Origin of the sequence: Pseudomonas sp. A-R-19 (assembly GCF_019956575.1) — a bacterium.
Lineage (GTDB): Bacteria > Pseudomonadota > Gammaproteobacteria > Pseudomonadales > Pseudomonadaceae > Aquipseudomonas.
Genome location: NZ_JAHBDR010000045.1, coordinates 1 through 57,671, shown reverse-complemented (window position 1 = coordinate 57,671; position 57,671 = coordinate 1). Strand labels below are relative to the sequence as shown.

The window sequence follows — 57,671 nt, the reverse complement described above, 5'->3', positions numbered from 1 at the left end:
GCTCGACGATGTCCAGGGCCAGGAGGGCACGCTCCGGCTCTTGCCTGGCCAGGCAGATGCGCGCGCGCGAAAGGGCCGCGAGGGCACTGATTTCCTGAGCAAGCGGCGTGTCGTCCGAGTGGCGATGGGTCAGCGCGTCGAGGCCGGCTCTCTGACTTTCGCACTGTCGCCAATCGCCGTTGCCAAGCAGGAAGCGTATTTGCTCGGTCAGGTTATGGGCCAGCGCGCGATCGAATCCTCGAGCACGAAACTCCATCGCCATCTTGGCCAGGTAAGTCAGCGCACTGGCCGTGGACTCCTGCAAGTAGTTCATGCGAGCGACACTGATCATCGCGGAGATGGTCACCGATGGCGGAGCGAATCGCAAAAGATCAAGACGATTGCTCAAGGCTTCGCGTACATCGTCAATGCGATCCATCTCGTAGTGCGCTTCGGCGACCGCCACCGCACAGGTGCATGCGCTGACTGAACGACGACCGTGATTGCGCTCGGCCAGGAGTAGAACATCAATGAGATGCCGTGAAGCCTCTATGACGTTTCCATTGAGTAATACCCCATGGGCAATGGTGGCGACGATCATCAGCGCCAACTCATCATGGCTGGTGCGCAGCGTTTCGCATTCGGGGCTATTGAGGTACTCCCAGGCTTGTTGCTGATGGCCGAGGTAGACCAGGCAGTTGATGTACAGACAGACACGCATCCGCTCATTGAACGGATGTGTGAAGCTGCGCTCCGGTAAGCCCTCAACGAGCTGGCTGCAACGTGCCAGGTCATCATGTTGCAAAGCGACCGCTGCTTTGGCCAGATCGATTTGTGGCTTCCACTTTGTCTTGGTCGCCGGGCTCTTTTCGAGCACGTCGATCCACGTTTCCGCTTTGCTGGTCAGCATCGTCAACAAGCAGCCCCAGGCACCTTGAAGCAGTACCTTGGGGTGCTGTGTCAATTGTTCCAGAGGCACACAATCGAGCCAGCGCATGAATTGACCCAGATGACTCAGGCTGTGGTAGGTCGGCTGCTTTCGCTCCAGCAGCCAGACCAGCTCCTCAAGGTCTTCGCTGAGTACTGCATGACGAGTCGCTTCGCTCACCATTCCGGCGTGTTCGAACCAATGCGCGGCACGCAGGTGCAATCGGGGCAGGTCGGCATCCGACGCGGTCAAGCGTTGTTGCAGGTATTCGGCGAATAGCGGATGCAACCGGTACCACTGCTGCTGGCTCTCCATGTCGACAGGCAGGATGAACAGGTTGCGGGTCTCGATACTGGCAATCAGTTCGGCGGCTTGCGATGCCTGGCTGACATGCTCGGCTACCTGCGCATTGAAGCGGCGCAGAATCGAGATTTTCTCGAGAAATCCGATGATCTCCGTGGGTAACCCGTTCACCACGTCTTCGGCCAGGTAGTCCCGCAAATCGCTGTTGCCGGGAAGCAGTCGATGGATCTTCGCTTCCTTGCGCGGGTTGGCCTTGAGCGAGATGGACATCAATTGCAGGCCAATGGGCCAGCCATCCGTGTTGTCGTGAATGGAGTGCGCTAGTTCCATATCGATGCCTTCGTCCAGATAGGCCTTGAGGAAGGCCAGGGACTCGTTGAAATCAAAACCAAGCTCGGTGGCGTTGATCTCACAGAGCTCGGCCATCGCTCGTAGTCGGCCGAGCTTCAGATTGGGATTCATCCGTGAGGCCAGGACAATGTGAAGCTGCGCCGGAGCACCATCCACTATCAGTTGAATCAGGCGGGAAATGCGTGGATCGGTGGCGAAATGGAAATCATCGATCATCAAGTACAGCGCACTGCTGACCCGCGCCAAGGTGTTGATCATCACCGACGCCAGCGCGAGCAAGCCGTCCAGTGACTCGCGCTCGATCAACAGCAAGAGATCGTCCTCCAGGGGGACACCGGCATTCTGGAGGGTGCAGATGAGGTTGGCGCAGAACGACTCAAGGACGCCATCCTCCTGGGCGAGTGACAGCCATACGACAATGCTGCCGTCTTTGATCAGGCCTTGTCGCCACTGCGCCATCAGTGTGGTCTTCCCGAACCCCGCGCTGCCATTGATCAGGGTCAGGCGGCAATCCCGAGCCGCTTGCAGGCGGGCCAGCAGCGTCTCCCGCAGCACGGCGTGACTGCTGATGCGTGGCGGCGAGAAGCGGGTGGTAATGGGCGGGGAACTCGGAAGCATGGCTAATCCAGTCTGCTGCGGGTTTCAAAGGCTTTTGAAAGATTTTAGGCCGATTACAGCACGTTTATGCAATGACTAAATTACTCGCCGGGGCAAGCGCAATCGGGCGAAGACAGGGGGGGCCACCCCAATCCCCCCCGCAGGACGCGGGTACAGCCTGCAGATGATTTCGTAACGATGCAGCCTGGATTGCTCGGGATATCGAGCAAAGCGAGAAGCCGCAGTGGGCTGAATTTTTTATGGAGAATGTGATGTCGCACAAACCGTACGTTGCCGGGGTTGGTATGATCCCGTTCCTGAAGCCTGGGGCCAGTGGGTCGTATATCGAAATGGGCGCTGAAGCCACTCGCCAGGCATTGAAAGACGCAGGACTGCACTATCACCTGGTTCAACAGGCTTATGTCGGATATGTCTATGGCGATTCCACCTGCGGCCAATCGGCACTCTACGAAGTGGGCATGAGCGGCGTACCGGTAGTGAACGTCAACAACAACTGCTCCACGGGTTCCACTGCCCTGTACCTGGCTCGCCAGGCCGTGGAAAGCGGGGCGGTGGAGTGCGCCTTGGCCCTGGGCTTCGAGCAAATGCAACCCGGCGCCCTGGGGGCGGTGTTTACCGATCGTCCGGCCTGCATGGGCAAGCACCTGGAGGTCTCGGACGAACTGACCGCTGACGCCGGCGCGATCGGCGTTCCGATGACGCTGCGACAGTTTGGTGGTGCGGGGCGTGAACACATGCAGCATTATGGCACCGAGATGAGCACCTTTGCCGCGATTCGCGCCAAGGCCAGCCGTCATGCCGCCAACAACCCGCTCGCGCTGTTCCGTAAAATCGTCACCACCGAAGATGTGATGAACGATCAAGTGCTCTGGCCGGGTGTGATGACGCGCCTGATGGCTTGCCCGCCTACCTGTGGCGCAGCCGCGGCGATCATCTGTAGCGAAGCGTTCGCCAAAAAACATGGTCTGCGCACTGACGTGATGATCATGGCGCAATCGATGACCACTGATCGTGGGGTTTCCTTCGAACCGGCATCGATGATCCAGACGGTCGGTTTCGACATGACCCAGCGTGCCGCTCACGAGGTGTACGAGAAGGCGGGTGTCGGGCCGCGGGATATCCTGGTGGCCGAAATGCATGACTGCTTTGCCCAGAATGAGCTGCTGACCTACGAAGCCTTGGGGCTGTGCCCGGTGGGCGGCGCCGAAAAATTCGTGCTCGATGGCGATAACACCTACGGCGGGCGTGTGGTGACCAACCCATCCGGTGGGCTGCTCTCCAAGGGCCACCCGCTGGGGGCCACAGGTCTGGCTCAATGCTATGAACTGACGCACCAGCTGCGCGGAACCGCTGACAAGCGCCAGGTCGAAGGCGTGAATCTCGCTCTGCAACACAACCTCGGCCTGGGCGGTGCCTGCGTCGTCACGCTCTACGGCCGCGCTTGATGTCGTTCGCGTGCGCACGTAAGGCGCACGCGTTTTTTGCACCGAACGCAGTGAATCAGCATGGCGTACTTCCTGTATTAAACTGTCGGTCTGCACTTGAAGAAGATCGTCTCCGGAATTCAGTCGATGGCTATGCCACCCCAAGATCCCAAGCGCCACCTGTCAGTCGATCGAGTGCCTCAACTCATCCCTGACACCAAGGTCATTCCACCTCGCGGTGCACGCCAGCTCATGCCCCGAGCGACACTGATGAGCCGCCTGATGGAGGCGCGCCGGCAGCGTTGTATCGCTATCCAGGGGCCTGCCGGAAGCGGCAAGACCAGCACTTTGCTGGCCTGGCGCCGGCAATTGATAGCGATAGATTTCGACGTCGCCTGGCTGTCACTGACTGGCGAGGATAATGAGCCGGCGCGACTGGCTAACTGCTTGTTGGCCAGCGTTGCCGAGGTCGACGGCGCGCTTGCACGAGAAGCTGCTTTGTTGCTCGGGGAAGGTGGTGGCGAGTTGGCGCTCGAACACTGGGTCATCGTCCTGCTTCAGTCTGTGGCTCGACACGGCTCTGAGCTGGTGGTGATGATCGATGATGTGCATCACCTCAATGATACAGATAACTTCAAGGTGCTGGGTTGGCTGCTTGACTATGCACCGCCGAACCTTCACCTGGTGCTAGGCACGCGCAGCGCGTTACCTGCAACGCTTCCGCTTGCGCGTCTGCGCACCCAGGGGCAGCTGAGCGAGTATGACTTGCGTGACTTGCGTTTCAGTGTCGAAGAGTCAGAACGATACTTGCGACAATTTGGCGAGATCAGCACTCACGATGCCGAGGCCTTGCATGACTTGACCGACGGTTGGGTGGCTGGCCTGCAATTGTTCGCTATCGACTTGAAATCCAGGCACGGCAGCAGCGTCAATCGTATGCAGGTGCGAGGCGCCGGGGCCTTTGCGCAGTACTTCGAGCAGGAGGTGTTGATCCACTTGCCACTCGAAGACCGGCAGTTGCTGACGCGTTCTTCGATCTGCAATCGCTTCACCGCCCCCTTGTGCGCCAGGCTTGTTGGCAAGCCGCACGCGATTGCCGGGATGATGAGCCAATTGACCCGCCTCGACAGCGATAACCTGTTCATCACCCAGATCAAGAGCCACGACAGGGAAACCTGGTACCGCCTCCACCCGTTGTTGCGCGAGGTATTGCGCGAGCATCTGAGCCGTCAGCCCGAGGAGGAACAAAAAAAACTCCATGCAGTGGCGCGCGACTGGCTGCTCGAACAGGGGCATATCGACGAGGCGGTGCGCCACGCCGTACTGGCCGGCGATTTTCAGATTGCGGCCGAGATTGTCGAAGCCTGTGCGCACGAATTGATGGCGCGTGGTTCCCTCAGTCAATTGCCCAACCTGCTGCGCAGGCTGCCCATGGAACAGATGCGCGAGCGCTATAGCCTGCAATTGGTGATGGCGCAGTTACAGCTGCATGCGCATAACTTCGCAGAAGGGCAAGAGATACTTGACCAGCTGGAGGCGCAACAGCACCGACTGAATGTTCAACAGCGTCAAGGCCTGCTGGTAACGCGTGGCACGCTGGCCATGCAGCGTGACCTGACCGAGGCCGCATGGTGCTTCGCTCCGGAACTGGAAGCGATACCTGACGATGCCGACGATCTGATATTGACCGGTCGCGCCTCCATTCTTGCCTGGTTGTATTTGTTCAGCGGTGATCACGAGCGAGTGCATGCAATCATCCAGCACAGCGATCGCCCGAATACCTCGCCGCGCCGGACCCTCGTTGGTCGATGCATCTACGGCATGAGCCTGGTGCATGAGGGGCGCATCAGTGAAGCGGAGAATATCTTTCGCAACACCCTGGAAGCCGCAAAATCGCACGGCAGCAGTGCCGCGGTCGCTGGCCATGCGGCTGCCGCTTTTCTCGCCAGCCTGTTGTACGAACAACACAATCTGGCCGATGTCTGCCATTTGCTTGAGCCTCGCCTCGACATCCTTGAGCGGATTTCCATGCCCAACATCGTCTTGCACAGTCTTCTGTCGCTGAGCCGCGCTTGTTGGCTCAAGGGCGAGCAAACCCAGGCGGTGCTCTATCTGGATCGCTTGAAAGACTACGCACAGCGCTATGACCTGGGCCGTCTGCTCGCCTGGACACTGTACGTGCGTATGCGTTGGTGTCTCGAAAAACTCCATACTTCGCAGGCCGAAGCCCTTTTGAGCGAGCTGCAGGAACTTGCCGACAAGCAGGCCGGCATCCATCGCGGTACGCCATTGATCATCCGGCTTTTGGCCCTGCGGGCGGCGATCGAATTGAGTTTGTATCAGCGCGAATTCAGTGTGGCGATCGAGCAAATCGCATTGCTGATCAATGAGTGTGAAACGGCCACGCATTGGCAGTGGGTGGCCATCGCGCGGCTTCAACTGTCCATCGCTGAAAAGGGGCGAGGATGTGACGAGCAAGCGCTCGAACAATTGATTGAAGTCTTGCGTCTGGGACATCGCCTGGGCCTGGTACGCAGTCTGCTCGATGTTGCGCCACAACTGCCTCGAATGCTGAACGATTTACTGCAAGCCAATGCGCTTGATCCGGTGCTTGCGTTTTATGCCCAGCGCCTGATCGCAGCGGGCAGGCCGGCAGAAAAAACCGGGCGCACAGTGAATTCATCGGTTGCGAACTTGAGTGAGCGGGAGACCGAGGTCGTGCAGTTGATGGCACAAGCCATGACTAACAAGAAAATTGCCCGCACCCTTGGTGTGTCACCTGAAACGGTTAAATGGCACATCAAGAATCTGTTCGCCAAGCTCGACGCCACAGGCAGGGAAGAAGCGATTGCCAAATGGCGCGACCTGAATACCTTGTAGGAGCAGCCGTTCGACGCTCCTACAGGCATCGAACGTCAGTTTACGTTGCTCAGACGGTTTTCCCAGAACGGTTTGCGCAGTTCGTTTTTCAGTACCTTGCCGACGCTGGACATCGGCAATGAAGTGCGAAACTCGATACTGCGGGGCACTTTGTAGCCGGCAATCAATTCCCGACAATGGGCGACCATTTCGTCTTCAGTAACGCTGGCACCAGGTTTGAGGATGATCACGGCATGCACTGTTTCCCCCCATTTGTTGCAGGGAATACCAATCACAGCAGCTTGGGCAACGGCCGGATGGCGGACAAGGGCGTTCTCGACTTCGGCAGTGAAGATGTTCTCGCCACCGCTGACGATCATGTCCTTGAGACGATCGCAGATGTAGATGAAGCCATCGTCGTCCATGTAGCCGCCGTCACCGGTATGCATCCAGCCGCCGCGAAGCGCCTCGGCGGTGGCCTCCGGTTTGTTCCAGTAACCGAGCATGACGTTGGGGCCACGCACCAGGATTTCGCCGACTGTGCCACGGGGCACTTCGCGATCCTCGGCATCGGCAATGCGGATTTCCACGCAGCTGATGGGCAGCCCGGCTGAGTACATCTTGCCGCTGCGCTGATGTTTCTCGCAATGGTACTCGGCCCCCAGCATGGTGATGCCGGGGGCCATTTCAGTCATGCCATAGCCTTGCGCGAATTGGGCTGCAGGGAAGGTCTGACGGGCACGCGCGAGCAGGACAGGAGTAATCGGCGAGGCGCCGTAGGTGATTTCCCGAAGCGAGCTCAGGTCCAGTGCCGCATGGGTTGGGTTTGCCTGGTGCCAGTCGAGGATCATCTGCAGCATGGTGGGCGCTAGAAAGGTGTCGGTGGCTTGCTCCCGGCTGATCTGTTCGATGACCTCTTGCGCTTTGAAGGCGGGCAGCACGATATGCATGCCACCGCTGAGGAACAGCACGACCATCGCAGCCAGGTCGGCCAGATGGAACATTGGCATGGCATGCAGGTAGCGCGTCTGTGCGCCATAGCCCACGCGATCCTGGTTGGCGAGGGCGGAGATGCCGATGTTGTTATGGCTAAGCATCACGCCCTTGGGGAAACCGGTGGTGCCGCCGGTGTAGAAGATTCCGAGAAGGGAATCGCCACAACGGTGCGCGTCTTCAACCGGTTCGCTCTCGGCGATCAGGGTTTCGTAATTGAGCATGCCCTCGGGCGTTTCGCCGTCACCGGCATAAATCACCAAGCGGATGCTCTTGGCCTCGACAGCCACCTGGGTCCCCAGTTTCTGGAAGGCGTCATCGACGATCAGCACGCAGGTCTGCGAGTCATCCAGGGAGTAGACGATCTCGGCCGCGCTCCAGCGGATGTTGACCGGATTGAGCACGGCATCGGCCCACGGTACTGCCTGGTAGTACTCGATGTAGCGCTGGGAGTTGAGCGAGAGCATCGCTACACGCTCGCCACTGGCCACGCCCAGGCGCTTGAGCGCGCCAGCCAGCCGGGCAACGCGATCGCCCAACTGGGCGAAAGTCACACTGCGGCCCTGATAACGAATTGCCGTGGCATTGGGGCGCTGCTGCCGATGGCGCTGCAGCCCTTGGGTCATGTACATCAAAACCTCCAATATTGTTTTTGTAGGGAGTCCACTTGCGAAGTGCCAGGCCGTGATCTCATTGTCCGGGCATTCTTCCCGCTATGGGAGGGAAGAGTGCCCCCAGAGACGAACGGCGGCTTACAGGGTGCCGTAGCCGCCGCCGCAGACCAGAGCCTGACCGGTAACGTAGTTGGCTTCCGGCAGGCACAGCATCACCACCGAACCGGCGGCTTCTTCGGCCGTGCCAGGGCGACCAAGGGGAATCGCAGAGCTGGCGGTATCGATACGTTCCTGTTGAACGCCGACCTTGATTTCACGACCTTCAATGTTGATGGTCTTGCTCTCGTCGCCAGCCAGCGCCTGGGTCAGTCGGGTATCGATGAAACCGAAGGCCACGGCGTTGACATTGACCTTCAGGCGGCCCCACTCCTTGGCCAGGGTCTTGGTCATGCCGATGATGCCGGCCTTGGCGGCGGAGTAGTTGGATTGACCGGCGTTACCGCCAGCGGCCACGGAGGAAATGTTGACGATCTTGCGCAACACTTCGCGGCCTTCCGCGGCGTCTTTCTTAGCCTGGGCGCTGATGATCGGCTGGGCTGCACGCAGAATGCGGAACGGTGCGGTCAGGTGGCAGTCGATGATCGCGTACCACTGTTCGTCGGTCATTTTCTGAATGACGTTGTCCCAGGTGTACCCGGCGTTGTTGATGATGATGTCGATGCCACCGTAGCTCTGCACGGCAGTCTGTACGAAGCGCTCGGCGAAATCGGCGGCGGTCACGCTGCCGACGCAGGCAACGGCTTCACCACCGGCCTGGCGAATTTCAGCCACGACTTCTTCGGCCGGTGCCGAGTCCAGATCGTTGACCACGACTTTGGCGCCATAGGCCGCTAGTTGCAGAGCAACGCTACGACCGATACCACGACCGGAGCCGGTGACCAGGGCGACTTTGCCTTCAAGCTTTTTCATTGGATTGTTCCTTGGGCTGTGTGGGTGAAACATCAGGCGAGGGCGACAACGGCTTCGCCGGCCAGCTTCTCTTCGCCGTACTGATTGGCGCAGCGAAGCGCCAGGCGCACGCGCTGTTCGCCGGCATCGATGAACTTCTCGACGACCTTGCCGGTACAGTTCGGTATGTGGCCGATCTGAGTGATGCCAGTGAAACGAACCGACAGGCTGCGCACCTGGCTTTGCGGCACCCAGGTGGTCAGCAGGCGACCGAAGTACGCCGCGGACAACATGCCGTGGGCGAACACATCGTCCATCCCCGACTTGCGGGCGAAGTCGAGGTCGACGTGGATCGGGTTGTGATCACCCGAAGCGCCGCAGTACAAGGCGAGAGTGGTGCGGTTGACCGGCTGCAGCTTGAGCAGCGGGATCTCGTCACCGACCTGGATATCGGAAAATCGAACGCTCATGACGACTCCTTAGCGCTGCACAAGAGAGGAGCGGATATCGGCGATGTGCTCGCCATCCTGATTGGTCACGCGTGCCTCCATGACCACGAATTGCAGGGCGCCACCTTTCTTTTCGTAGAGGTCGGAGATGAAGCCGTGGAACGTCAGCACGTCTCCCGCGTAGGCCATCGAGTGATAGACGAAGGACTGCTCAGCGTGAAGAACCCGACCAAGATCGAAGCCGACCAGTTTGAGCAGCTCCACCACATCGCGGCCTTCGCTTTCCAGGCACTTGAGGAAAGTGGGCGGGACCGGCAAGGATTTATGCCCGGCGGCCTTCGCGGCGGCTTCGTCGGTATAGACCGGATCGGTTTCGCCGATGGCCTTGGCGAAGAAGCGCAGGCGACCCTTTTCAACGTCGACGCTGTACGCGCCAATTTTGTGCCCGATCAGATTTTTGTCTGCCATGTTCACTTGGCTCCTATGTGAAAACGCGCCTGAACAGGGCGATCAGTTTTTACCAAACAGCGTGACGACACAGGCGCCGCCCAGACCCAGGTTGTGTTGCATGGCGATTTGCACACCGTCCACCTGGCGCTTGTCGGCGGTGCCGCGCAGCTGATGGGTCAGCTCATAGCATTGGGCAAGGCCGGTCGCGCCCAGCGGGTGGCCCTTGGAAAGCAGACCGCCGGAGGGGTTGGTCACGACTTGGCCGCCGTAGGTGTTGTCGCCATCGAGGATGAAACGTTCGGCCTCGCCGACCGGGCATAAACCCAGGGCTTCATAGGTCAGCAGTTCGTTGTGGGCGAAGCAGTCGTGCAGCTCGACCACGCGGATATCCTCAGGGCCGATACCGGCTTGTTCGTAGACCTGGTTGGCAGCCGCCTGAGCCATGTGAAAACCGGCGAAGCTGATCATCGACGGTGGATCGAAAGACACAACCGAGTCCGTGGTCATCGACTGGGCGAGGATCGCCACGTCAGTGCGCAGGCCGTGTTTTTTGGCGAAGGCTTCGCTGCAAACAATCGCAGCAGCGCCACCGCAAGTCGGCGGGCACGCCATCAGGCGGGTCATGACGCCGGGCCAGATGACTTTGTCGTTCATCACCTCTTCGGTGGTCACCACGTTCTTGAACAGCGCCAAGGGATTATTGGCGGCGTGGCGGCTGGCCTTGGCGCGGATCGCGGCGAAGGCCTCCATCGAGGTGCCGTAGCGTTGCATGTGCTCTCGACCGGCGCCGCCGAAACCCCGCAAGGCCTGAGGGATGTCCGCGGCATCGGCGGTCAGCGATTCGAGTACGTGCAGGAAGCGTGCGCGAGGGCGGGGACGGTCATCCCAATGCGATCTCAGCGCGCCGGCCTGCATCTGCTCGAAGCCCAACGCCAGGGCGCACTCGACCTGACCGCTGGCCACGGCGGCGCGGGCCAGATACAGGGCAGTAGAACCGGTGGAGCAGTTGTTGTTGACGTTGACCACCGGAATGCCGGTCAGGCCTACCTCGTAAAGGGCGGTCTGGCCACTGGTGGAGTCGCCGAACACGTAGCCGGTGAAGGCCATCTGGATTTTGTCGTAGCTAATCCCCGCGTCCTTCAGTGCAAGGCGCAATGCCTCCGCACCCATTTCGGTGTAGGTCGGGCTGGCGCCCGGCTTGCTGAACGGAATCATGCCGACGCCGGCAACGATAACTTTGTCGCTCATGTCTTTGCTCTCGGTAGAGGAGAAGGGGGGTTAAAGTTTGCGGGCGATCAATTCGCGCTGGACTTCGTTGGTTCCGCCGAAGACGCGGGAAACGCGCAGATCGACAAAGGCGCGGGCCACCGGGTACTCGAGCATGTAGCCGTAACCACCGTGCAACTGGACCATGTCGTCCAGGTGTTTCCACAGGGTCTCGGTGGCGAACAGTTTGGCGATGGCGGCCTCTTCCACGGTCAGCTTGCGACGCATGTGTTCGCTGATGTAGTAATCGACCATGGTGCGCACTGCGACCGAGGCAGCCTTGGCATCGGCCAGCTTGAATTTGGTGTTCTGGAAATCCCACACCGTCCCACCGAAGGCCTTGCGGTCCTTGACGTACTCGATGGTCTGCTCCAGCAGACGTTCCAGGCGAATGGCGGCGTAGATGGCGATGCCCAGTCGCTCCTGTGGCAGCTCCTGCATCATGTAGGCGAAGCCTTTGCCTTCTTCACCCAGCAGGTTGCCAACGGGCACGCGCACATCGTCGAAAAACATCTCCGCGGTATCAGAGGCACGCTGGCCGACCTTGTCGAGCTTGCGGCCACGCCGAAAACCTTCGCGGCTGGTTTCAACCATGATCAGGCTGATGCCTTTGGAACCTGCCGTCGGGTCGGTTTTGCAGGCCACCAGAACCATGTCGCAATTGAGGCCACTGCTGATAAATGTCTTGCTGCCATTGATGACGTATTCGTCGCCATCGCGGACCGCGGTGGTTCGCGCAGCTTTCAGATCGCTGCCGCTGCCTGGCTCGGTCATGCCGAGGGCGAGGATGGTTTCGCCACTGCAGATGTTCGGCAGCCAGCGATGTTTTTGCTCTTCGGTACCGAAACGCACGATGTACATCGCAATGATGTCCGAGTGCAGGCCGAAACTGACGCCGGACACGCCGGCGCGGTGCATTTCTTCGTTGATGACTGTCGCGTGGCCGAAGTCTCCGCCGCCACCGCCATACACCGCAGGAACCATGGAGCACAACAAACCTTCGCGGCCGGCCTTGAGCCAAGTCTGGCGGTCGACCTTGCCGGCCTCGTCCCATTCGGCCTGACGGGGCACGCATTCGCGCTCGAAGAAGCGGCGCGCGGTTTCGCGGAACATTTCATGATCTTCGCGAAAGATGGATCGTTGAATGTGCATTACGGACTCCAGTGTCTGTAAAAGGATCGGCAGGCGACTCCTGGGGGGTGAGCCATGTGTCCGAGGGACTGGAGGAATGCTGCCGGGGTGGCTGTCGCGGTATCCCTCCCCACGGTGGGGGGGGAAGAAAGTTCCGGGAACTCACGGTAGCGTTTTACCGACAAGCCATCGGCGGTGACCTACTCATCGTGGGGGGGGGAGTGAGTGACTGGGGCTTCGTAGGCTCTGCGTCGCAGGTGTTGCTCCAGCGCGTTTAGCGCCTTGGCACCGAGTTCATTCCTTCAAGGAGTTGCATAATGAGAAGCATAACAATCACAAAGCTTCGCTTCGCACGGTTGGGCGCGGGCCTGGCACTGGCAGGTTTGTCCGTCATGGCGGCGGCCCAGTCTGCCCCGCCGATGAACCCTTATCTGGCCCAGACCTTCAGCAATCAGGCGCATTGGAACAGTGCGCAGACCGACAGCACTGAGATTGCGGTGCCGCGTGGTTCCTACGAACTGACACCTGAGTCGGTGACGTACCTGCCCAGCGATGCGGGCGGCATGCCGCATTTCGTCGACAAGGTCGGTGACACCATGGTCACGTGGTGGTGGTCCGGCCTGGGCTTGCGCAAGTACAACAAGGTCGACGGCAAGCTGGTTGAAGTGGCACGCACGGAAATGCCGCTGAAGTTGCCTGAGTTTCAGAAGGTCAGCGACGCTCAACGCCTGAAACAGACTCAGGATGTCCAGCGGTTGCTCGACAACAAGGACGAGCAGGGTTTGCTCGACTATATGCGCGGGCAGCCGAATCGAATGATCAGCAGCATCAACGATCAGTTGCGTGGCGGCGCCCTGTATTCGATGTTGACCCGCGAAGATGCCTTCATCGGTGCCGGTGGCCGGCAGATTTTCCGCGTCGATCAACTCGATCCGAAAAAACCGGACTCGGGCATGGGAACACCGTTGGTGCGTTTGCTGTCGGAATCGCTGTACGACAACGAAAAGGTCAAGCGCGGCACTGATTTCCCGGTCGACTTCAACTTTGGCATGGGCATGACTTTCAACGGCTTTCTGGTCCTCAACACCGTTGGCGGCAAAGTCATCACCCTCGACCCGAAAACCCTCGAAATCGTCGATACCTATGCCGTCGATGGCGCGGACGAATTGTTCCTCAATGGTTTTGCCAATGGCGATGAGGCGGGCGGCGGCGCGGTCTATGTGGCCTCGAACCAGAACATGTATCGCCTGGTGGTGGATGCCAAGGGCAAGATTCACAGCGACGAGGCCAGCGGCGCCTGGAAAGCGGCCTATGACCGTGGCATTCGTATCTCTGCCTTGAAAGTCGCTGACGGCACAGGCTCGACACCGACGTTGATGGGCTTCGGGCCGGACGAAGACAAACTCGTGGTGATCACCGACGGTGCGCAGAAAATGCGTCTGGTGGCGTTCTGGCGCGACCAGTTGCCGGCCGGCTGGAAGCAGAAGCCCGGCACGCTCTCGGCACGCATCGCTGACCAGCAGCAAGTGGATATGGGCGCCGACGTGGAGACCGTGCAGTCCGAGCAATCGGTGTCGACCTACGGCGACTACGCCTTCGTGGTCAACAACATCATCAGCAAGGATGCCCCTTACCTGGCGCGCGACAACTACTACGTGAGCATGCTCAACGGTGCTACGCGTCCGGGGCCGAAAGGTGTGGCGATGTTGAAGTGGGACCAGGGCAGTAATGGGTGGAAACAGCTGTGGATGCGCAACGACGTGTCGTCGATCTCTACGGTGCCGATGATCAGTGGTGGCGGCCGGATGGCGATCATTGATGGTTACTTCACCCGCGACTGGAACGACCGCTATCACATCGGCATGGACCTCGACAGCGGCGACACCGTGTTGAAGATCCATACCGGCAGCGATCCGCGTTTCAATGGCATGTACTCGGCGATCAAGGTCAACGAATCCGGCGCGATTCAGTACGGCATGGCCTTCGGCCTGGTCCGTCTGGACACCACCAAGATGAAAAAACTCGATTAACCGACAGCGGCGCGGGATCAGTGTCTCGCGCCGACTTGCAGGGTCGTAACAACCCACAATGAGAAGGTAAATCCTCCAATGAGCAAGATCGAACTACCCGAAGTGGTGCGCATGCGTGAAACCCTCACCATGCAGCGCACGGCTTATCTGTCGAATGATATCTGGACCGCAGAGCAACGCTGTGAATTGTTCGATCGCCTGATCGGCATGCTGGTTGAGTACAAGCAGGAAATCGTTGAGGCGACGGCGGCAGACTTCGGTCATCGTAGCCACGACCTGACGCGTATCATCGACTTGTTGGGCCCGCTCTCGTCGTTGAAGAAAACCAGGGCCAGGATTGCTGAGTGGATGCAACCCGAGCAGCGTGCCGCCGACCGTGGCGAGGCCTGGATTCAGTATCAGCCGCTGGGCGTGGTGGGTATTGTTACTGCCTGGAATTTCCCGGTGGGCATGGTCATCCAGGGGTTGGCCAGTGCGCTGTCCGCCGGTAACCGGGCGATGGTCAAAGTCTCGGAATTGAACCCCAAGTGTGCCGAGTTGATGCAACGGATGTTCAGCGCCACCTTCGCCGAGGATGAGATCGCCATCGTCACCGGCGACGCGCAGGTCGGTCAGGCGTTCTGCAGCCTGCCGTTCGACCATCTGCTGTTCACTGGAGCGAGCAGCGTTGGCAAGCATGTGATGCGCGCCGCTGCCGAGAACCTGGTGCCGGTTACTCTGGAGCTGGGTGGAAAGTCACCCTCCATCGTGTCGCGTTCCGCCGATATGAAGTCCGCTTCGAGCAAGATCATGGCCGGAAAGCTATTGAATGCCGGCCAGGTCTGCCTTGCGCCGGATCATGTGTTTGTTCCCGAAGAGTCGATGGAGGAATTCATCGAACATGCCAAGGCGGCGGTCGCCAAATGTTATCCGAGCCTCAAGGACAATCCGGATTACACCTCGGTCATCAACACCCGCCACTACGAGCGCCTGCTGGGCTACCTGGAGGAGGCCCGTGCGGCTGGCGTCGAGTTGATCGAGTTGAATCCGGCGCAGGAGGATTTCGCCGATCAGCCACATCACAAGATGATCCCGACCTTGCTGTGCGATCCGGGTGATGAGCTGAAGATCATGCAGGACGAGATCTTCGGGCCGCTGTTGCCGATCAAGCCATATAAGGACATGCGCGATGTGGTTGCCTACATCAACGCTCATCCGCGTCCGCTGGGGCTGTACTACTTCGGCAGCGATGCGGCCGAGGAAAGTTTTGTCCTTGATCGCACCGTTTCGGGTGGAGTGACGATCAACAACGTGGCCCTGCACGCCAGTGTCGACAGTCTGCCTTTCGGCGGGGTTGGCAACAGCGGGATGGGCAGTTATCTGGGGCACCAGGGCTTTGTCACCTTCAGCCATCCGAAGCCGGTCCTGCGAGCCGCAGACGGTCCGGACATCACCCGGCCACCCTTCACCGAGCAGGTGCGGCAGATGGTGGATGCGATGATCAAGCGATAGTGCTGGAGGATATGGCGCCCACCGGTGTGAACCGGTGGGAGTTTTTTTTATTGCCGCGAATTAATCGCAGGGTGAGGTCAGCAAGGTCTTGATGAGTCGACGCAGTTGCTTGTGCAGCAGCGCCGGATCGGCTGTCGAAGGATCGAGCAGCAGCTGAAGCATCATGCCGCGCATCGTTCCAATCAGCAGCGTAGCGGCTGTCAGCGGATCGGTATCGGCAGGGATCTCGCCGTTGGCGATGCCGATTTCCACCTGTTTGGCCAGGGTCAGTCGTACGGAATGGTTGTACTCGGCCAGTATCGCTGCGGATTCCGACTCAACCGTCACGCCCTCTGCCATCAAGGCGAGTAAAGCGCGGGCGTTGGTCCATTCGGCGTCGTCGCGCAGGAAGTATGCATCGATGTAGCCGAGCAAGGTGTCCAGTCCCGGTTCGCGTCGGGGCGCCTTGTCTTCGACGACATCCATGAACCTGGTATTTACGAACCCGGCCAAAGCACGTAGCAGGCCAGCCTTGGTGCCGAAGTGATGTGCTGCCAGGCCGCGACTGTAGCCGGCTTGCAGACCGACCTCGGCCAAGGTGATGCCAATCCAGCCTTTGCGCGCGACGATCTGGCGTGCCGCCTCCAACATGCAGTGTTCTGCCTGGGCGCGCATTTCCACCTTGGATCGACGGGTGGTGTTGGGGGTGCTTTGGTCGGGAGTGTCCATAGGCGAATGATCAATTACCGGTGAATTCAGGAACGCGACGCTCGCGCATCGCCTTGTTGCCCTCGGCAAAATCGCTGGTGAGGACCTGCCACTCTTGCTCGGTGGCCTCGCGGTCGATGATTGCATCCACTGAATCGGCGAGGCCGGCACGTAGTGTCTGGCGGCTAGACATGACGGCAAGGGGTGCACTCAGGGCGATTTCTTCAGCCAGGTCGCGAGCAGCCTGACGTTCTTCGCCAGGCGCCGCAAGCACATCCGCAAGGCCGATACGGACGGCTTCTGCACCATCGATACGACGGCCGGTGGCGATCAACATAGACGCCATCTGGAGGCCAACGACGCGCGGCAGCGTAACAGAAATGCCGAAGCCCTGGTGCATGCCAAGGCGATTGAAATTGGCAGAAAAACGGGCCTTCTCGCTAGTGACGCGGTAGTCGCCAACCAGTGCCAGGCCCAGGCCTCCACCGATGGCGGCACCCTCTACCACGACGATCAATGGCTTGGCTGTGCGGAACAGGCCCACGGCGTGTTTGTACAGCTGACGAGGAAGAATTTTTTCACCGGTCTGCGCCAACCCACTGAAGTCAGCACCTGCGCAAAACGTCTTTCCTTCGGCTTGCACGATAACGACGCGACAGGTCGGCAACTGGTCCAGATACTCCAGTGCGGCGAGCAGATCCATGATCAGTTCCTGATCGAAAAAGTTCAGCGGCGGACGGCTGAATTCGAGCGTGGCGATGTGTCCTTGCAGTTCAAGGGTCAAGCCACGGCCGGGAGTGAAGGAGGCGAGGGTAGTCATCAGATGCTCCGAATGGGACGGGAAAACAGACTGGATCGATGGCGCTTGATCCCTTTACAAGAATGCTGTTAGCTTATTCGCTTGTTGGTCAGCCAACAAGCGACTTTGGTCGCCTGTCCCTAAAATTCAAAGAGCAGAAACCATGCAGGCACTCGATATCAGGCCTTGTAGGCTGGACGCCAAGACGCAGGCGCTGCGTGCAGAAGTCCGTACTTTTCTCGCTGAGGAGCTCAAACACTATTCGCCTGCCGATCGTGCCAAAGGGCTCGTCGGTCTTGTACCGGAATTCACCCGCAAGCTGGGCGAGCGCGGCTGGCTGGGCATGACCTGGCCCAAGCGTTACGGCGGCCACGAGCGCAGTGCGCTGGAGCGTTACGTGGTTCTGGAAGAACTGCTAGCGGCTGGCGCGCCGGTGGGCGCGCACTGGGTCGGTGAACGCCAGAGCGGTCCGTTGCTGATCAAGTTTTCTCCGGAAGTCCTTGCTCCGCAGATCGTCCCGGGCATAACCCGCGGTGAAACGCTTTTGGCGATCGGCATGAGTGAGCCCGACGTTGGTTCCGACCTGGCGGCTGTGCGCACCCGTGCGCAAAAAACTGAAGGCGGCTGGATCGTCAACGGCAGCAAGGTCTGGACCTCGGGCGCTCATCTGGCCCACTACATGATCACGCTGCTGCGCACCGGGCCGAAGGAGGAGGGCAATCGCCGCGCAGGCTTGTCGCAACTGCTCATCGACCTCAAGGCCCCCGGCGTGACCGTGCGCCCGATCTACAACATGCTCGGCGAGCATGATTTCAATGAAGTGTTTCTGGAAAACGTCTTCGTTCCCGATGATTTCGTCATTGGCGAGTTGGGCAATGGCTGGCTGCAGGTCACTGCGGAACTGGCGTTGGAGCGCAGTGGTCCGGAGCGCTACCTGAGTAGCACCCAACTGTATCTGGCCATGCTCGACGAGGCCGACCCGCAAGACAGTCGGCATGCCGTAAGCCTCGGTCGCTTGGCGGCACGCTACGCCGCGCTGCGGCAGATGTCGCTGGGCGTCGCCGGCATGCTCGCCCGTGGGGAGAATCCGGCTATCCAGGCGACCGTGGTCAAGGACCAGGGTGCCTTGCTCGAACAGGCTATTCCGGACGTAGCTCACGATCTGTTCGGCGATCAGCGTGAGCCCGGTTCCGACCTCGACCAGGTGATGCGCTTCCTGACTCAGAGTGCGCCGTCCTTCTCGTTGCGTGGCGGTACTCGTGAAATTCTGCGCGGCATTATCGCCGGAGGTCTTGGACTGCGATGAATACAACAATTGATCACCAGGGTGTGGACGACGGCGTCCCTTCAGAAATGCAAACCATGATCGCCGACAGCGTCGAGCGTCTGTTTGCCAAACAGGTCACCCGTGAATTGCTCGAACGCTTTGATGCCGGCCACCGCGCAGACGCGTTATGGCAGATGGTCGTCGACAACGGCCTGCCCGGTGCGCTAGTACCGGAAGGCGCCGGCGGAAGTGGTGCCAACTGGCTCGATGCCAGCCCGGTTCTGCGCGCCATTGGCTACTGGCAGGCGCCACTTCCACTGGCGGAAACCATGCTTGCGGCAGCGCTGTTGGCTCACGCCGGTATGGAAGTGCCGGAAGGGCCGATCACCCTGATTCAGGCCGGCCGTTTGGGCGATCTGCAACTGGATAAAGAAGGGGCGCGCCTCGACGGCCGAGTCGTCAACGTGCCATGGGCGCGCAGTTGTCGGTGGGCTGTGGTTGCTGATGGCCAACACCTGGCGCTGGTCGACTTGCGCCAGGCAACCATCACCCTGGCTGCCGGTAGCAATTTTGCCGATGAAGAGCGCGATGCCCTTGTTTTCGCCAACGCCAGCACTCAGGCCACCGGTCAACTGCAACTGGCCGGTCTGCACGAGCCGGTATGGCATCTAGGTGCATTGTTGCGCGCTTGCACGCTGGTTGGCGCGCTTGAAGCAGCGGTCGACAAGGCGGTGCTGTACGCCAATGAACGCGTGCAATTTGGCAAGCCGATTGGCAAGCAACAAGTACTGCAGCAATACCTGGCCCAAATGGCCGGGGCTACAGGCGCAGCGCGGATGGCTGTGCAAGTAGCCTTGCGCAGCGCGAGCGAGCTATTCCTCGGGACCGCCGGAAACCACGGCACCCTGGCATTCGATATCGCCGTGGCCAAGGTGTGTGCTGGCGAAGCAGCGACGCTGGCCGCGTCCATGGCGCATCAGGTGCACGGCGCTATCGGTTTTACCCATGAACACACCTTGCATTTTGCTACGCGTCGCCTTTGGTCCTGGCGTGACGAGTTCGGTGGTGATGCGCTTTGGGCCAAGGTGCTGGGGCAAGCGGCCATTGCCGCGGGGTCCGAAGGGTTCTGGGCAGGGCTGACCGATCGAAGTTTGTGAAGCGCTGCTGTGTTTGTTCAGTCACCGCGTGAACGGCCTGACCGCTCACGCAAATAAAACAATAATTTTTTCGAGGTAAATCATGAAAGCTGCCGTATTCCATACGCCGGGTTCCCCTCTGACCATCGAGGAAGTCGGGATCAGCAAACCGGGTCCGCGTGAAGTGCTGGTGCGCACTGTCGCTGTGGGTGTCTGCCATTCGGATCTGCATGTTGTGGACGGGATGTATCCGCATCCGGCCCCCGTGGTGCTCGGCCACGAGGCAGCCGGTATCGTCGAACAGGTGGGCTCGGACGTCCGCACCGTCAAACCAGGGGATCATGTGGTCACGTGCCTGTCGGTCTACTGCGGCCATTGCGCCCATTGCGTCACTGGTCACTTGTCGCTGTGCATATCGCCGGAAACCCGCCGCAGCAAGGGTGACGAACCACGGCTGACGTACGTGCAAAAACCCATGCCGCAATTTGCCAACCTGTCCGCCTATGCCGAGCAGATGCTGGTTCACGAACATGCACTGGTTGCCATTCGCCGTGACATGCCGCTGGATCGCGCCGCGCTGCTCGGTTGCGCCGTCACCACGGGGACCGGTGCGGTATTCAACACCGCCAAAGTGCGCCCCGGCGAGACCGTGGTTGTTCTGGGTTGTGGCGGCATCGGCCTGGCTGCAATCAACGGTGCGGTACTGGCCGGTGCCGGCCGCATCATTGCCATCGACATGCTCGATTCGAAGCTGGAACTGGCCCGGCAGTTTGGCGCCACCGATGTCATCAATGCGAAGAATGGCGATACGGTTCAACAGGTCATCGAGCTGACCAGAGGCGGCGTCGATCACTCATTCGAGTGTATCGGCCTCAAGCAGACGGCCGAGCAGGCATTCGGCATGCTCAAACGTGGAGGCTGCGCGACGATCATCGGCATGATGAAACCGGGCACCAAGCTTGAGCTCGATCCTTTCCAGCTTCTGCAGGCCCGCCGCATTCAAGGGTCAATTATGGGTTCGAACCGTTTTCCGGTCGATCTGCCGAGCCTGACCGACTTCTATATGCAGGGTCGGCTCAAACTCGACGAGATGATTTCGCAGCGCATCAAACTCGAAGACATCAATATCGCCTTCGACGAGATGCGTCGCGGCGAGCTGGCGCGTTCGGTGATTGTCTTCGACCAGTGAGTGTCGGGTGAGGGAGCGGGCCGGGCCGGGCCGGGCCGGGTAATCCTGGTCCCGACCGGCAGTGCACAACTGGACGAGTCAAGAGAGAACTCATGCTGAGCGACATCAAGATTGTAGAAATCTGCGGCATCGGTCCGGGGCCGTTTTGCGCCATGCATCTGGCAGACCTGGGAGCACAGGTCATAGCCGTTGAGCGGGGTGAAGCTACCTCTGTTACGGGCAAGAAGAACGCTGCGAAAAACGCGATGAATCGTGGCAAGCGTTCCGTGATAGCCGATCTGAAAACACCCGAAGGGCGCGAGACCGTACTGAAACTGATCGAAAGCGCGGACGCATTGATCGAAGGCATGCGACCTGGCGTGATGGAGCGTCTCGGATTGGGACCAGAGGTGCTGCTGGCCAGTAACCCGAAGCTGGTTTACGGGCGTATGACGGGCTGGGGCCAAAGTGGCCCGATGGCACATGCAGCCGGCCACGACAACAACTACATCTCGCTGTCTGGGGCGATGTACTACTGCGGCACAGAGGGCGAAGCGCCGTCTTCCCCCATCACGCTAATCGGCGACATCGGTGGTGGGGCACTCTATCTCGCGGTGGGGCTACTGGCCGGAATCCTCAATGCACGAACTACAGGGAAAGGCACGGTGGTGGATGCCGCGATCGTCGACGGATCGGCGCACATGATGCAGTTGCTGATGTCGATGGCTTCCCGTGGTGGTATCCAGGAGCAGCGAGGGAAGAGCATGCATGATGGCTCCCATTTCTACGCTACTTACCGTTGCGCCGATGACCACTACATTTCCCTTGGGGCGATGGAGCCACAGTTCTATGCGCTACTGCTGGAAAAACTGGACCTGGTCAACGACCCTCGCTTCGCCAAGCAATGGGATATGGGGCGCTGGGATGAAATGCGCGCGGCGTTCAAGGAAATCTTCATTAGCCGTACTCGCGAGCATTGGTGCGAGCTATTTGAAGGTACGGACGTGTGTTTCGCTCCGGTACTCAGCCCGCATGAGTCTTCCAAGCATCCACACATGGTTGATCGAGGCGTGTATTTCGAGCGTGACGGCATGTTGCAGGCTCACCCGGCACCGCGTTTCGATGGCCAAGTGGTAATGCCGGGGACGACACCGACCCGTGGTGAACATACGGAACAGGTCATGGCGGCGCTTAACATCAATAGCGAGTGTCTATGGTCATGAAGCATCGTTAACAGGGTATTGAGTAGGCGCCGCTCGCTTGTAAAGCGAGCGGCGTTCGAGCGCACTTACTGTGCAGTTTGATCCTTCATTTTTTCCGCAACTTTCGCGTCCACAGCAGCACGAATCTGGTCAATGCTGAAGCTGGCCGGTTTTTGACTTGGCGGGTAGTCGATGAAGGTTTGCAGAAACTTCGCGGCTTTGCTCACCGCTACCGCAGCGAGATAAATGTTCTTGCTCGACCAATCGTAATACTGGTCGGACACCAGATCCGCACGCTCGTAGGGGTCCATACGCAGGTTGAGGATCTTCGGTACCCGCAGGCAGACGAAGGGCTCGCTCCAGACCCGGAAACCGCCAGGCTGTTGTTGTTCACAGAACACCACTTTCCAGTTGTCGAAGCGCATGGACACCAGCACCCCGTCATCGTTGAAATAGTAGAACTCGTGCCGTGCGCCGGTCGGTTGCTGGCCGGTCAGGTACGGTAGCTGATTATAACCGTCGAGGTGCACCTTGAAGCTGGTGCCACCGGCAGTCGGAGCCCAGCCCTTGAGCAACTTGTCCTTGATGTCTGCGTCGCCAGCGGCCGCCAACAAGGTTGGAAACCAGTCCATGCCCGAGAACATGTCATTAGACATCTCACCGGCCTTGATCTTGCCCGGCCAGCGGATCATCGCAGGCACCCGAAATGCGCCTTCCCAGTTGGAGTCCTTCTCGTTGCGAAACGGCGTCGTCGCCGCGTCTGGCCATGAAAACTGATTCGGGCCGTTGTCGGTGGTGTAGACCACGACGGTGTTGTCGGAGATTTTCAGGTCGTCGAGGGTTTTCAGCAGCTTTCCAACATCGTTGTCATGCTCAACCATGCCATCAGCGTACTCGTTGCCCGGCATTCCGCTTTGGCCTCTCATCGAATCGCGCACATGGGTGAATGCGTGCATGCGGGTGGTGTTCATCCAGACAAAGAACGGTTTGTCAGCCTTGGCCTGTTTCTCGATGAACGCTTGCGCCGCGGCGGTGGTTTCGTCGTCGATAGTCTCCATGCGCTTGGCGGTGAGGGCACCAGTGTCTTCAGTCTTGCCGTCGGCGAAGCTATGGATCACGCCGCGCGGCGCGTAGCTCTTGAGGAAATCAGGATCGTCTTTTGGCCAATAGGGGCGCTCTGGCTCTTCTTCGGCGTTAAGGTGGTACAGGTTGCCGAAGAACTCGTCGAACCCGTGGGCGGTGGGCAAGTATTCGTCACGGTCACCGAGGTGGTTCTTGCCGAATTGGCCAGTGGCATAACCTTGGGACTTAAGGGCTTGGGCAATGGTGATGTCACGTTTTTGCAGACCCACAGGCGCACCTGGCATACCCACTTTGGAAAGGCCCGTACGCAGCGGCGTCTGCCCGGTAATGAACGAAGAACGTCCAGCGGTGCAGCTGTTCTCCGCGTAGTAATCGGTGAACAGCATGCCTTCATGGGCAATCCGGTCGATGTTCGGCGTCTTGTACCCGACCACGCCCATGGAGTAGGCGCTGATGTTGGTCTGGCCGATGTCATCGCCAAAGATCACCAGGATGTTGGGTTTTTCAGCGGCGCCAGCCGTAGCCGAAATTGCTATCACCGAAATCGCCACAAGGGCAAACTTCGGTAGCCATTTGTGTTTGCGAGTCATATTGACTGCTCCCTTAAGCTTGAGTCGAGGTTAACCACCAACCTTTTGTGGTTGCACTAACTCAAGGGCACTAGCGTCAATGCGACCAGACAGGTGCATGCAGATACCTTTTTCACGGTAGACCAATTGAGATTTTTAGCTTTTTTTAGCGATGGTTGGCTTGCTGCTTTCTTTGGGCATGCCGCTTCAAGTGGGTTAACTCGTGCAAACATCCGAATAGCTGCTTTTGGCTGGATAGCGACGGTCTAGTTGCGACCGTCGCTGAGTGGATTGTGTCGTCAAGTATCTGACCTATGACGGCGGAAGGGATCCAGTCGAGTTATAGGCTGGAAAAGACATCATCGACTCGTTCGGTGGGTGCTCATAGGTTGAGGACAGCACGGCACTGAGTCGATCGCCCAACAGATTCCATGCGCGTTTCTTCTCTTCGGCATAATCGTGATGCAGATAGTGTCGCCTCACCCGGGAGCCGGCCAGTACATGGTTTTGGCAGCGGTCGATGACGTCCAGGCTGATCCCCAAGGCCTGCATCATGGTCGCTCCCGTACGGCGCAGGTCATGCGGCGTCCAGTCGCCGTTCTGGCCGTCGGAAAGGACCAGCGTATCGTCATGACGCCGTCTGGAGAGGGCCTTGCGGTTTTTGAACCGCGCCTGGCGATCGCCGACCTGTTTACTCACCACTTTTACGTCCACATGCCGATCATCCAGCTTGTTCGGGAAGCACCATTGGGAATGTCCCGTTAGGGTCTTAAGTTCCTGAAAGAAATGCAGGGCGAAGGGGGAGAGGAAGACATGGTGGTCCTGTTTCTTGCCGCGAGTGCCTTTGTAGCTACTCATAGCCGATGTCGGTGGGGAGCGATAGTAGGGGCCGGAGGGGAGGGCGTTATAATCGGCGGTCATTAGCTGGAAGGGGTTGTGCAATTCCAACAGCTCAGCCGGGGGGTAGGATGCGGCTTCATTCCGCTTCGTAATCAGCAGGAATCAATGGGGCGATGTCGGCCAGTTCCGTCGAATCGCCCTCGACCAACAAGGCCCGCCAGGGCTGACGCTTTCTGGCCCAGCTGAGCATTTGGGTGAGGCTTGCCGGTGAACGCTGCGGTTGACCACGGTGCGGATCAGCGTTCGAGCTCGAAACCCTATTCTTTTGGGTCCTCGCAGCAGGCTAGAGATCATTTGAAAAAAATCAGCCGCTGGTCGAAAAGGGATACTTCATCCAAGGCGTGGGCTGAAGTGTGGGCTGTAGGGTATTGCCAAATCTTTGAAACAAAAAAGCCCTGAGTAATCAAGCCTTTATCGTAAAAATATGGCGGAGGCGATGTCATCGATGGATGGCGCCTGGTGGGATGACTCCCCCCAAGTAGACGCCAGAAATGTATTTGTTCAAGATATTATTTTTCGGAGCTCCACTGAACGCTAATTAATTGGGGAATAGGGGCAATTGATCGCTGAAAGTAGTGACGAAAATTTTTTCAAGACGTACCCCTAGCAATCTCCAAGCCTCCGTTTTTTCGTTGGCATAATCATGATGAAGATAATGTCGACGAACCTTTGATCCACCAAGCACATGATTTTGGCAGCGATCAATTATCTCTATTGTTATACCGAGTTCTTGCATCATAGTTGCGCCTGTTCGGCGCAAATCGTGAGGGGTCCATTCACCTTTGCTTCCTTTGTTGAGGACCAATGAGTCATCGTGGTGGCGGCCAATAAGTGGTTTACTGCGTTTTTTGAATCGGCACTGCCGGTCACCGATTAACTTGCTAACTGTCTTCGTATCGACATGGCTTTTCTCATCTTTGCTGGGGAAGCAGTACGAAGTATGTCCGCTTTCCCTTTGCAATAGCTTGAATTGTGTCAGCACGAAAGAGGACATAAACACGTGGTGATCCTGACGTCTGCCCATATGTCCTTTGGTGGATTCGGCTGGAATGAGCCAGGTCCCTTTTTCCAGATCCACGTATCTCCATTCAGACTTGAGGAGTTCTCCGATGCGGCAGAGGGTACCCAGACAGATCCAGACTGCGCATTGCACGCGTGGGTTTACTGGGCGGATACCAGAGTATTTCTGGCCGGGGGGTAGGACGTCATAGTCGTGTGCCAGACGCGCGAAGATGTCGCGCAACTCGCGAATTTCATCAGGAGAAAGTACGCGGTCGCGTTGTTCTTGGTAGTCGTGATCGAGCAGTTTGTTGGCGTCTATCAAGTAAGCCGGATTTCCATCGACCATTAGGGTGCGCCACGGCTTGCGTTTCTCAGCCCAGCGCAGCATCTGGCCGATGTCCTTACTGCGAATCACAACGGCGCGGTTCAGGCCGCGGGCTTTGACCGAGCGTAGCACCGTGAGCAGATCTTTTTCGGTGAGGTTGCGCAGCGGCTTATCGCCAATGACTGGTAACACGTCTTTGGTGAAGCTGCGGCGCAGTTCAGCGTTTCCGTCCTGGCGGGATACGCCGTCGCGAATCCACTCCTCGAAGAGATCAGTGACTGTCTTGTTCTCTCCCGCCTGACGTTCGGCCTCGGCAATGGTGGCGACAATGGCAGCCTGGGCTTCGATTTTGGCGGCTTTGCGGGCGGTGATGGGGTCTATGCCTTTAGTGATGCTCACTCTCATTTCGTCACGCTCGGCACGAATTTGCGCCAGCGATTTCTTCGGCCAACTGCCCAAGCGGTGATCACGTTTGGTTCCGTGCAGTTTGAACTCGTAGCGAAATAGGAGAGTAATGCCGCGTACACCGGCGCGAACCTTGGCAGTTAGGCCACCGTCTTCGCGCAGCGTCCTCCCGTCATCCGCGGAGGTGAGCGCCTCCAGTTGCTTCGCCGTTAGTTTTGCCACTGTCGACTCATGTCTGATTCCAGCTTCTCAAATTTTGCCCCACTTTTGCCCCACCGAATCACTTGGCTGTCGATGGATATTAGTGGATCGTTATAGACGTTAATATAGCCTGAACCCCCGTAAACGCTAGGTTAAAGCGGTCCATGAGAGTGTACGTTCGTCCATAGAATTCCATGCCTTAAGTGTATGGGGTGCTAGGGGTCGAGTGTTCGAATCACTCCGTCCCGACCATATAATTCAAGGGGTTGCGAGATTTTATCTCGCGACCCCTTTTTTATTTTTGGTCGTTTTTACCCCTACAAAACGACTGGCTTTCGGTGGAATCCTCACCTCTTCCGGAGGAGATGGAAGCAAGATCTACGCGCCGAGCAGTCGCATGGTGCTGTCAGGACAGTCGTGGAAACAGTGCCAATGCGTTATCGCGCAAAATTCTTTGCCGCAGGGCAGGCTGAGCAACGGTGTGCTGTCGATGTTCCCGGCGAGTTTCAGCACGGCCGCTTCCGGCGTGAAAGGCCAGTCGCTGCCATAGAGCTACTTATCCGGATCGGCGATCTGCAACAGCAGCTCCAACTGACGCGGAATAGGAAAGCCTGCCAGATCGAAATGCAGTTTGCGCAGGAGCCCGAACACATGGTCGGAATCCAGCGGTTCCGGTAAATCGTCGACGCCTCGATGATTCGGTCGATCAACAGCGGCATTGTGGCGCCGGCATGCGGGATGATCAGTCGGATGTTGGGGAATTTATCCAGCGTGCCTTTGAGGATCATGTTGGTAACCGCGCGGCTAGTCTCGAACATGAACTCGATCATCGGCGCGGGATAACCCATGGTCAGTCTTTGGCAACAGGGACAGTTTGGCGAAGTCGGATGAATGAACAACTCCGCTTTGCGTCGATCGAGCTCCGCGAAGATCGGATCGAGGCGCTCGTCACCGGGATAAATCCCATGCTGGTTGCGCTCGATGACAATGCCGTCTGTTTTCAGAGCGTCCATCGTGTATTCGAGCTCACGTAGCGAGCCGTCGATATCCGGCAATGGCAGTGACTCCACTCAGGGAGTTCGGGCATGCCGTCAGGCTTCGAGTGGCCAGCCTCGATTGCCTCCTTGCGATAACGGTCAGGATGATAGTGAGCGTGTCCATCAATGCGCCGCATCGCTACGTTGGCGCCTGCGTCGCGTGATAACCATCAAGCAAAGTCATAGGCTGTCTCCGTTGATCAGATGCGTTTCTAATGGGCTGCATGTTTCATTGAAGGTCATATCATTATTGATATGTTTGCTGACGCTGGAGCCTGGCGACATCCTTATCACCGGCACGCCAAAGGGTGTCGGCATCGCCATGCAACCTCCAACCTATTCCTCCATTTGAAGGTTCATTCTGCAGCAGATTTCTGCTTACCTGATAACTGTCTCTAGCTGATGGAAGACCTTCGGTGAAAGGCAGCTTTTGGCTGATTCTGTTGAAAAAGTCGGCCATCGTTTGCACATCAGAAAAGTACGCGTCAGAGATTGAAATCTTTACTTTTGGCAGAGGCTTGCGGACGTAGCAGCGTGCAAAAAAGGCGTTTTCACCTGTCAATGATCAGGCAGTTTGGGCAGAGCGACTTTTTCAATAGAATCGGCCGTTAGCTCCCGCTCAAGGCCTATTGCCGTCGATTTCCCCACAACTCTGCCAATTCGCTTTTGAAGTAGGCGTTCGGTGTGGAGGAACTCGAAGACAGTCCAGTCACCATTACCTATTGATGTGCGCCAGTTTTACGAGCCTTGCTCCATTTGCGCATGGCTCGGCAAATGGGGTCAGTGGCGTATTCCGTGACAGGTGGCTGGCCTGGAGTAATTCCCGTGTGTAATCAGCGCGCGGTGCACTGAACAGCGAGTGTGCTTCGCCTTGCTCAACGATACAGCCTCGCTGCATGACGATCAGTTGATCGGCGATGTCTTCCATCACGGCCAGATCATGGCCGATAAAGATCAGCGTCAGGTTGCGCTTGTTCTTGATGTCCATGATCAGATCCAGAATCTGATGCCGAACCGTGGCGTCCAGTGCCGACACGGGTTCATCACACACCAGGACCTTGGGTTCCATGGCCAGCGCCCTGGCGATGACGATGCGTTGGCGTTGACCGCCTGACAATTGGTGGGGGTAACGCTGCAACAGTTCTGCGTCCAGACCGACGTCGCTGAGCAAGCTTGCGCAATGGGCCGTCAGGTCGGCAATTTTCAGGGTGGCACCGCCTTGTTGTATCTGCACGGCTTCGAGCAAGGCCTGGAGGATGCGGTGACGGGGGTTCAGGCTGCCTGCGGTGTCCTGGAAAATGTACTGGCAACTCCGCGCGAACGCCTTGCGGTCGGTCGGTCGGGCCGGGTCGGTGCGACACACTTCAATGCGGCCTGTAACGGGTTTGACCAGCCCCATGATGGCCTTGGCCAGGGTGCTTTTTCCGGAGCCGGATTCGCCAGCGATACCCAGTGTGCTGCCGGCCGCGACCTGCAGGTTGATGTCATGGAGCACCCGTTTGCGGTTGCGTCCGCTGCCGTACTCGACACTGACCCCGTTCACACGTACCAGCGGCAGGGGCAGACCCTGCACGTTGTCTGTGTTTTTTTGCCTTGCACCGGACAACCGGCGTTTATGCGCGGTTGTCAGGGCGCGGGTATAGGCGTGCTGCGGGTCATTGAAAATGGCCTGGGCCGTGCCTTGTTCAAGCAGATCGCCGTGGCGCATCACGGCCACCCGGTCCGCCATCGCCAGCACGGCGTCGAGGTCGTGGGAGATGAATAGCATCGCCATGCCCCGGCGTTTCTGCACATCGCGCAGCACGGCCAGCACCTGGGCCTGGGTGGTGACGTCCAGCGCGGTGGTGGGCTCATCGGCAATCAGCAGCTGCGGGTCGCAGGCCAGCGCCATGGCGATCATTGCCCGTTGCTGCTGGCCGCCGGACAGCTCGAACGGGTAGCGCGAGAGCTGGCGCGAAGGCTCCGGCAAACCGACCTCGCGCAGCAGTTGCGTGGCGTGCAACGTGCGTTCCTCGCGATTGCGTGTCCGGTCCGGCGGCATGGCTTCGAGGATTTGCGCGCCGAGGGTCATCAAGGGATTGAGTGAGGTCATCGGGTCCTGGAAGACGATCGCGATCTGACGACCGCGAATCCTGCGCCAGCCCCCGGGTGCCATCTGCAGCAAGTCCTCACCGCGGTAACGTAGCTCGCCGGACAGCTGTGGAGCGTCCGGCAACAGGCCCAGTGCCGCCAGGGCGGTGAGCGACTTGCCACTGCCCGATTCGCCAATCACGCCCAGCACTTCGCCAGGCTGGATATCGAAAGAAATGCCGTTGACCACCGTCTTGTCGCCGTAGCGAATACTCAGGTCACGGATGGAGAGCAGGGGACCGGACATGGCGAGTTCCTTATTCATGGCGGCGTGCCAGGCGTGGATCGATCGACGCTTGCAGCGCTGCGGTGGCAATGTTGATCAGGACGACAAACGCTGCCAACAGCATCACGGCGGCCTGAATGACGGTGTAGTCGCGGCCGTGAATGGCTTCGAGGGTGAGACTGCCAAGGCCTGGCAGGGAAAACAGGGCTTCCATGGTCAGAGTGCCGCCAATCAGGCCACCCAGGATGACGCCGGACATGGCCACCACCACCGACAGCGAATTGGGCAGGATGTGGCGCCAGGCGATGCGCCAGTTGGACAGGCCCTTGGCTCTCGCGGTGCGGATGAACGGCGCCCGGGTGGTCGCGCACAATTCTTCGTAGAGTGGCTTGACCACCTGGCCGGCGATATCGATGCCGAGAATGATCACCGGCAACAGCAGCTGCCCGCGGATGGGCAGCCAGCGCAACCAGACCGAAAACACCAGGATAACGATGACGCCGGTGCAGAAGGTCGGTACCGCAATCGACCAGACGTTCAGGCTTTCCAGCAGTTTGCCCAGGCGCCATGCGGGAAAGGCCAGCGCGAGCACGGCGACGCTCATGCCCGTGACCAGGCCGAACAACAAGGCCGCCCCGGACAGTAACAATGAGTTGGGCAAGGCGTCGCGCAGCATGCTGGCGACCGGTGTGCCAAAGCGCATCGATTCGCCGAGATCGCCGTGCAGCGCCGCCTTGAGCCAGGTCATGAACTGCATCGGCAGGCTGTCATCCAGCCCCAGTTGCTGGCGCAAGGCGAGCAGGGCATTGGCGTCATAATCGCCACGGGCGGAGTAGTAATCCGTGATATCACCCGGCACCGCTCGCACCAGCATGAAGATGATGAAGCTGATGGCCGCTATGTTTAGAAACTTGCGCAGCAGAAAAGGCGCCGTTTTCAAGAAGACTTGCATGTCAGGCTCCAGCAGCAAGTTGTTTGCTCAGGGGATCGAGGGTGTCGCGCAGGCGAGTGCCGACCAGCGACAGCGAGAGCGTGGTCAATGCCAGGGCGAGCACTGGGAACAACAGCGAAAGGGGCGCCTGCTCGGCAAAGCCGGCCGCCGTGGCGATGATCCGGCCCCAGGTCGGCACGTCGGGGGCGACCCCCATGCCGAAGAAACTCAGGACGGATTCGGTGGTGATGGCGCGGGGCATGACAATGGCGATTTGCGTCAGCAGGGTGCCGATGGCATTCGGCAGGACGTGACGCCAGGCAATGGTCAATGGCGACACCCCGATCACTCGCGCGGCGGTGACATAACCGGCGGCCGACTCGCGCTCATGAATGGCCCGGGTGACGTAGGCAAACAGCGGCATGAATGCGATGCCGACCGCCAGGATGACCGAACCTGTGCCAACCCCCAGCGCCACCATCAGGGCCAGCGACAACAGAATGGCCGGCATCGTGAGGATCATGTCGAAGCCGGCATAAATCACCGTTCGGGTCACGCCTCCGGCAAGGCAACCCAGCAGGCCCAACCCCACGCCGCCGAAGAAAGCGATGCCGGTGGCGGCGACGGCGACGAGCAACGTCAGGCGTGTGCCGGCCACCAGGCGCGCGAGAACGTCGCGCCCAAAGCTGTCCGTGCCCAGCCAATGCTGGGCCGAGGGTGCAAGATTGCGCGCCAGCAGGTTTTGGTAGTACGGGTCCTGGGTCGGCAGCAGGGGGGCCAGGAGGGCAATCACGACGGCAAGTCCCAGTATCAGCCACGGCCATTGCTTGATAACCCGGCTCATGCGCTTAACCACGTACGGGCCAGGCCACCATCGACGCGGTTCTGGCTCCAGGTAAAACCCGTCTGGTAGCCGTGCACGTTGGCCGCGACCCCGATGGCATCGGCACTGTGGCCAATCCCCAGGGTGTAGAGCTTGTCCATCACGTGCTGCCAGGCGCCCAGATAACGCTCGCGAGCCACGCTGGCCGAAGGGGCGTCCACTGCCTGCGCAATCAGCCGATCCAGTTCCGGGTCCTGAATGCCGCCCCAGAGCATCGGACTCGGGCCTTGGGACTGCAGGCGTGCATAGCGCAGGTACACGTCGGCACGGGGCCCGGAATGGAAGGGCGCCAGGTCCCAGTCATACTGCGCGAGTGCGCGTTGCGCGCCAATGTCGTCCAGCGCCTGATGCTCGATCTTGAACCCCAGTTCCCGCACCATCTGCACGGCGACCTGGGCATAGTCCGCCTGCCAGGACACGACTTTCAGCGTGTGTTGCGCAGGGTCCACCCCCGCGCTTTGCAGCAGCGCGCGTGCCTGTGCAAGGTTCGGTCGGGCGAAGGTGTCGCGCTGTTCCAGAGCCTGGTCCCAGTAGAACGTCTGGGGCCGGGTCAGTTGATTGCTGATCAGCGCTTCCTGGCCGCCGATGAAGCTCATGTAGGCCGATTTATCGATGCTCAGGGCAATCGCCTGACGCACGCGCACGTCCTGCAGAAGCGAACGGGGCTTGCGGTTGTTGAACGACATGAAGTACCACGAGGTGTCGCCCAGGAACTGCACTTCGACGTTGTCGCTGCGCAAGGACGGCAGGCGCTCGTTGTTGACGTAGGCCACATGCAGGTCGCCGGAGCGCAGCGACAGGCTGTTGTCGCGATCGCCACGCAGGTCGAAGTCGACCGCGTCCAGGTAAGGCAGGCCCGCTTGCCAGTACTGCTTGAACGCCGGGGCGTAGAAGCGCTGGTTGGCCTGCCAGGTGCCGAACGTGAAAGGTCCGGTGCCTATCGGGTGGCGAATGGTCTCGTCCCAACCTTCCGACTCCGGGGCCACGATCCACAGCTCGGACAGCAGGTTGAGCAGCGGCGCGAAGCTCTCTTTCAACTCGATCCGGATGGTAAGAGGAGAAGTGACGCTGATGGTGTCCACCAGCTTCATCGAGGTGCTCAACCAGCCTGCGCTGACTTTGTCCCGCACTCGTTCCAGATTGGCCTTGATGTCTTGCGCGGTCATCGTGCGGCCGTTGTGGAATTGCACGTTGTCGCGTAGGTAAAAGGTGTAGACCTTGCCATCATCCGAGACCTCGAAGCGTTCGGCGAGGAAGGGTTTGACCGTGCCGTCGTTGGCCACACTGGTCAGGGTTTCGACATACACCTGCTGGACCGAAATGGAACCTGAGTGCCGGTGCGGGTCCGAGGTGTCCAGCCCCATCAGGGCAATTTTCAGGGTGCCGCCCACCTTGGGCGCAGCGCCTGTCTCGGCGCGCAACAAGGGTGGAAAGAGCCCTGCGCAAGACGCGACGGCGAACAGTTGGATCAATGTGCGGCGATGCATGAGAGACGGCTCCTCGAAGCGCTGTGGTCGTCAGCGCCAATGCGAAGTTGAAGGGGGCTGCCATCCATGTCGGTGCAAGGCAAACCCAGGTGATGAAGGAAAGTCGGGGCGAAGTCCACCAGGCTGGCAGGGCCGTAATGCGTGCTTTGCGTCGGGAACCCGGAACCCTGCACGATCAGGAATGGCGCCTGCTCGTAATTACCCAGGCCGCCGTGCTGGCCATATCCGTTGTAGTTTTTCGGGTCTTGCGCGTCGGCGACGATGCAGGTGCTGCCCGGTATGCCGAATTCATTGGCCTGGTCGTAACTCTGCATCACGACGGCGAGCGTATTGCCGGCGTCGTCGGGAGACAGGCCGAGTTGAGTCAACGCCTGTTTCTCGTAGACCGCGGCACACCAGGGCTGGCGGTTGAAAAAATCCACGATCGCGCTGTGCAGGAACCCGACGCGCTGATCGATGGCAACCATGCAGGAACTACCATTAGGGGCGATCACCACGTCATCGCTGTCTGCCGCGGCCTTGAGCCCGGCATCCACCAGCGCCTGGCCGACATCGATCTCGTTGATCACGGTTTCCATGCCGTGGTCGGACGCGACCATCAGCAGCACGTCCTCTCCACGGCCGCGCAATTGGTCGACGACGTCCAGCACCCGGGCCACGCACGCATTGGCATTGGCGATGGCAGCAAAGTGCGCCGGCGAGCCCAAAGGGTGTCCGTGCCCACTGTGATCGGGTTCCGAGAGCCATAATGTGGTGATGACCGGTGCATCGGGCTTGAGCAGTTTTTCGCAGAAACGCGCGGTCATTTCCGTGTCGCCGATGCAGCCGGACTTGATCAACAATGCGCGCTCGTCGAGATAAGGCTCGCGGCCCGGACCATAGGAACCGGCGCTATGGAAAACTTCGCCAAAACCGTCCGGATCGTTGAAGTAAGCGGCCCCCGCGGAAACATTGGACATGATGCATGCGCCGCCATGGGCGGCCACCCGCTGGGCGAGGGTAGGAACACGCAATGTGCGGCCGGTGACGCGTTGCAGATGGTCACGAAAGACCGGCTCGCCAACGTTGTGGCAACGCAGTCCCTTACCGTCTTCGGTGATCATCTTGTTGCCAAGCAAGCCATGCCGGCCCGGGTGGCATCCCGTTGCAATGGAGGCCGAACTGACGCGAGTAGTGGAAGGAAAAACTGCACGGGCATTGGCAAACCAGGACGCATTATTGGCCAGCGCAGTTAACGTAGGGCTGCTGTCGGGAAGTATCAAATCTCGACGCAGACTGTCACACATGATGAGGATGCAGCGTTTGATGTTTTTCATGTTTTAAATAATCGCAATTCAATATTTCAGATGCGTGACAATTTGTAATATTTTTTATTATGGAATTGCAGGCAGCAGAAAAAGCGAAGCTCTTTTAGTTAGAGCTTCGCTAATATTTTATTGTTGTCTGGTTATATTGCTGGAACTGCGTTGTTAATTGTTTGGTTGTACGCCGTTAAGGGCAAAGTCGAAGATGTCGAAGTTTCGCAAACGGGTGGAGGCCGCATACTGCAGGTACTTTTCGCTCATCGGGTGCGACAGCATGAACGGCACCGATTGTTCCGAGTATCCGCCGTGGGAGCGCAGGGGGCGGTCACCCACGGTGGACAAGTCATGCTCGCTGGCGCGGGAGCCCAATACGCAGGATTCGCTCGAAATGACCACGATGTCGGCCTCGCGATCTTCGGGCAGACCAAGTTTTATGGCAGCTTGCTGGCGACTTAAAGTGTCTTCGATTCCGGGCAAGCCACTGATGTAATCAATCATTGCTTCTATATTGGCGGAGTCCTTGGCGTACACGCGAACAAAAGATCCAAGTGCGCCGTGATGTCGGACGAACGGATCTGTAATAGGGCAGATTACCCGCGCACTTTTTGCGCCGAAACGCTCTTCAAGTTTGTCCTGGAGAAAGATGACATTGGGTGTGCCGTTGCTGTTGTTCTTGTCGGACATGCCATGGTCGGCCACGCAGCCAACAATGGCGCCTAGTTCAATAAAGGCTTGCAGGCGATCATCAATGGCCTTGAGGAATTCGTTGGACTCGGCCGTTCCAGGGGCAAACTTATGCTGAATGTAATCGGACAACGACAAATACAAGACTTGCGCGCGTTTTTCCTTCAACAAGGCAAGGCCGGCATCCAGCACGAACAGCGACAAGTCGCCCGAATACATGTCGGGCAAGGGGCGCCCGACCAGCTCCACGACATCATCGATGCCATGCTCTTCAAGGGTGCAGGTGCCGGCTTTTTCCGAGGAGAAACAGATGCCCTTCAGGTGATGGCCGAGCACTTTGCGCAACTTGTCCTTGGCGGTGACTGCTGCCACCGCAATGCCGGCCTCGGACAACAACGCCAGCAGCGTTTCGCCGCGCAGCAGACTGGCGTCGGTCATCATGATTTCTTTCCCGGTTTCCCGGTCCAGGGAATAGTTGCCGGCGATGCCGTGTACTTCAGGTGGTGCCCCGGTGACGATGGAGACGTTGTTGGGGTTGGTAAACGACGGCATCACACAATCGGCAGTGCTGGCAAAACCCTGGGTGTGAAAGCGGGCTATGGTCGGGCAAACGCCATCGGCAATGCCCTGGGTGATGTATTGCGGGTCGCATCCATCAATGCAAACCACGACCACCGGCTGGGTCGGAAGAGCATATTGGCGTTGGTGCAGCGTTATTGAGTTATTCATGAATGACTTCACTGGAGGGGCAATGCAGGTACATTAACGTGCGAATAATGTTCAAGTTGTGTTAGTTTTTCCCCTGTTTGTGAGTTTTATTCACAGTATGATCCGAGGCCTGCATGTCCCGTATTCCGCCGTTGCCTGCCCTGAAGGCCTTTCTTGCCGCCTGTCGCGCCGGGAGCTACAGCGCCGCTGCCGAGGAATTGAATGTTACCCATGGCGCCGTCAGCCGGCAGATCCAGACCCTCGAAGACTGGCTCGGGCAAAAACTGTTCGAGCGCGCCGGGCAGCGCATGGCACCGACTTCCCATGCCCTGGCGTTTGCGTTGGAGGTCAGCGAAGCGTTTGAGCGCATCAACGATGCCGCGCAACGCTACGGCAAAGGCAGTGCCAGCATGCTGCTGCGAGTCAGCGCGCCCGCGACCTTTGCGATGCGCTGGCTGATTCCCCGTTTGAATGACTTCCATGAAAAGCACCCGGGCATGTTGATTCAGGTGCAAACGGCGACCACTCAACAAATTTCATTGGCCGGCAGTTTCGACCTGGCGATCCGTCGCGGTTCGCCGCAGACCGATCACTTCAGTGCCCAGGCGTTTCTCGATGAATGGCTGACCGTGGTCGCGGCCCCGAGTCTGTTGGCCCGGTTGCCTCTGGATTCACTGAAAGATTTGTCCCGGCATGTGCTGCTTGAAACCGAGACGCGCCCAGGGGACTGGCAGCAGTGGCTGAACGCGGCGGGATCAACCGAACACGGCACCTCCGCGCGCCAGCGTTTCGACCACTTCTATGTGACCTACACGGCATTGATCGATGGCCTTGGGTTGGGCATTGGCCCAATGCCTACGCTTGAGCATGACGTCAATGTTGGCCGGCTTGTCCTGCCTTTTGCCGGCCTGCGGACACCAAGCCGCCGCTATTACAGCCTGACGCCGGCGGGCGTACCCAAGACGCTCGTCCATCGCAAGTTCGAGAGCTGGTTGCTTGAGCAGGGGAGCATTGAAGTCACTCAGTAACTATCACGGCCCCGTCAGGCGAATGCAGATTTCATGAAGGGCTGTGTTCGGCCAAACGGGGTGATCTTCCCGAGGGTGATGATGCTCGCTGAGGTTCTGCTTCGCCACGTCGGCTTCTGGGCACCATCGCTGAGGGTGCCCAGGTTCTTGGCTTACTCTGCCGAAAGTTCCGGCGGGTACGGCTATCAGAAAAGGCTGATGTTATAGCTGAGGATCAGCCGGTTCTCATCAACATCGCTACGGTAGTTGGAGCGCGCAGTAACGTTGCGGATGCGGATACCCACTCCACGCAACGCTCCACTCTGGACTGCGTAGCCAATATCCAGATCGCGCTCCCAGTCCTGACCTTCAAACCCCCGCCCAGTGGTGACGTTGTCTCCAGTCACGTAGCGCAGAGTGGTGGTCAGACCGGGAATTCCAAGGGCGACGAAGTCGTAGTCGTGCCGGACTTGCCAGGAGCGTTCATCCGGCGCAGCGAACTCGTAGGTAGGCAGGGTATTGCCAAGCGGGTTGGTGTTGGCGCCAACCTGGATGAAACCATCGTCACCACCGATCTGCTGGTAGCCCAGGTAGAAGGTATGGCCGCCGCGCTTCGCCGACAACAGGTTGAACAGTGCATGGTTATCGAGCTTGCCGGCGATGCTCCGGCCGTCGTCGCGGGCATCGAAGTAGCCGACACTTATGCCTAGCGTCCAGTCACCTACTGGCTCGGCGTGTTTGAAGCTGTAGTAACGCTGCTGGTAGATGTCTTCCAGTTGCGCCTGCCAGAGACCGACGCTGGTGCGATTGGAGTTGAAACTGTAGTCGGCACCCAGATAGTTGAAGCGGTCACTGGTGAAATTGGCGATACGCGCCGGATTGATCGGGTCATTGATCAGTGCATACATCTCCTGGGTGTTACTCGAGTCGCGCAGGCTAGTGGAGTGCAGTTGGCCAGCGTTTAAGGTTAGTCCGGACAATTCGTTGGAAACCAGCGAAACGCCCTGGTAGGTCGGCGGCAGCAGGCGCAGATCACTGTAGACCAGTACCGGCAGGTTGGGCCGCAGCTCACCAGCCTTCAGCTCAGTGCTGGAGACCTTGAGTTTCATCGCCGCACCCAGGCGGCCGTACTCATCGGCGGATCTGCCGTCGTCGTGTGTCGGCAGCAGTCCGGTCCTGGCCCGGCTCGGGCTGCTGTCGAGCTTGACACCGTAGAGACCGAGCACGTCCACGCCGACACCGATACTGCCCTGTGTGTAGCCTGAGCGGGCATCAAGAATAAAGCCCTGGGCCCACTCCTCGGCCCTGGATTGCTTGTTGGGGCCGACGATGTCGGAGAAGTCGCGGCTAAAGTAGTAGTTGCGCAGTTGCAGGTTGGCCGTCGCACCTTCGATGAAGCCGGCTTCTTCGGCCAGCAGTGGCGGGGCCAGGCCCAGCGTCAGGCAACCGCCGAGGGTGCCGCTGATTGCATGGGCTTTGCGCAGTGCAGGAGTGTGCATGCTGTTGATCTCTGGAATGAGGACAAAGCGCCTCCCGTCAGACGAGGTTGAGGCCTGTCCGCAGGAGGGGTTTGATCATGAGGTGGCTGATGGCTCGCGGGCCTGGCTTGAGCTGCTCCGCGTCGCTGGGATCAGCCGCAAGGGGGCCGGTATGAGATCCCCTTGCGACTCACACCAGGACACGCAGTCGCCTGGCTGACGTGTCTCAACGATTGACCAGCTTGGCCGGCAGGGCGATCACCAGGAAGCTGCTGAGAATCAGGCAGCCGGCGAAGAACCACAGTGCGCCGGCGCTGCTGCCGGTGACGTCGATGGCCACGCCCATCAGCGAGTTGCTGACTAGCCCGGCGATGTTCGCCACCGAGCAGGCGAGGGCGAAGCCGGTGGCCGCCGCGGTGCCTTTGAGAAAGGTTGCCGGCAGGCTGAAGAACACCGGCACCGCGCCGATGATCGCCGCCGACGCAATAGCGAACAGCGCCACGGTCGCCACCACGTTGTTGACAAAGAAGGGCGCACTGGCCATGGCTGCCGCGCCCACCAGAAAGGGCACGATGATGTGCCAGCGGCGTTCGCGGTGCTTGTCGGAGCTGGCGCCGATCAACAGCATGCCCAGCAACGCGGCGATGCTCGGCAGCGCGGTGAGCACGCCGATGTGAAAGGTGTCGACGACGCCTGCGTTGCGGATGAAGGTCGGCATCCAGAACCCCATGGCATAGGCGCTGAGCAGGATCGAGAAGTCGATGCCGCCGAGCATCCACACCTTCAGGTTGAAGAAACCGTCGCGAAAGCTGTGCTTGCTGCCGGTGGAGTCGGCGTCGTCGGCGCGCAGTTCCTGTTCCAGCAGGTTTCTCTCGTCATCATTGAGCCATTTGGCCTGGCGGTAGTTGTTCGGCAAGGCCCAGAAGGTCAGCACACCAAGCAACACACTGGGTATCGCTTCGAGGAGGAACAACCACTGCCAGCCGCGCAGGCCGCCAGCGTTATCGAAATGCCCCATGATCCAGCCGGACAGTGGGCCGCCGAGCACGCTGGACAACGGCAGGCCGATCATGAACAAAGCGATGATGCGGCCGCGGCGATAGGTCGGGAACCAGGTGGTCAGGTAGTACAGCACCCCCGGCAGAAAGCCCGCTTCGGCGGCGCCGAGCAGGAAGCGCAGAATGTAGAACTGCGTGGTGGAAGTGACGAGCATGGTGCAGGCCGAGAGCAGCCCCCAGGTGATCATGATGCGGGCGATCCAGATCTTCGCCCCGACTTTTTCCAGGACCAGATTGCTCGGAACCTCGAAAATGATATAGCCGACGAAAAACAGACCGGCGCCCAGGCCGAAAGCCGTTTCGCTGAACTGCAGATGCTCGAGCATTTGCAGTTTGGCGAAGCCGACGTTGATCCGGTCCAGATAGGAGGCCAGATAGCAGAAGCAGAGAAAGGGAATAAGCTTCCAGGTGATCTTGCGGTAAAGCGCCTGGACTGGGTCTGCGACGGTGGTCGCAGTGGGTGTACCTACATTTGCAGAGGGCATGGGTGTCTCCTGGCGGTGACTTTGTGATTGTTGTTTAGCCGCGGATCAATGCTTTGGTAGCACCGGTTGGCGGCTTCCAAAGGCAGTGTCAGAAGACTGGGCAGGGTTTGATGTCGACCCTTGCTCAGTATTTGGCGACCAGTGCTCTACGGCCTGGTTCGACGGCAGATATCCTTTTCTGCCGGTTATTCGGTAAAGTCGTGAATCTGTGGAGGTTGCAGGCTTGCCCGGGAGTGCACTGTGTCAGCCCGGGAAAACCAATGGCCCTCTCATTTTCTGAACTGCGTCATGGCCTCCTGTTTACTCACCACATCGCCATACTTGCTATCAATGTCGAACAGGTTGGCTTCGTGTGGTGCGGGGTGCCGATCGCCGACGCATTCGCGAACAACGATGGTCCGGAATCCGTGCTGCACGGCATCTACCGCCGTCGCGCGAATACAGCCACTGGTTGAGCAGCCCGCCAGTACCACGGTGTCGATACCTTTGGCGCGCAGCATCGACGCCAGGCTGGTGCCAAAAAACGAGCTGGCGTATTGCTTGCTGATGACCACTTCGTCCGGGTTGGGCAGCACCGGCTCGCAGAAGGCTGCCAGTGGGTTGCCCTCGATCATGTCTTTCATCACGGGGGCTTTTTTGACCCATATACCGCCGTCGGCAAAATGCCCTGGGTGGTAGCGAATGTTTGTATGCACTACCAGGACTTCATGTTGGCGGGCGCAGGCCAATAGTTCGACGCTCTCGGCTACAGCGCTGACCACGCCTGGCGCGTACAGCGGTGCGCCTTCTTGGGTATAGCCCTGCATGAAATCGATCATCAACAGCGCAGGCTTATTGCCAAAGCCGATGCGCTGGCCCCACACGCCCTGATAATTGGCGTCGGCACTTTGTTCTTGGCTCATGACACGCTCCTATTTATATGCGCCAGACAGCAGCGCGCCCGCGCCCGGAACGATGGGCTCCAGGTCCAGTGCCTTGAGCATGGCGTAGGTGGTGGCGATGGCGGCGGTGAGTACCGGTTTGCCGGTTTCGGCCTCGACTTGCGAGGCCACTCCCAGCGATTGCATCTGCACGCAGGCCGACAGGACGATCACATCCACGCCTTCAAGGTTCATGTCGCGCACAATGGCGGGCAGGTTGGCCGGGTCGTGGCGGGCGACGGCCAGGTTGTCGGGAATTTCCAGGGCGCGCCAGTCCACCACCTCGAAACCTTCTTCGCGAATGTAATCCACTACCAGCTCGGTCAGCGGCTTCATGTACGGCGCGACAATGGCAATGCGTTTGGCGCCCATTACTTTCAAGCCTTCGATCAAGGCGCCGGCGCTGGTGATGACCGGCGCATTGGCGTCGTTGTCCGCGGTGGCCTTGCGCAGCCGCTGTTCGGACTGGCGATGATAACCCAGGCCCATGGCCATGATCGCCACCAGGCAGGCATAGCCCAGCACGTCGACCTTGGCGTCAGACAGCTCGACCGCGCAGCGATCGGATTCGCCATCCATTGCCGCCAGCTCTTCCTTGCGCACCTGCTTCATGCGCATGCGGCTGGAATGAAAGGTGAAACGTTCGGGGCGGATCAATTGGCGTGCTGCCAGCATCGCCGGAATCTCGGTTTCCATGGTGGTGTTGGAACTTGGCACAATCTGGCCGATACGATAAGGCTTGATCACAAGCTGTCTCCTTTGCAACGTGCGTTGAATTCAGGTCAGGGGCTGGCCGAGGAAATCGCCGAAAGCCGCGAAGAAACCCTCGAGGTCGTCCCACGGAATCATGTGTCCCGCGTTTTCAACGCGAGCAATCTGGATGTCGGGTTGTAGATCGCGAATTTCTGCTTCGTCCCCGGCCTGAATCACGCCGCCGCGACCGGCAACGATCAGCAGGGCAGGGGCAGGCAGGTGCGGCAGATCCTGATGAAAGTCCACGTCATGAAAGTCGTTGAAGGCGCGGACGATGGCAGGTGTGTAGCAGGTGTGCAGCCACTCGGCGCGGACTTGCAGTTGCTCCTCGGTCCAGGTCGGGCAGAAGACGCGCATGGCGTCGGCGTCCATCCCGCTCAGTGATTGGCGGATCGAGTCCACGTACCACGACAGCTTGCTTGGGTACTCGCGCCGGCCGGGACCGGAGACGGGTGGATCGATCAGTACCAGGCTTTGCAGGCCCGCTGGATTGCGCACTGCGCTGCGCACGGCAAAGCGCGCGCCCATGGAGTGGCCCACCAGGTGATAGGCATTGATACCCATGGCTTTGGCGAATGCACCGATGTCATTGGCGCAGGCGTCGGTGCCGTAGTCCAGCTCCGGTCCGGTGGAGGACAGGCCGCGGCCACGAACGTCGAGTACGTAGGTATCGAAATGCTGGCCCAGTCGCTCGGCGACAAACCCCCAGGTGATCGCCGGGCTGGTGATGCCGGGAATCAGCAACACTATCGGTTTGCCGGTGCTGCCCTGGCCGCCGTAACGCAGGTAGTGCTGGCGGATACCATTGGCTTGGACGTTGCCGCCCTGAATGAAGGTGCTCATGCGGCCGCTTCCGATTTCAGTGGGTGGTCGTAGAGGTCATAACCGTAGACCCAGGCCGGATCTTCCTGTGTGCGCAGCCAGGTGTTGGCATTGGACACCGCCTGTACTCGCGAGGCGCGGTCCTTGCGGTTGGCTTCGTATAGCTTGAACGCGGTGCGGTAATCGGTGAGCCCGGTTTCCTGCAGGCAGCGGGTCAACATGGCGGCATCTTCGATGGCCATGCCTGCGCCTTGCGCCATGTGCGGTTTCATCGGGTGGCAGGCATCACCCAGCAACACCATCCGTCCACGGCTCCAGAGCGGCAGCGGGTTGCGATTGAGCAGCGGCCATTTGGTCACGCTTTCACTGGATTCGATCAACGCTTGAACGGTGGGGTGATAGCCCTGGAATGCGTCGTACATTTCGTCGCGGCTGCTATCGACAAAGCTGCCCTGGAAGTCCCAGGCCGGGTGCGGTACGCCGGTGACGTAGTAGTACTCATCGCGCTTGCTGGTGGTGTGGTAGACCATCATGTGACGATCTTCGCTCCACCACTTCACGCAGTTTTCAAAGTCCATGTTGTACTTGGCCAGTACCTCGCCGCGAATCAAGGCGCGGTGGGCAACCCAGCCGCTGTACAGCGGTCTTTCCGCTCCGAGCAACTCTTCGCGAATTCTGGAGTTGATGCCATCGGCGCCGATGACGATGTCGACCTCGGTGATGGTGCCGTCGCTGAAGTGCAGGCGCACCAGATCATCGGTTTCCTCGATCCCAGTCAGGCGCTTGTTGAAGTGCACAGTGCCCGGCGCAATGGTCGACATTTGCAGTGCATGCAGGTCCCCGCGGTGCACGGTGATGTAAGCCGCGCCGTATTCCTTGCGAGCGAATTCACCCAAGGGGATGCGGGACAGATAGTCACCGCTGGCGCCGTCGCGGCTGAACCAGAAGTCGGGGTGCGAACCCATGTCGCTCAACTTCTGCTCAATGCCCATGCGGCGGAAGATTTTCATGATGTTGGGGCCCATGTGGATGCCCGCACCAATACGGGAAAACTCTGGCGCCTGTTCATAAACATCGACCTCGAACCCGGCTTTCTGTAACAGCGTGGCAGCAGCAGCGCCACCTAGACCGGCGCCGACGATTGCGATTTTTTGTTTGTTTCGCATGGGGGGCTTTTCCTTCGTTTTGAATATGTGGCTGGTGAGATCGGGTTGTCGTCTCGCCGTGATTTGAGTGTATACGCTATTGTTTTTGAATTGGAAGATCCCACTTGAAAAATAAAAAATCAGCGATAAATGGTGACCGTAACGCTAAGTAACCATTATTTAGCGGGGTTGTGTTGCTTTGTAACGTTTGAGTCTTTCTCTTTAGGCGTCTGTCAATTTAATGTTTTATCGTTAATAAATAGCGTATACACTTCAAATTCGTACGGGTGCCAAGCTCGCCGCCTTGCTTTGGTGCGCAGGGTGCGAGGCGTCGAACGAACTCAACAGGTTAAGAGGAAGACAAGACATGCCGGTAAGCGATTGCGAACTGACCCAGATGTTTGAACACGTGTTGAAACTGTCGAAAGTGGACTCGACTCAAAGCGTCGCGGTACTGAAAAGCCACTACTCCGACGCGCGTACCGTGCGGGCGGCCATGGACGCCGCGCAGCGTCTTGGGGCCAAGGTCTATGCGGTCGAGTTGCCGTCCTTCAATCACCCTATGGCCATGGGCAATGACATGACCGCTTACTGCGGCGACACCGCGCTGACCGGCAATATCGCCGCGCAACGGGCGCTGGAAGCGGCGGACCTTGTGGTCGACACCATGATGTTGCTGCACTCGCCGGAGCAGGAGCAGATCCTCAAGACCGGGACGCGCATACTGCTGGCGGTTGAACCACCGGAAGTGCTGGCGCGGATGCTGCCTACGCTGGCGGACAAAGAGCGGGTGATGGCGGCCGAGAAGCTGCTGAAGCAGGCGCGCTCGATCCACGTGAAGTCCAGGGCCGGCAGTGATTTCAAGGCGTTGCTCGGGCAATACCCTGCGGTCACCGAGTACGGTTTTGCCGATGAGCCTGGGCGTTGGGATCACTGGCCCAGCGGTTTTCTATTCTCCTGGCCAAACGAGGAAACCGCCGAAGGCGTACTGGTGATCGACGTCGGCGATATCCTGTTGCCGTTCAAGAATTACTCGCGAGAGAAGATCACCCTGGAAATCGAAAAGGGCTTCATTACCTCGATCCATGGTGGTTTCGAGGCCGAATACCTGCGCGACTACATGAAGTACTTCAACGACCCCGAGGTGTACGGCATCTCCCATATTGGCTGGGGTTTGCAACCGCGTGCGCAGTGGACCGCCATGGGCTTGCATGACAAAAACGACGGCATGTGCATGGATGCCCGGGCGTTCTACGGTAACTTCCTGTTCTCCACCGGGCCCAATACCGAGGTTGGCGGTACCCGAAAAACCCCGTGTCACCTGGACATCCCGCTACGCCATTGCGATATCTACCTCGATGATCAGGCGGTGGTCCTGGGTGGTGATGTGGTAGCGCCGCAGGCCTCTATCGCGCGGTGATATAAAAGAGGGGGGCACGGGACAGTGACCCACCACGATTGAGTTACCTTGATCCCCCTCGCAGGTTAATGTAAACGCCACTTACTTTTTTTTGATAGAGCTCGCCGTGCCGGATACGACAGACAACACCCCACAGACAACCGCTCCCTATGCCTTTTCCGAGCAGGTCGGTCATTTGCTGCGCAAGGCTTACCAGCGCAATATGGCGATCTTCCAGCAGAACGTCGACGATTCGCAGCTGACCGCCGTGCAGTTCATTACGCTGTGCGCCGTGCGTGATGGCGGGCCGAGCTCATTGACCGAGCTGGTCAAGGCCACTGCGGTGGATCAGGCAACCATTCGAGGCATCGTCGAGCGGCTCAAGGCGCGCGACCTGATCACCCTGGAGCCAGACCCTCAAGATCGGCGCAAAGTCATCGTTGGCCTGTCCGACAGTGGCCATCAATTAGTGCGTGACACCGTGCCTCATGCTGCCCGCGTCAGCGAACTGACCATGGGTAACCTCAACCCGGCCGAGCGCGTCGCGATCCTGTATCTGCTGCGCAAGATGATCGATGACGCCAACGATTGACGAGTAAGAACCGCCCCTGGCATTCTTTTTGCGTCTAATTAATGAAGTGGATACTTCATGAGAAAATGTAGTCAGGGGTAACGTGAGGAATCGGATAACCATCCCCCTCATCAAGCTCTAGAACCCGCATGGCACTGCGCAGGATCTGCGCAGCCTGCGCATGCGGTACCGGTCACGCCTTTTTCATGTAGTGATTACTTAATAAAAAGCCGCACCTCATCAAGAGAGCGAGCGGTAACACCTGGAGAGTGCGACATGAGTGAGCAAGCACTGGCGCCGGAAAAGACCGTGACGCTTCACGTCAATGGCCAGACCACTACGGTCTGTGCCATGGCCGACACATCGCTGTTGCTGGTGCTGCGCAATGATTTACAGCTCAACGGCCCGAAATACGGTTGTGGCCTGGGCGAGTGCGGCGCCTGCACGGTGATCATCGATGGTGTTGCGGCGCGGGCTTGCGTGTTCCCGTTGTCCGGTGCCGAGGGACGGGAAATCACCACCCTCGAAGGCATTGGCAGCCGAGAGCATCCGCACCCGGTGCAGCAGGCTTTCATTGAGGAGCAGGCGGCGCAGTGCGGCTACTGCATGAACGGCATGATCATGACGGCCAAGGCCTTGCTCGATCGCAACCCGCACCCCAGCGAGGCGCAGATTCGCAATGAGTTGTCGGCCAATCTCTGCCGCTGCGGCACCCATATCGAAATTCTTCGTGCGGTACTGCGTGCCGCCCGTCAAAAGTCTTGAACGGATTGATGACCATGACCCATGCAACGCTCACCCGTGCTCAGCTGTTGACCAAGTCCGGCGTCTTGTTGATCGTCGATCAGATCCAGCCACCGTCCGGTCCTGTGGCCAAAGGTGGCGTACCCGTGATCAAGCCCCAGGAGCTGGCGTTGTTCATTGCGGTCAACGACGACGGCAAGGTCTATGGGTTCAACGGCCACGTGGATCTGGGCACCGGTATCCGTACTTCGCTGGCACAAATCGTCGCTGAAGAGCTGGACCTGGCGCTGGATCAAGTCTGTATGGTCCTTGGCGATACCGACAGCGCACCGAACCAGGGCGCAACCATCGCCAGTGCGACCATCCAGATTTCGGCCATCCCCTTGCGTAACGCGGCGGCTGAAGCCCGGCGATTTTTGCTGGCACGGGCGGCCCGACGTTTTGCCGTTGCAGCTGACACCTTACGGATAAACAGCGGGGTAGTTAGCAGCGAAGACGGTCGCCAGCTCACGTTTGCCGAACTGGTGGAGGGCGAGCGTGACCAGTTGACGATTTCCGGCGATGCGCCGCTCAAGCGTCTGGAAGATTATCGGCTGGTGGGCAAGGGCGCAGCGCGGGTGGACATTCCCGGTAAAGCCACCGGTGAGCTGACTTACGTGCATGACATGCGGCTGCCGGACATGCTTCATGGCCGGGTGATTCGCCCGCCTTATGCCGGGCTCGACAGCGGTGATTTCGTCGGCAACAGCCTGCTGGAAGTAGACGAGTCCTCCATCGCGCACATTCCCGGCATCGTGCGGGTGGTGGTGATTCGCGATTTTGTCGGCGTGGTCGCCATGCGTGAAGAGCAGGCCGCGAAAGCCGCCCAGGCACTGAAAGTCACCTGGAAAGCCTGGAACCACAAATTGCCGAACATGGATGACATCGCGCAGGCCATTCGCGACAACCCCCGGGTGCAGCGCGTCGTGCTGGACAAGGGCAATGTTGATCAAGCTCTGGAGCAGGCCAGCGAGCGCATGGCCCGCACCTACCTGTGGCCGTATCAGCTTCACGCCTCCATCGGCCCTTCCTGCGGGCTGGCGGACTATCAAGAGGACGGCATTCGCGTCTGGTCCGGCACGCAAAACCCGCATTTACTGCGCGCTGATCTGGCATGGCTGCTGGAGTATCCGGAAGAGCGGATCGAGATCATCCGCATGGAAGCGGCAGGTTGTTACGGGCGTAATTGCGCCGACGACGTGTGCGCCGATGCGGTGTTGCTGTCCCGGGCCGTCGGCGTGCCGGTACGGGTGCAACTGACCCGCGAGCAAGAGCACGTATGGGAGCCCAAGGGCACGGCGCAACTGATGGAGGTCGATGGAGGCATCAATGTCGATGGCGGGGTGGCCGGTTACGATTTTCAGACCAGCTACCCGTCCAATGGTGCACCGACCCTGGCACTGCTGCTGACGGGGCGCGTCGAACCGGTGGCGGCGATGTTCGAAATGGGCGACCGCACCTCGATCCCTCCGTATGATTTTGAACACATGCGCGTGAGCGTAAACGACATGGCGCCCATTGTTCGGGCTTCGTGGATGCGGGGCGTGTCGGCGCTGCCCAATACCTTCGCCCATGAGTCGTATATCGATGAATTGGCCTTTGCCGCGGGTGTCGACCCCATCGAGTACCGTTTGCGTTATCTGAATGATGAGCGCGCCTCGGATCTGGTCAAAGCCACTGCTGCCCGCGCCGAATGGACACCGCGTACGCAGCCGATGCAAATCCCGGAGCAAGACAACATCCTGCGCGGCCGGGGTTTTGCCTATGCCCGTTACATTCACAGCAAATTTCCAGGCTTCGGCGCGGCGTGGGCGGCGTGGGTCGCGGACGTGGCGGTGGACAAGCGCAGCGGCGAAGTGTCAGTCACCCGCGTGGTGATCGGTCATGACGCCGGGATGATGATCAATCCGACCGGTGTTCAGCATCAGATTCACGGCAATGTGATTCAGTCCACCAGTCGCGTGCTCAAGGAGCGCGTGACCTTTGAAGAGTCCGCCGTTGCCAGCAAGGAATGGGGCGGTTACCCGATCCTGACATTCCCCCAGGTGCCGGAAATCGATGTGCTGATGATGCCGCGCCAGAACGAAGCACCCATGGGGGCGGGTGAGTCGGCGGCAGTGCCGAGCGCGGCAGCGATAGCCAATGCGATCTACGACGCCACCGGGATTCGCTTTCGTGAACTACCGATCACCGCTGAGCGTGTGCTGGCCGCGCTCAAAGGATCGGCGGACGAAGCGAATGCCAATCCTCCTGATTCGCCAAAGGCCAAGCGCTCGAAATGGTTGTTTGGCTCATTGTTCGCAGCGTTCGGCGCGATACTTGGCGTGGCTGCCACGGCTTTGCCCTGGCGCGCGGAAATCGCACCGATCACGCCACCCAGCGCGGGCACCTGGTCTGCGGCGACGCTGGAGCGAGGGCGTTTGCTGGCGGCAGTCGGCGATTGCGCGGTGTGCCACACAGCGCCAGGCGGCGCGACCAATGCTGGCGGGTTGGCAATGCAGACGCCTTTCGGAACGCTGTACAGCAGCAACATCACACCTGACCCGAAAACCGGAATTGGCAGTTGGTCCTATCCCGCGTTCGAGCGGGCCATGCGCGATGGCATCAGTCGCGATGGCAAGAATCTGTATCCGGCATTTCCTTACACGGCCTTCCGAAATATCAACGACGCCGATATGCAGGCGCTGTACGCGTACCTGATGTCACAGGCCCCGGTGAGCCAGCCAGCCAAGGTCAACGACATGCAGTTCCCATTCAACATGCGGCCACTGATGGCGGGTTGGAACGCGTTGTTCCTGCGCAAGGGTGAAATCCAGGTGCAGCCGCAACGCAGTGAGCAGTGGAATCGCGGCGCCTACCTGGTCAATGGACTGGGTCACTGCGCGGCCTGTCATTCACCGCGCAACCTGATGGGCGCGGAGAAGGGCGGTAAAAATTTCCTGGCGGGCGGCATGGTCGATGGCTGGGAAGCGCCTGCGCTCAATGGCTTATCCAAATCGCCTACGCCGTGGACTGAAGATCAATTGTTCACCTACCTGAGCAGTGGTTATTCCGATGCCCACGGTGTCGCGGCGGGCCCCATGGGGCCAGTGGTTAGCGAATTGGCGAAGCTGCCCAAAGCAGACATACGGGCGATGGCGGTGTACCTGGCGTCGCTCGATGGCACGGCGCAAGCACAGACTCGCTCAAGCACACAAACCGTAGCGCAACCCAGTGTCACCGCAGTGTCGTTGAGCAATGGTCGGCGGGTGTTTGAAGGTTCCTGCCAAGGCTGTCACGCCGATGGTCTTGGGCCGAAACTGTTTGGTGTCAGTCCCTCGTTGGCGACTAATACCAACCTTCACAGTACGCTGCCAGACAACCTGCTGAAGGTCATTTTGCAAGGCATCTCCAATCCGGCGACGCCGGACCTTGGTTATATGCCAGGCTTCAAGGACAGCCTGTCCAACAGGCAAATCGCCGAACTGACGGCATACCTGCGCAATCGCTTCGCCTCAGCTGAACCTGCGTGGCAAGGGCTGGAGCAGAAGGTCGCGCACTTGCGGGCCAATCCCGGAACTCATTGATCAGAGAGTCACTGAGACGCAGGCAGTGTCAACACGCCGCGCACCACCAGATCGCTGATGAACGCCAGCCAGTCCTGCTGCTGGCCTTGATCCGCCAGGTCTTGACCCAGAAATGAGGTGAGGGTGTGCCGGTTGGAGTTATAGAAGTAGCAGAGTGAAGCGATCATCAAGTAGACGTGATTGATGTCGATGTCCTGGCGAAACACCCCCTGCCGCTGACCCGCTTCGATGATCGGTGTGATCACGCCCAGCGTGGTGCCGGATAAGCGACGAAGCTCACTGGACTGCCTGGCGTGCGTGCCCTCGTGCAGGTTTTCGATATTGAGGATAGCGACGAATTCCGGATGCTTTACGTAGTAATGCCAGACGAATGCTACCCGATCACGCAGGGCCTGCACGGGGTTCGAAAGGTCCGGGCGTAGCATGCTTTCGGCTTGGTTGAATGCTTCATAAGTGTGCTCAAGCACCCGTACAAAGAGGTTTTCCTTGCTGCCGAAATAGTAATAGATCATCCGGTCATTGGACTCGGCTTCACTGGAGATCTGTTCGATCCGCCCGCCCGCATAACCATCACGGGTGAAGACCTTGACCGCGGCCTTGAGAATACGAGCCTTGGTCTGGTCGGCCTGCTGGGCTCTGATACCTGTTTTTTTGTTCACGCTGTTGCCCTTGACGATTATGCGTAGCGATATTTATGGCCAGGAAATGACATGCCATTGCGTGGTAGTGCGCCACCGATCTCTGAACTGGGCACTCCGGCCAAAGGGTTTCTTTGGGCGCCCCGGGTTTTCTCGTACACCGTTATGCATTAGCTCGATGGCACATTGTTCTTCGACGAATGCAAGGGAATGAATAGTACTCCCGTTCACTGCGTTCGGCGGGTTGTTGGCAACGCTGTTTTTCCCCGCAAACGAGGGGCCGATCACTTGAAGACGATGCGCAGCAATCAACTGAATTTGACCCGGGAGAGTGACCATGTCTGATGTGTACGCCTTGCTCGATGCATTGGATCAAGCCAACAGCACAAAGATCGATGCTGTGCTCGCCACGGTCGTCAAGGTCGAGGGCTCGGCCTATCGGCGTCCGGGTGCGAGGATGCTGATTCCGCATTTTGGCCAGACAGTCGGAACCATCAGTGGTGGTTGTCTGGAACAGGAGTTGGCCAAGAAGGCCTGGTGGTTAACTGAGTCCGGCGAGGCAGTGGTTCGTCGTTACAGCACTGCTGCCCAGGAAGATGAGGACGCCGATGATGAAGACGCGGCGCTGACGTTTGGTCTGGGCTGCAACGGTACCGTGCATGTACTCCTGGAACGCCATGATGCCGGCAAGCAGAGTCTGTTGCTCGATGTGCTGCAACAGGTGAAGGCCACCGGTCAACCGGCAGCACTGGCAACGGTCATCTCGGTGGGTCGAAAAAACCGTGTGCAGGTCGGTGCTCGAATGGGACTGAACGCCTTTATGAACGCGTGTGAGGGCATCCGCTGCCAAGCGCTTCAACACACCCTGCAGGGTGATTTGCGCAGTACCCTTGCGCGCAAGAAGTCTCAGTTGATGATTTACGGAAGCGGAGCCAATGAAGTCGAGGTCTTTCTTGAATACATCGCGCCACAGCGTCGACTGATGATCTTTGGCGCGGGTCATGACGCCCAGCCTTTGGTGCGGTTCGCCAGGGATTTGAACTGGCATGTCACGGTGGTGGACGGGCGTGCGCATTTTGCTCGCCCGGAACGGTTCCCTGGAGCAAGCCAGGTCATTGTTGCGCCTATCGACGAGCCTTTTAACTTATCCAGTGCTGTCGACGGTGCCGCAGTGGTGATCATGACCCACAGCTATCGACAGGATCGGTATTGGCTGGAAAACGTTTTGCAATGCTCTCCCGCCTATGTCGGGCAGTTGGGTCCTCGAGAGCGAACAGAACGACTGCTTGATGAGATGGGCGCATCGGACCGTTCGCCAGAAGTTGTGCCCGGGCTTCATTATCCGATTGGGTTGGATTTGGGGGGCGATACCCCGGCGAGCGTGGCCTTGGCCATTGTTGGCGAGATCACGGCCTACCTCAATGAACGCAGTGGCGGCATGCTGAAATACCGCAAGACCACCATTCACCAAGCTTGTGAGCCAACCCGCTCTCCAGCGGTGGGCGGCCTGCAGGCGAAAATGGAAGCGTAGCGGCTGCAGGGACTTGTGCAGCTTTGTGGTTCAGGCTTTCTAAACTGGCAGATCACCTGCTGTGTCCTCTGTACCGCCGTTTTTATTTGCTCCCTGAGGATTCGGCCGGCATCTTCAGCGGTCAGCGACTCGAGTTCTTTGATGTTGATTTTGGCCATGAAATGGACTCCCCCTACTTTCCCCCCCACAAAAACCACTGGCTCTCGGTGGATTCTTCACCTCTTTCGGAGGAGATGGACGCAAGATTTCTGTGTGCCAATGTCCCCGCAGGAAGTTTGGCGATGGAGGGCAGGGAGGAACACCCCTAGTAAGTGTCCTAGCTTCAGTCCTACAACATCTGTCTCCAATTGCACCGAGTGTGAGTTGGCAACTCCATTGGGTTGTTATCGGCTCAGCCGATTTAAGCCTTCGAATTATCGATTTGTGCTGCTATCGATGGGGCTTGAGTATGGGGCCACTTCCAACAATAAAAATCGAAGGCCCCGCCATGATTGCCCGATTCCATAATCCTGTTGATACACGTTTCGGCTGGGATAGCCTCCGGGAACTTGCCTCAATCACCGAAAATCAGACCGTGGCCCTTGTGATCTTTCCCGAAGCACGAGGACTGGGATTAGTGGATCGTATTCAGGATCTGTTGGGCGACCGGCTGGTGTACATCGTTGAAGATGTTCAACCCAATCCTGATGTTGCTCAATTGCGTAGCACCTATGAGCGGTTCTGGCGGGAAGCGGGTGATTGCCACGCAGTCCTCGCCGTGGGTGGCGGTAGCGCGATCGACACCGCCAAAGCGCTCATCGTCGGCACCGAATCAGGCAGCTTTGATGAGTTGCTCACTTTGTTGGCTGCGGGCAAACCCTTTGTTCCTGCGCGTTGCAAACAACTGATTGCTGCGCCCACCACGGCGGGGACAGGGAGCGAAGTCACTCCGTGGGCTACTATCTGGGATACAGAGAATCAAAAGAAATATTCCCTGCACCTGGACTGTACCTGGCCCAAGGTCGCCATTATCGACCCGAAGTTGATGCTGACAGTACCTGCCGGTGTCACCGTTTCTACCGGCCTGGACGCCCTGTCGCATGCGCTGGAGTCGATCTGGAACATCAATGCCAACCCGATTTCGGACACCTTTGCCATCTCCGCCATTGAAGACATCCTCGAGTGCCTGCCGTTGTTACGCCGTGACCTGACCAGCAAGGAGCTGCGTTCACGAATGGCACTGGCCGCACTTAAAGCCGGGATGGCCTTTTCCAACACCAAAACTGCGTTGGCCCACTCCATTTCTTACGAGATGACTCTGCGTCACGGGCTACCTCATGGTATCGCCTGCTCCTTCACCTTGCCGTTGGTCTTGGGCCTGGCTTGGGGACATGACGAAGCGCGCGACCGGATCCTGCAACGGGTATTCGGCAATGACCTCGCCGAAGCGCAGGCACAACTACGCGATTTCCTGCACAGCCTTGATGTGAAAACCGAGTTTGCCGACTACGGCATCACGGCAAAGGAAGCCGAGGAGATGATTAATTTCGCCATGCAAGGCGCGCGAGGCAAGAACTTCATCGGCGCGAAAGCGGCCTAGCGGTTTCTCCCTCGAAGCACTGTCGCGACGTGACGGCCGCGGCAATTTCCTGATGCACCAAGAGTGCACCCTCCGACTCGCTCGGAGGGAACGAACAATAATAAGGAAAAGATCATGAATCGTGCCCAAACCATGCCAGGTCTCGCAATATCCACTTCATCGTTCCGAGTCGCACAGTGGCGCATGCTACTGGCGGCCATGTTCTGCTATCTGTTTTTCTACACCGGTCGGCAAACCTTTGGTTTTGCCATCCCGGGTATTCAGGCCGAGTTCGGCTTTACCAAGGAACATCTGGGCTGGGCCTCGGCGGCCATGCTCTGGGCCTACGCCATTGGCCAAGCCATCAATGGCAATCTCGCCGATAAGTTCGGTGGCCGGCGCATCATGACTGCCGGCGCGGTGTTGTCCTGTGCGGCTAACTGGATGACCAGCTTCGCCCATGGTTTTACCGCTCTGATCCTGCCCTGGGGGATCAACGGTTATTTCCAAGCCTTGGGTTGGGCGCCGGGTAGTCGACTCATTTCCAATTGGTGGAGTGCGGGCGAGCGCGGCAAGGTGTATGGGTTTTATGTGTTCGCTGCAGGTTGTGCCTCGGTCCTTTCTTATGTCACCTCGATCGTCGTGCTCGAGGTGCTGCAACTGGAGTGGCGCTGGATCTTCCGTTTGCCGGTGCTGCTGATGCTGGCGGGGGGCATCATCTTCTACCTGGTGGCGCGTGAGCGTCCGCAGGACATGGGTTTTGAACCGCTCGCCGACACCGGGGTGGCCAACGCCGATGACAAGAACCACGAAGTGGCTCACGGTGAAGTCGAAACCTCGGCGCAACGCTATAAAGCGGTGCTGAAGAATGCCCGCTTGATCATCGCCGCCGTGTCGCTGGGATTCCAGAACGCGGCCCGCTATGGCCTGATCGTCTGGGTACCGGTGCACTTTCTGGGCGCCAACTGGAAAAGCGGCGACAGCCTGGTCGATCCAAAGTGGATTACCGTAGCGCTGCCGGTTGGCATGGCCATCGGTGCCCTCAGCAATGGCTGGGTGTCGGACAAACTGTTCGGTTCCAAACGCTACCTGGCAATCATGCTTTACATGTTCCTCGGCGCGGCAACCAGCCTGTGGATGTGGAGCCTGCCGCCGCATAGCGCCCTCGGTCTGGTGGCGTTGTTCCTCTGCGGTTTCTTCGTCTACGGTCCGGCGTCGAGCTTTTGGGCCTTGTGCCCGGACCTGGTCGGTGCCAAACGAGCAGGTACGGCCACCGGCGTGATGAACTTCGCGTCCTATCTGTTTGCAGGTCTGGCCGAGCCCCTGATCGGGGGCATGCTCGATGCTACCGGGAACACCTCTCTGATCTTCATCGTGGTCACTGCCGCCTGCCTGTGCAGTGCCTCGGTGGCACTGTTCATACGACGTTGATTGCTAGGCTATAGATGCTTGAATCAGAGACGGTCGCTCAGGAATAGGAACTTTTATGTACCAGTATCACAAATGGCTACGTTCCTTTCACGCGGTAGCGAAGACCGGCAGCTTCACGCTCGCTGCCGAGTTCCTGAGCGTTGGTCAGTCAACGGTCAGCGAGCAGGTTACTGCGCTGGAAAAAAAGTACTCCGTGGAACTATTCCACCGTCGTGGCCGCTTTATCGAAATGAGCTGGGCCGGACACCAGCTCTATGCGATCACCCAAGGTCTATTCGGCCAAGAGGATGAAGCTGTGCAACTTCTTCAAAGTTTCAAACAGCACAAAACCGGAATGCTGCGACTGGGGGCTGTATCTCCGCCCATTGCGATGAACCTGACTTACGAATTGATGCAGAGGCATCCGGACATAGAACTGGAAACTTCGTTCTCTCCTGAGAAAGAGACGCTGGATCGCCTCTTCAACTTTGATATCGATGTGGCGATTCTTGCTCTCTCAGAATTCGATCAGCGTTTTCACACTCAGCTTTACCGGCGCTATCCGATTATTGCTGTTGTCCGCGATGATCATCCTTGGGCCAGTCAGAAAGAGGTGCACGTCGAGCAGATCAGCGCAGAGAGGTTGGTTCTTCGTGAAAAAAGCTCGCGGACTCGTCAACTGGTGGAGGAAAGCTGCAAGAGCCTGGGCGTTGAGCTGAACTGCGTCATGCAATTGAATAGCCGTGAGGCGATCGTCCACGCCATCGCCAAGGGCATCGGAATCGGCTTTGTTTCTGCCGTCGAGTACGCCGAAACCCCAGGCACAAAACCGATCACTTTTGTTGATCACCCATTTTTTATTGATTACCACCTGTGCTGCCTCGGTATTCGCAAAAATCGGCCGATGCTCGCAGAGTTGTTCGACTCGAGCCCTACGCCGATAACCTGATCCCGTAACGCGTTTGAACAATCAATAGGCCTACTTCTTGATGATGAGAGGGACGGCCTTCACATACCCAAAAAATGGAGACTCACCATGCACTACAAACAACCTTCCCAACTGCAAGCCGTGGTTTTGGACTGGGCAGGCACCGTCGTTGACTTCGGCTCTTTCGCACCGACCCAAATCTTCGTCGAAGCCTTCGCCGAGTTTGGCGTTGCGGTCTCCCTGGAAGAAGCCCGCGGGCCGATGGGCATGGGCAAGTGGGATCACATTCGCACGCTGTGCAACGAGCCACAGATTGCCGCACGTTACCAGGCCGCCTTCGGCCGCCTGCCCACCGACGAGGATGTCACCGCTCTTTACGAGCGCTTCATGCCGTTGCAGATCGAAAAGATCGCCCTGCACTCTGCGTTGATTCCCGGTGCTCTCGATACTATCAACGGCTTACGCGACAAGGGTCTGAAAATCGGCTCCTGCTCGGGTTATCCGGCCGTGGTCATGGAAAAAGTCGTAGAGCTGGCCCGTAAGAACGGCTACGTCACCGATCACGTCGTGGCCACTGACGAAGTGCCTAACGGCCGTCCGTACCCAGCCCAGGCCTTGGCGAACGTGATTGCCCTGGGGATCAGCGACGTGGCTGCCTGTGTGAAAGTCGATGACACCTGGCCGGGCATCCTCGAAGGCCGCAGCGCGGGCATGTGGACGGTCGCACTGACCTGTTCCGGCAACGCACTGGGTCTGACCTATGAGGAATTCAAAGACTTGTCCCTGGAGGAGTTGGCCGAAGAACGCACACGCATCATCAAGATGTTCGAAGGCTCTCGCCCGCACTACCTGATCGACACCATCGTCGATTTGCCGACTGTCATTGAAGACATCAATGCGCGCCTGGCACGCGGAGAAACCCCACAGGGTTCCTGATTCTGCACGGTTTGTGTCACTGACAGTGGCCGTCCCCCGGACGGTCACAACCCAAAACAACAAGAGAATCCGACCATGAACTACGCCCACCCAGGCACTCCCGGTGCCATCGTTTCCTTCAAGTCCCGTTATGGCAACTACATCGGCGGTGAGTTCGTTGCGCCGGTCAATGGTCAGTACTTCACCACCACCTCGCCTGTGAATGGCCAACCGATTGCCGAATTCCCCCGCTCTAGCGCCGAAGACATCGAAAAGGCGCTGGACGCTGCCCATGCAGCCGCTGATGCCTGGGGCAAGACCTCGGTGCAGGACCGCGCCTTGGCGCTGCTGAAAATTGCCGACCGCATCGAACAGAACCTCGAACTGCTGGCCGTCACCGAAACCTGGGACAACGGCAAAGCCGTGCGTGAAACGCTGAATGCCGACATCCCGCTGGCCGTGGACCATTTCCGCTACTACGCCGGTTGCATCCGTGCCCAGGAAGGCAGCTCAGCGGAAATCAACGAACACACCGCCGCCTATCACTTCCACGAACCACTGGGCGTAGTCGGGCAGATCATCCCGTGGAACTTCCCGATCCTGATGGCCGCCTGGAAACTCGCCCCGGCCCTGGCCGCCGGTAACTGCGTGGTGCTCAAGCCTGCCGAGCAAACCCCGCTGGGCATCACCGTGCTGGTCGAACTGATCGGCGACCTGCTGCCACCCGGCGTGCTGA

General features: G+C 59.0%; 45 protein-coding genes and 2 pseudogenes (1 of these 47 running past the window's edge). 19 read left to right on the top strand and 28 right to left on the bottom strand.

Going from position 1 to position 57,671, the window contains the following annotated elements; translation table 11 throughout:
• Positions 1-2,179, bottom strand: the 5' portion of a protein-coding gene (locus KGA88_RS10470; protein ID WP_223590625.1) for a LuxR C-terminal-related transcriptional regulator. It extends 512 nt beyond the left edge of the window; the window shows 2,179 of its 2,691 coding nt (coding positions 1-2,179); it begins with the start codon at positions 2,177-2,179; its stop codon lies beyond the left edge, outside the window.
• Between the two features lie 251 nt (positions 2,180-2,430).
• Here KGA88_RS10470 and KGA88_RS10465 point away from each other — a divergent pair, with 251 nt between their 5' ends.
• Entirely contained in the window at positions 2,431-3,624 is a 1,194-nt protein-coding gene (locus tag KGA88_RS10465; protein WP_223590622.1) for a lipid-transfer protein, read from the top strand.
• Between the two features lie 249 nt (positions 3,625-3,873).
• Entirely contained in the window at positions 3,874-6,483 is a 2,610-nt protein-coding gene (locus KGA88_RS10460; RefSeq protein WP_223590619.1) for a LuxR C-terminal-related transcriptional regulator, read from the top strand.
• A 35-nt stretch (positions 6,484-6,518) separates the two neighbouring features.
• On the opposite strand, the gene KGA88_RS10455 is transcribed toward KGA88_RS10460, so the two are convergent.
• The 6 genes from KGA88_RS10455 to KGA88_RS10430 all read right to left on the bottom strand — a co-directional run bounded on the left by KGA88_RS10455 (position 6,519) and on the right by KGA88_RS10430 (position 12,334).
• Positions 6,519-8,087, bottom strand: coding sequence for a long-chain-fatty-acid--CoA ligase (locus KGA88_RS10455; RefSeq protein ID WP_077182798.1), 1,569 nt, complete (start codon positions 8,085-8,087; stop codon positions 6,519-6,521).
• Positions 8,088-8,207: 120 nt separating this feature from the next.
• Positions 8,208-9,038 (bottom strand): SDR family NAD(P)-dependent oxidoreductase, encoded by an 831-nt coding sequence (locus tag KGA88_RS10450; RefSeq protein ID WP_077182799.1) that lies wholly within the window; start codon positions 9,036-9,038, stop codon positions 8,208-8,210.
• Between the two features lie 32 nt (positions 9,039-9,070).
• On the bottom strand, positions 9,071-9,487 hold the full coding sequence (locus tag KGA88_RS10445; RefSeq protein ID WP_077182800.1) for a MaoC family dehydratase: 417 nt from the start codon (positions 9,485-9,487) through the stop codon (positions 9,071-9,073).
• Between the two features lie 9 nt (positions 9,488-9,496).
• Positions 9,497-9,934, bottom strand: a complete 438-nt coding sequence (locus KGA88_RS10440; RefSeq protein WP_077182801.1) for a MaoC family dehydratase N-terminal domain-containing protein — start codon at positions 9,932-9,934, stop codon at positions 9,497-9,499.
• Positions 9,935-9,976: 42 nt separating this feature from the next.
• Positions 9,977-11,164, bottom strand: coding sequence for a lipid-transfer protein (locus tag KGA88_RS10435; protein ID WP_077182802.1), 1,188 nt, complete (start codon positions 11,162-11,164; stop codon positions 9,977-9,979).
• Between the two features lie 30 nt (positions 11,165-11,194).
• A complete protein-coding gene (locus KGA88_RS10430) occupies positions 11,195-12,334 on the bottom strand; it encodes an acyl-CoA dehydrogenase family protein (RefSeq protein ID WP_077182803.1) in 1,140 nt (379 codons plus the stop codon).
• A 296-nt stretch (positions 12,335-12,630) separates the two neighbouring features.
• Here KGA88_RS10430 and KGA88_RS10425 point away from each other — a divergent pair, with 296 nt between their 5' ends.
• Both KGA88_RS10425 and KGA88_RS10420 read left to right on the top strand, forming a co-directional pair.
• Positions 12,631-14,343: a hypothetical protein gene (locus KGA88_RS10425; RefSeq protein WP_218639273.1), complete on the top strand. Its 1,713-nt coding sequence runs from the start codon at positions 12,631-12,633 to the stop codon at positions 14,341-14,343.
• Between the two features lie 78 nt (positions 14,344-14,421).
• Positions 14,422-15,834 carry a coniferyl aldehyde dehydrogenase gene (locus KGA88_RS10420; protein ID WP_223590616.1) on the top strand — a complete coding sequence of 471 codons (1,413 nt, stop codon included), beginning with the start codon at positions 14,422-14,424 and terminating at the stop codon, positions 15,832-15,834.
• A 60-nt stretch (positions 15,835-15,894) separates the two neighbouring features.
• Here the strand turns inward: KGA88_RS10420 and KGA88_RS10415 are convergent, their stop codons facing one another.
• Both KGA88_RS10415 and KGA88_RS10410 read right to left on the bottom strand, forming a co-directional pair.
• Positions 15,895-16,542 (bottom strand): TetR/AcrR family transcriptional regulator, encoded by a 648-nt coding sequence (locus KGA88_RS10415; RefSeq protein ID WP_077182805.1) that lies wholly within the window; start codon positions 16,540-16,542, stop codon positions 15,895-15,897.
• Positions 16,543-16,552: 10 nt separating this feature from the next.
• On the bottom strand, positions 16,553-17,341 hold the full coding sequence (locus tag KGA88_RS10410) for an enoyl-CoA hydratase/isomerase family protein (RefSeq protein ID WP_077182806.1): 789 nt from the start codon (positions 17,339-17,341) through the stop codon (positions 16,553-16,555).
• Positions 17,342-17,483: 142 nt separating this feature from the next.
• Between KGA88_RS10410 and KGA88_RS10405 the strand changes: the two genes are divergently transcribed.
• From KGA88_RS10405 to KGA88_RS10390, 4 genes are all read left to right on the top strand, one after another.
• Complete coding sequence (locus KGA88_RS10405; protein WP_077182807.1) at positions 17,484-18,626, top strand: acyl-CoA dehydrogenase family protein; 1,143 nt, start codon at positions 17,484-17,486, stop codon at positions 18,624-18,626.
• On the top strand, positions 18,623-19,744 hold the full coding sequence (locus KGA88_RS10400) for an acyl-CoA dehydrogenase family protein (protein ID WP_223590613.1): 1,122 nt from the start codon (positions 18,623-18,625) through the stop codon (positions 19,742-19,744). Before KGA88_RS10405 ends, KGA88_RS10400 begins: the two co-directional genes overlap by 4 nt.
• Before the next feature lie 82 nt (positions 19,745-19,826).
• Complete coding sequence (locus tag KGA88_RS10395) at positions 19,827-20,912, top strand: Zn-dependent alcohol dehydrogenase (RefSeq protein WP_077182809.1); 1,086 nt, start codon at positions 19,827-19,829, stop codon at positions 20,910-20,912.
• Positions 20,913-21,004: 92 nt separating this feature from the next.
• Positions 21,005-22,114 carry a CaiB/BaiF CoA transferase family protein gene (locus tag KGA88_RS10390; RefSeq protein ID WP_077182810.1) on the top strand — a complete coding sequence of 370 codons (1,110 nt, stop codon included), beginning with the start codon at positions 21,005-21,007 and terminating at the stop codon, positions 22,112-22,114.
• A gap of 65 nt (positions 22,115-22,179) precedes the next feature.
• Here the strand turns inward: KGA88_RS10390 and KGA88_RS10385 are convergent, their stop codons facing one another.
• From KGA88_RS10385 to phnA, 12 genes and pseudogenes are all read right to left on the bottom strand, one after another.
• Positions 22,180-23,766, bottom strand: a complete 1,587-nt coding sequence (locus KGA88_RS10385) for an arylsulfatase (protein WP_077182811.1) — start codon at positions 23,764-23,766, stop codon at positions 22,180-22,182.
• Between the two features lie 291 nt (positions 23,767-24,057).
• Positions 24,058-24,594, bottom strand: a pseudogene (locus tag KGA88_RS31760) (tyrosine-type recombinase/integrase); the annotation flags it as partial.
• 42 nt (positions 24,595-24,636) lie between these two features.
• Positions 24,637-24,891: pseudogene (locus KGA88_RS31755) on the bottom strand (site-specific integrase); the annotation flags it as partial.
• Positions 24,892-25,183: 292 nt separating this feature from the next.
• On the bottom strand, positions 25,184-26,599 hold the full coding sequence (locus KGA88_RS10375) for a tyrosine-type recombinase/integrase (RefSeq protein WP_223590610.1): 1,416 nt from the start codon (positions 26,597-26,599) through the stop codon (positions 25,184-25,186).
• 485 nt (positions 26,600-27,084) lie between these two features.
• Positions 27,085-27,633, bottom strand: a complete 549-nt coding sequence (locus KGA88_RS10370) for an amidohydrolase family protein (protein ID WP_263296071.1) — start codon at positions 27,631-27,633, stop codon at positions 27,085-27,087.
• Between the two features lie 229 nt (positions 27,634-27,862).
• Positions 27,863-28,075: a hypothetical protein gene (locus KGA88_RS10365; RefSeq protein ID WP_181432159.1), complete on the bottom strand. Its 213-nt coding sequence runs from the start codon at positions 28,073-28,075 to the stop codon at positions 27,863-27,865.
• Between the two features lie 255 nt (positions 28,076-28,330).
• Positions 28,331-29,992: a dipeptide ABC transporter ATP-binding protein gene (locus tag KGA88_RS10360; RefSeq protein ID WP_223590596.1), complete on the bottom strand. Its 1,662-nt coding sequence runs from the start codon at positions 29,990-29,992 to the stop codon at positions 28,331-28,333.
• A 10-nt stretch (positions 29,993-30,002) separates the two neighbouring features.
• Positions 30,003-30,923, bottom strand: coding sequence for an ABC transporter permease (locus KGA88_RS10355; protein ID WP_223590594.1), 921 nt, complete (start codon positions 30,921-30,923; stop codon positions 30,003-30,005).
• 1 nt (position 30,924) lies between these two features.
• Entirely contained in the window at positions 30,925-31,746 is an 822-nt protein-coding gene (locus tag KGA88_RS10350; protein ID WP_033866403.1) for an ABC transporter permease, read from the bottom strand.
• Positions 31,743-33,272, bottom strand: coding sequence for an ABC transporter substrate-binding protein (locus KGA88_RS10345; protein ID WP_223590575.1), 1,530 nt, complete (start codon positions 33,270-33,272; stop codon positions 31,743-31,745). Before KGA88_RS10345 ends, KGA88_RS10350 begins: the two co-directional genes overlap by 4 nt.
• The gene (locus KGA88_RS10340) at positions 33,254-34,558 is read right to left on the bottom strand and encodes an alkaline phosphatase family protein (RefSeq protein WP_223590744.1); all 1,305 of its coding nucleotides are present in this window, start codon (positions 34,556-34,558) and stop codon (positions 33,254-33,256) included. The genes KGA88_RS10345 and KGA88_RS10340 overlap by 19 nt, the downstream gene beginning before the upstream one ends.
• A gap of 183 nt (positions 34,559-34,741) precedes the next feature.
• Positions 34,742-35,989, bottom strand: coding sequence for a phosphonoacetate hydrolase (phnA, locus tag KGA88_RS10335; protein ID WP_223590573.1), 1,248 nt, complete (start codon positions 35,987-35,989; stop codon positions 34,742-34,744).
• Positions 35,990-36,102: 113 nt separating this feature from the next.
• Between phnA and KGA88_RS10330 the strand changes: the two genes are divergently transcribed.
• Positions 36,103-36,996, top strand: a complete 894-nt coding sequence (locus KGA88_RS10330; protein ID WP_110660612.1) for a LysR substrate-binding domain-containing protein — start codon at positions 36,103-36,105, stop codon at positions 36,994-36,996.
• A 185-nt stretch (positions 36,997-37,181) separates the two neighbouring features.
• Here the strand turns inward: KGA88_RS10330 and KGA88_RS10325 are convergent, their stop codons facing one another.
• The 6 genes from KGA88_RS10325 to KGA88_RS10300 all read right to left on the bottom strand — a co-directional run bounded on the left by KGA88_RS10325 (position 37,182) and on the right by KGA88_RS10300 (position 43,657).
• Positions 37,182-38,474 (bottom strand): OprD family porin, encoded by a 1,293-nt coding sequence (locus tag KGA88_RS10325; RefSeq protein ID WP_223590571.1) that lies wholly within the window; start codon positions 38,472-38,474, stop codon positions 37,182-37,184.
• A gap of 205 nt (positions 38,475-38,679) precedes the next feature.
• The gene (locus KGA88_RS10320; RefSeq protein WP_223590568.1) at positions 38,680-39,996 is read right to left on the bottom strand and encodes an MFS transporter; all 1,317 of its coding nucleotides are present in this window, start codon (positions 39,994-39,996) and stop codon (positions 38,680-38,682) included.
• A 269-nt stretch (positions 39,997-40,265) separates the two neighbouring features.
• Positions 40,266-40,898 carry an N-carbamoylsarcosine amidohydrolase gene (locus KGA88_RS10315; protein WP_110658860.1) on the bottom strand — a complete coding sequence of 211 codons (633 nt, stop codon included), beginning with the start codon at positions 40,896-40,898 and terminating at the stop codon, positions 40,266-40,268.
• A gap of 9 nt (positions 40,899-40,907) precedes the next feature.
• Positions 40,908-41,663, bottom strand: a complete 756-nt coding sequence (locus tag KGA88_RS10310) for an Asp/Glu racemase (RefSeq protein ID WP_411740842.1) — start codon at positions 41,661-41,663, stop codon at positions 40,908-40,910.
• Positions 41,664-41,693: 30 nt separating this feature from the next.
• Complete coding sequence (locus tag KGA88_RS10305; protein WP_223590565.1) at positions 41,694-42,512, bottom strand: alpha/beta fold hydrolase; 819 nt, start codon at positions 42,510-42,512, stop codon at positions 41,694-41,696.
• On the bottom strand, positions 42,509-43,657 hold the full coding sequence (locus KGA88_RS10300) for an FAD-dependent monooxygenase (protein WP_223590562.1): 1,149 nt from the start codon (positions 43,655-43,657) through the stop codon (positions 42,509-42,511). Before KGA88_RS10300 ends, KGA88_RS10305 begins: the two co-directional genes overlap by 4 nt.
• A gap of 346 nt (positions 43,658-44,003) precedes the next feature.
• Between KGA88_RS10300 and KGA88_RS10295 the strand changes: the two genes are divergently transcribed.
• From KGA88_RS10295 to KGA88_RS10280, 4 genes are all read left to right on the top strand, one after another.
• Complete coding sequence (locus tag KGA88_RS10295; RefSeq protein WP_110658853.1) at positions 44,004-45,056, top strand: 2,5-dihydroxypyridine 5,6-dioxygenase; 1,053 nt, start codon at positions 44,004-44,006, stop codon at positions 45,054-45,056.
• Positions 45,057-45,162: 106 nt separating this feature from the next.
• The gene (locus tag KGA88_RS10290) at positions 45,163-45,627 is read left to right on the top strand and encodes a MarR family winged helix-turn-helix transcriptional regulator (protein ID WP_110658851.1); all 465 of its coding nucleotides are present in this window, start codon (positions 45,163-45,165) and stop codon (positions 45,625-45,627) included.
• 255 nt (positions 45,628-45,882) lie between these two features.
• Positions 45,883-46,371, top strand: a complete 489-nt coding sequence (locus KGA88_RS10285) for a (2Fe-2S)-binding protein (RefSeq protein WP_223590558.1) — start codon at positions 45,883-45,885, stop codon at positions 46,369-46,371.
• Positions 46,372-46,385: 14 nt separating this feature from the next.
• Positions 46,386-49,955, top strand: a complete 3,570-nt coding sequence (locus KGA88_RS10280) for a molybdopterin cofactor-binding domain-containing protein (protein WP_223590554.1) — start codon at positions 46,386-46,388, stop codon at positions 49,953-49,955.
• An 8-nt stretch (positions 49,956-49,963) separates the two neighbouring features.
• Here the strand turns inward: KGA88_RS10280 and KGA88_RS10275 are convergent, their stop codons facing one another.
• The gene (locus KGA88_RS10275; protein ID WP_110658847.1) at positions 49,964-50,614 is read right to left on the bottom strand and encodes a TetR/AcrR family transcriptional regulator; all 651 of its coding nucleotides are present in this window, start codon (positions 50,612-50,614) and stop codon (positions 49,964-49,966) included.
• A gap of 316 nt (positions 50,615-50,930) precedes the next feature.
• On the opposite strand from KGA88_RS10275, the gene KGA88_RS10270 reads away from it, so the two are divergent.
• From KGA88_RS10270 to KGA88_RS10245, 6 genes are all read left to right on the top strand, one after another.
• Positions 50,931-52,124 (top strand): XdhC family protein, encoded by a 1,194-nt coding sequence (locus KGA88_RS10270; RefSeq protein ID WP_223590551.1) that lies wholly within the window; start codon positions 50,931-50,933, stop codon positions 52,122-52,124.
• Positions 52,125-52,611: 487 nt separating this feature from the next.
• Positions 52,612-53,703 carry an iron-containing alcohol dehydrogenase PsrA gene (gene psrA, locus KGA88_RS10265; RefSeq protein ID WP_110658841.1) on the top strand — a complete coding sequence of 364 codons (1,092 nt, stop codon included), beginning with the start codon at positions 52,612-52,614 and terminating at the stop codon, positions 53,701-53,703.
• A 114-nt stretch (positions 53,704-53,817) separates the two neighbouring features.
• A complete protein-coding gene (locus tag KGA88_RS10260) occupies positions 53,818-55,113 on the top strand; it encodes an MFS transporter (protein WP_110658839.1) in 1,296 nt (431 codons plus the stop codon).
• A gap of 55 nt (positions 55,114-55,168) precedes the next feature.
• Positions 55,169-56,041 (top strand): LysR substrate-binding domain-containing protein, encoded by an 873-nt coding sequence (locus tag KGA88_RS10255; protein WP_223590549.1) that lies wholly within the window; start codon positions 55,169-55,171, stop codon positions 56,039-56,041.
• An 87-nt stretch (positions 56,042-56,128) separates the two neighbouring features.
• A complete protein-coding gene (phnX, locus tag KGA88_RS10250) occupies positions 56,129-56,956 on the top strand; it encodes a phosphonoacetaldehyde hydrolase (protein ID WP_110658835.1) in 828 nt (275 codons plus the stop codon).
• Positions 56,957-57,031: 75 nt separating this feature from the next.
• On the top strand, positions 57,032-57,671 hold a 640-nt coding region (locus tag KGA88_RS10245; protein WP_223590545.1), incomplete at its 3' end, for an aldehyde dehydrogenase family protein.

Bases quoted from the DNA above. Each gene is read 5' to 3' on its own strand.
- KGA88_RS10465 (WP_223590622.1), top strand. From the start codon at position 2,431: ATGTCGCACAAACCGTACGTTGCCGGGGTTGGTATGATCCCGTTCCTG.
- KGA88_RS10460 (WP_223590619.1), top strand. From the start codon at position 3,874: ATGAGCCGCCTGATGGAGGCGCGCCGGCAGCGTTGTATCGCTATCCAG.
- KGA88_RS10455 (WP_077182798.1), bottom strand. From the start codon at position 8,087: ATGTACATGACCCAAGGGCTGCAGCGCCATCGGCAGCAGCGCCCCAAT.
- KGA88_RS10450 (WP_077182799.1), bottom strand. From the start codon at position 9,038: ATGAAAAAGCTTGAAGGCAAAGTCGCCCTGGTCACCGGCTCCGGTCGT.
- KGA88_RS10445 (WP_077182800.1), bottom strand. From the start codon at position 9,487: ATGAGCGTTCGATTTTCCGATATCCAGGTCGGTGACGAGATCCCGCTG.
- KGA88_RS10440 (WP_077182801.1), bottom strand. From the start codon at position 9,934: ATGGCAGACAAAAATCTGATCGGGCACAAAATTGGCGCGTACAGCGTC.
- KGA88_RS10435 (WP_077182802.1), bottom strand. From the start codon at position 11,164: ATGAGCGACAAAGTTATCGTTGCCGGCGTCGGCATGATTCCGTTCAGC.
- KGA88_RS10430 (WP_077182803.1), bottom strand. From the start codon at position 12,334: ATGCACATTCAACGATCCATCTTTCGCGAAGATCATGAAATGTTCCGC.
- KGA88_RS10425 (WP_218639273.1), top strand. From the start codon at position 12,631: ATGAGAAGCATAACAATCACAAAGCTTCGCTTCGCACGGTTGGGCGCG.
- KGA88_RS10420 (WP_223590616.1), top strand. From the start codon at position 14,422: ATGAGCAAGATCGAACTACCCGAAGTGGTGCGCATGCGTGAAACCCTC.
- KGA88_RS10415 (WP_077182805.1), bottom strand. From the start codon at position 16,542: ATGGACACTCCCGACCAAAGCACCCCCAACACCACCCGTCGATCCAAG.
- KGA88_RS10410 (WP_077182806.1), bottom strand. From the start codon at position 17,341: ATGACTACCCTCGCCTCCTTCACTCCCGGCCGTGGCTTGACCCTTGAA.
- KGA88_RS10405 (WP_077182807.1), top strand. From the start codon at position 17,484: ATGCAGGCACTCGATATCAGGCCTTGTAGGCTGGACGCCAAGACGCAG.
- KGA88_RS10400 (WP_223590613.1), top strand. From the start codon at position 18,623: ATGAATACAACAATTGATCACCAGGGTGTGGACGACGGCGTCCCTTCA.
- KGA88_RS10395 (WP_077182809.1), top strand. From the start codon at position 19,827: ATGAAAGCTGCCGTATTCCATACGCCGGGTTCCCCTCTGACCATCGAG.
- KGA88_RS10390 (WP_077182810.1), top strand. From the start codon at position 21,005: ATGCTGAGCGACATCAAGATTGTAGAAATCTGCGGCATCGGTCCGGGG.
- KGA88_RS10385 (WP_077182811.1), bottom strand. From the start codon at position 23,766: ATGACTCGCAAACACAAATGGCTACCGAAGTTTGCCCTTGTGGCGATT.
- KGA88_RS10365 (WP_181432159.1), bottom strand. From the start codon at position 28,075: ATGGCCGACTTTTTCAACAGAATCAGCCAAAAGCTGCCTTTCACCGAA.
- KGA88_RS10360 (WP_223590596.1), bottom strand. From the start codon at position 29,992: ATGTCCGGTCCCCTGCTCTCCATCCGTGACCTGAGTATTCGCTACGGC.
- KGA88_RS10355 (WP_223590594.1), bottom strand. From the start codon at position 30,923: ATGCAAGTCTTCTTGAAAACGGCGCCTTTTCTGCTGCGCAAGTTTCTA.
- KGA88_RS10350 (WP_033866403.1), bottom strand. From the start codon at position 31,746: ATGAGCCGGGTTATCAAGCAATGGCCGTGGCTGATACTGGGACTTGCC.
- KGA88_RS10345 (WP_223590575.1), bottom strand. From the start codon at position 33,272: ATGCATCGCCGCACATTGATCCAACTGTTCGCCGTCGCGTCTTGCGCA.
- KGA88_RS10340 (WP_223590744.1), bottom strand. From the start codon at position 34,558: ATGTGTGACAGTCTGCGTCGAGATTTGATACTTCCCGACAGCAGCCCT.
- phnA (WP_223590573.1), bottom strand. From the start codon at position 35,989: ATGAATAACTCAATAACGCTGCACCAACGCCAATATGCTCTTCCGACC.
- KGA88_RS10330 (WP_110660612.1), top strand. From the start codon at position 36,103: ATGTCCCGTATTCCGCCGTTGCCTGCCCTGAAGGCCTTTCTTGCCGCC.
- KGA88_RS10325 (WP_223590571.1), bottom strand. From the start codon at position 38,474: ATGCACACTCCTGCACTGCGCAAAGCCCATGCAATCAGCGGCACCCTC.
- KGA88_RS10320 (WP_223590568.1), bottom strand. From the start codon at position 39,996: ATGCCCTCTGCAAATGTAGGTACACCCACTGCGACCACCGTCGCAGAC.
- KGA88_RS10315 (WP_110658860.1), bottom strand. From the start codon at position 40,898: ATGAGCCAAGAACAAAGTGCCGACGCCAATTATCAGGGCGTGTGGGGC.
- KGA88_RS10305 (WP_223590565.1), bottom strand. From the start codon at position 42,512: ATGAGCACCTTCATTCAGGGCGGCAACGTCCAAGCCAATGGTATCCGC.
- KGA88_RS10300 (WP_223590562.1), bottom strand. From the start codon at position 43,657: ATGCGAAACAAACAAAAAATCGCAATCGTCGGCGCCGGTCTAGGTGGC.
- KGA88_RS10295 (WP_110658853.1), top strand. From the start codon at position 44,004: ATGCCGGTAAGCGATTGCGAACTGACCCAGATGTTTGAACACGTGTTG.
- KGA88_RS10285 (WP_223590558.1), top strand. From the start codon at position 45,883: ATGAGTGAGCAAGCACTGGCGCCGGAAAAGACCGTGACGCTTCACGTC.
- KGA88_RS10280 (WP_223590554.1), top strand. From the start codon at position 46,386: ATGACCCATGCAACGCTCACCCGTGCTCAGCTGTTGACCAAGTCCGGC.
- KGA88_RS10270 (WP_223590551.1), top strand. From the start codon at position 50,931: ATGTCTGATGTGTACGCCTTGCTCGATGCATTGGATCAAGCCAACAGC.
- psrA (WP_110658841.1), top strand. From the start codon at position 52,612: ATGATTGCCCGATTCCATAATCCTGTTGATACACGTTTCGGCTGGGAT.
- KGA88_RS10260 (WP_110658839.1), top strand. From the start codon at position 53,818: ATGAATCGTGCCCAAACCATGCCAGGTCTCGCAATATCCACTTCATCG.
- KGA88_RS10255 (WP_223590549.1), top strand. From the start codon at position 55,169: ATGTACCAGTATCACAAATGGCTACGTTCCTTTCACGCGGTAGCGAAG.
- phnX (WP_110658835.1), top strand. From the start codon at position 56,129: ATGCACTACAAACAACCTTCCCAACTGCAAGCCGTGGTTTTGGACTGG.